Raw genomic sequence first — 57671 nt, forward strand, 5'->3', positions numbered from 1 at the left:
TACGTCTGATGATGTGCTGATTGATGTTCCGCTGATCAGGCTGGCTTATGCGCGTAGTGGTGACAAAGGCGATAAAGCGAACATTGGCGTGATTGCGCGGAAAGCAGAGTGGTTGCCGTGGATTGCAGCTGCCCTGAGTGAAGAGGCTGTTGCGCGGACCTTTGCGCATTTCAATCCGGGCAAGGTGGCTCGTTTCTATCTGCCGGGCTGTCATGCGCTGAATTTCCTGATTGATGATGTGCTTGGCGGCGGCGGCATTGCCAGCCTGAGGCTGGATCCGCAAGCAAAGGCGTACAGCCAGATCTTGCTGACGCAGAATGTTCCGGTTCCGCAGTCCATTGCGCAGGAGGTGATGTGATGAGTGATGCTTCAACAACTTCTGCCGTTCTTGTGGTTCAAAAAGATGGTTGGATGACCATCACTTTGAACCAGCCCGAGAAGCGCAATCCGCTGACAGGCGAGGTGATTGCTGAAATCTCCAGGGTTTTGCGGGATGTACAGGATGATCGCAGCGTCCGTGGCATCACGTTCACTGGTGCTGGCGGTGTGTTCTGTGCTGGCGGAGACCTGAAGTCCTTCCAGCAGATCATGGCTGGTGGTGATGAGGCCGAGGCGATTGCACAAAAGATCAGTCTGGAAGCTGCAGCGTTTTTTGGAATGATCGCCAATCAGCCGCAAGTGACCATTGCTTTGGTGGAGGGGGCCGCTATGGCAGGTGGTCTGGGTATGGCCAGTGCCTGCGACTTTGTGGTCGCAACGCAAGATGCCAAATTTGCATTTACTGAGACGCGGATTGGCTTGCCGCCTGCTCAGATTGCTCAGTACGTGACCAAACGACTGGGCTACCAGAAAGCCAAGAAAATGCTCGTGTTGGGGAGCAAACTGACCGGTGTTGAGGCCTTTGATATCGGTCTGGTCGACGAAGCTGTTGCAGATCAGGCAGCGCTTGAGACAGCAGAAGCGGACCTGAAACAGCAAGTTCTGGCTTGTGCGCCAGACGCTGTTGCGGCCACCAAACGGGTGGTTGAGGAGACGCTTTTCCTTGAACAGGAAGAGTTGCGCCAGAGCGCGGCTGCTCATTTTGCAAGAGCTATCGTTGGGGAAGAGGGACAGGAAGGTGTGAAGTCGTTTTTACAAAAACGCAAACCTTCCTGGGCTCCTTAGGTGACCCCTTAAATTCTGGGGTATGCGTTTACCCGATAACAGATGTTCGAATGCGGTGAAGGAAGAAGAAATGCAGGGTATGCTCATATTCGTATGAGCTGACTATAATGCCGAAGTCTATCGCGCAATAACGATAGTGTTGGAACCAGCGGGGAGGCTGAACCAACACATCAGAGGAGGGAACATGGGTACACAGTACGCACTGCCAATTGAAATGCTGCAAAAATGGGCCACAGATAAACCAAACTCGGTTTATCTGCGACAACCCGTGAACCGGCAGTTCATAGAATTCACCTGGAAGGAGTGTTACGACACCGTCCGGCGTGTGGCTGCTGCGCTCCAGTCAATGGGTTTCCAACCGGGAGACCGGATTGGTATTCTCTCTAAAAACTGCGCTGAATGGTTTCTGGCTGACTTTGCAATTCAGGCCGCTGGTTATATCTCAACACCAATTTATTACACTGCCTCAGCGGATACGATCAGCTACATCATCAATCATGCAGATATCAAAGCGCTGTTTATGGGCAAGCTGGATGACTTTGCGCCGAGCCAGCAAGGTATTCCTGAGGGCGTGGTCAAGATCGCGCTTCCCTATAACACGATAGATTGTGAGCACAGCTGGACGGAGCTGGTCAAAACGAATGATCCGTTGCCAGAAGATAAGCTGGCCAAGCCAGAGCTGGATGAGCTGTTTTCTATTGTTTACACCTCTGGCTCCACCGGGAACCCGAAGGGGGTGGAAGTCACCTGGCGCAATATTGCCTATGGCGCATGGTCTCCAACCCAGTCTTTGGAACTGGGCCGTGAAGAACGCCTGATCTCCTATCTTCCGCTGGCGCATATCACCGAGCGTGCTCTTATTGAGCATGTGAGCCTTTATGCAGGTGTGGTCGTGAGCTTTGTGGAGTCTTTGGACACTTTTGCAGAGGACTTGCGGGCAGCTGAAGTGACCATGTTCATTTCTGTTCCGCGTCTCTGGATGAAGTTTCAGTCCAGTATCCTTGCCAAGGTCCCGCAGAAGAAGCTGGACAGGCTTTTGAGCATTCCGATCCTGAGCTGGTATGTGAAGCGGAAAATCCGCGGACAGCTTGGCCTGACCAATGCAAAGCTTATCGGGAGTGGTTCAGCACCAATCTCCAAGGCTGTTCTGGAATGGTACCAGAAGCTGGGCATCAACATTACTGAGGGATGGGGCATGACCGAGACTGCAGGTCTTGCGTCCTCTCACTTCCCATTCCGTGCGGATAAGGTTGGCACAATCGGTACGCCGCTTGCAGGGCTTGAGATCAAGATCACCGATGAAGGTGAGCTTCTCATTCGCGGGGACGCTGTTACCAAGGGATACTACAAGGATCCTGAGCTGACTGCTGAAACCATTGAAGATGGCTGGTTCCATACTGGTGACAAGGTTGAGCAGGATGCAGATGGGTTCTTGCGTATTACGGGCCGTGTGAAGGAAATCTTCAAATCCTCCAAGGGCAAGTACATTGCACCCGTGCCGATTGAGGCCATGCTGTTTGACAACACGTATGTTGAGCAAGCCTGTGTGATGGGGTCCGATTTGGCGCAGCCTGCAGCGGTGGTGTTCCTCTCCAGCGAGATGACCCATGGTCTGTCGCGCGAAGAGGTGCGTACCAGCCTTGAAGAGACCTATCACAGCATTAACAGTGCCGTTGAAAGCCATTTGAAGCTGAGTTCGATCATTGTCGCAAACGACATGTGGACCATTGAGAATGGTTATCTCACCCCGACCATGAAGATCAAAAGAACACGCCTTGAAGATCGCTATCAAGAGGTGGTGCAAGGTATGCCTGATCGTCCGGTGGTTTGGGAAGATGAATGCGGTGCTGCGGCTGGTGCGCCGGCCTGAAAGACTGACAATGGTTTGGGGTGACGCGGTCACCCCAAACCGGGAATTTTGAGGCGAAGGCCTCTGTTTGAATAAGCCGCGTGAGTGGCAGGGAGAATTTGGAATGAGCAATGAACCGTCCCGTTACGCATCAGTCCTGCGAGATGGGTTGTTTGATGGACAAACAATGATTGTGACTGGGGGAGGCAGTGGCATTGGCCGCTGTATCGCCCACGAACTTGCAGCGTTGGGCGCCCATACCGTTCTCCTTGGCCGCAAGCAGGCAAAGCTTGATGCGGTGGCTGATGAAATTCGTGAGGATGGCGGCGAGGTTTCTACGCACTCGCTGGACATTCGCAATGAAGACGCTGTTGGTGAAACCGTAGCCAAGATTGTTGCAGAGCGTGGTGTGATCCATGGCCTCGTGAACAATGCGGGCGGGCAGTACCCAAGCCCTGCGGCGTCAATCAAGAAGAAGGGCTTTGACGCGGTTGTCGAGACCAACGTCACAGGCGGCTTTTTGATGGCGCGTGAGGTTTACAACCAGGGTATGCGCAAGAGCAAAGGTGGTGCCATTGTCAACATCGTTGCAGACATGTGGCGCGGTATGCCGGGTATGGCACACTCTGGTGTGGCACGGGCTGGTATGCAGAACCTGACCATGACGCTGGCCGTTGAGTGGGCCGAAGCAGGTGTGCGGGTGAATGCGGTTGCGCCGGGTTGGATCGCGTCTTCCGGCTTTGACACCTACGACGAAAACTTCATCAAAACCATGTTTGCGCGGATGGCGGACAATAATCTTGCGCGTCGTCTGGGCACGGAAGCTGAGGTTGCCTCACTGGTGAACTTCCTGCTTTCTCCGGGAGCTGCGTTCATGACTGGACAGTGTATTGGCGTGGATGGTGGAGCGCCGCTCTGGACCAACCTGATGCCAGTTGGCGACAATGCAAATATGAAGGAATACCAAGGGTTTCATCGCTATGAGAAGCCTAGGGCCCTTAAAGCTTGGGAGAAAGACAAATGCCCAAGTTAACCTCCTCAGTCGATAGCGGCAGCGCTGCGTTTGCTCAGAACAAGGCCTTCATGGAAGCTCTCATTGAGGAGTTTCGTGGGTATGAGGCAAAGGTTCGGGAGAACTCCGAGAGCAAGCGCGGGAAGTTTGAAAAGCGTGGCCAGTTGTTGCCACGTGACCGTGTGAGCCTGCTGCTGGATCGTGGATCTCCGTTTATGGAAATCTCCACACTGGCTGGCCTGAAGATGCATGACGATGACGGCAAGAAGAATGTTGCTGGCGGCGGCTCGATTGCCGGTATCGGTTATGTTGCTGGAAAGCGCTGTCTTGTGGTGGCGACGGATTCTGCGATCAAAGGTGGCTCTATCTCTCCGATGGGCCTGAAGAAGACGCTTCGCCTGCAGGAAATCGCCCAAAAGCAGAAACTGCCGATTGTTGCGCTGACGGAAAGTGCTGGTGCAAACCTCATGTATCAGTCCGAGCTGTTTGTTGAGGGCGGTCGGGCGTTTGCCAATCAGGCGCGTATGTCTGCGGCAGGCATTCCGCAGGTGACGGTGGTGCATGGGTCCTCGACCGCTGGCGGTGCGTATATGCCGGGGCTGTCGGACTACACTGTTGTGGTGCGCGGCAAGTCGAAGATCTTTCTGGCCGGTCCTCCACTGCTGAAAGCGGCAACGGGTGAGATTGCGACAGATGAAGAGCTGGGTGGTGCGGAGCTGCATTACAACACAGCTGGCACAGCGGAATACATGGCAGAGGATGATGCGCACGGCGTCGAGACCGCGCGTGAGATTGTTGACCATCTGCCTTGGGATGCGCCGGTCGAGGCGGAAGGCGGCAAACAGCCGTTTTATGATGCCACGGATCTGCTGGGCATCGTGCCTGAGGATGCCAAGAAACCGTATGATGTGCGCGAGATTATTGCTCGCATCACGGACGGCTCTGACTTCCTTGATTTCAAGAAGGAATTTGGTGGAGCCACGGTTTGTGGTCATGCTCGCATTGATGGGCAGACGGTTGGTATCTTAGGCAATAATGGCCCGATTGATCCGCAAGGTGCGGTGAAGGCTGCGCAATTTATTCAGCTGTGTTGCCAGAGCAATACGCCGCTTCTCTTCCTGATGAACACCACTGGCTATCTGGTGGGCCGGGATGCGGAGACAGGCGGGATCGTCAAGCATGGGTCCAAGATGATCCAGGCGGTTGCCAATGCCACGGTTCCGAAGGTGACCATTGTGGTTGGTGGTGCCTGGGGTGCTGGCAACTACGGCATGTGTGGCCGTGGGTTTGATCCTGATTTCATCTTCTCATGGCCGTCCGCCAAAGTTGGCGTGATGGGGCCGGAGCAGGCAGCGACGGTGATGAAGATCATCACTGAAGAGAAGTTTGCGAAGATGGGACAACAGATCCCCGATGGCATGACAGACCAGATGGCACAGAAGATCGTTGACCAGATGTCGCCAGAGACCACAGCGCTGTTTGCGACGGCGCGGATTTGGGATGATGGGATCATTGATCCAAGAGACACGCGCCGCGTTGTCTCATTGGCCCTATCTGTTTGTGCAGATGCCAGGAAACGTCAGCTTAATCCAACAACATTCGGGGTCGCGCGCGGCTAGGCAGAGCAGCGCCATTCGACTCTTTGAGTACAGTTCAACATGAGGGTTTCACGATGGAATATACTGAAGAACATCGGAAAATGAAAAGTGCGGTGGTCAAGTTCGTCGAGGCCGAAATCAACCCGCATGTGCCGGAATGGGAAGAGGCAGGGATCTTTCCAGCTCATGAACTCTTCAAAAAAATGGGTGATCTCGGTTTTCTTGGTGTCAACAAGCCAGAAGAGTATGGCGGGATGGGCCTTGATTACTCCTATCAGGCCATGACCATTGAAGCGCTGGGCGCGTGTGCTTGTGGCGGTGTGCCCATGGCAATTGGCGTGCAAACCGACATGGCGACCCCGGCGCTCTCCCGCTTTGGATCTGATGAACTGCGCCGGGATTATCTCGCTCCTGCGATTGCCGGTGACATGGTGGCCTGCGTTGGCGTTTCTGAAGCCCATGCCGGGTCTGATGTGGCGAACATCAAGAGTAACGCCGTGAAAGATGGTGATGACTACATCATCAACGGCTCCAAGATGTGGATCACCAACTCCACTCAAGCGGATTACATGTGCATGCTGGTGAACACCAGTGACGGACATAAGCACCAGAACAAATCGCTGATCGTCGTGCCTATGGACAGTGCTGGTATCACCAAGTCGGATCGTCTGAACAAGCTTGGCCAGCGTTCTTCTGATACGGCGCAGATCTTCTTTGATGACGTGCGTGTTCCTCAGCGCAATCTGATTGGGACCGAGGGCGCTGGCTTTATGTACCAGATGCTGCAGTTCCAGGAGGAGCGCCTGTGGTGTGCCTTATCGCTTGTTGATGGCATGGACCGCATTATTCAGCTGACCGAAGATTATTGCCGTGAGCGTGCTGCGTTCAATCAGAGTGTTCTGGACTTCCAGGTGGTTCACTTCCGCTTGTCAGAGCTGCGCACTGAAGTAGAGCTGCTGCGCGCGCTTTCTGAAAAGTGTGTTGAAGCCATGGTGCGCGGTGAGAATGTGACACGTCTTGCTTCCATGGCGAAGCTGAAGGCTGGCCGCCTGTCTCGTGAGCTTGCGGACTCCTGTCTGCAGTTCTGGGGTGGCATGGGTTACATGTGGGACAGCCCTGTGAGCCAGTTTCTGCGGGATAGCCGGCTGACCTCCATTGGTGGCGGTGCTGATGAAGTGATGCTCTCCATCATTTGTAAGCTGGATAATACGTTGCCAAACCCAAAGAAGAACCGTGCAATGCAGAAGGAAGCAGCTGAATAAGCTGCTTTCTGATGCGAGAAGTTTTGGCACTGTGAAGGGAATTTTCGATGTTTGATAGTGTCCTGGTCGCCAATCGGGGGGAGATTGCTCGCCGAGTGTTCCGCACTGCGCGGCAAAAGGGCTATCGGAGTATTGCTGTTTATTCCGAGGCTGATGCAACGGCTCCTCATGTTGCAGATGCTGATATTGCAGCGTGTATTGGCGGGGCGACACCAGCAGACTCCTACCTGAATATTGAAGCTATTTTGATTGCGGCCCGCAAAACCGGGGCGCAGGCGGTGCATCCGGGTTACGGTTTTTTGGCAGAAAATGCGGAGTTTGCACAGGCGTGTGCAGATGCGGGACTGGTGTTCATTGGCCCGCCTGCGGAAGCGATTGAGCTGATGGGCTCCAAGCGGCTGTCCAAACTGCGGATGATTGAGGCGGGCGTGCCGTGTGTTCCGGGATATTCCGGTGCGGATCAGTCAACGGAGACATTGGCTGCAGAAGCGGCGCGTCTTGGGGTGCCGTTGATGATCAAGGCGTCTGCTGGTGGCGGCGGGCGCGGTTTGCGTTTGGTTGAAGACCTGAGCGGGCTTGAAGACAAGCTAGCGGCTGCGGCTTCAGAAGCTGAAAATGCTTTTGGCAATGGCGAGCTCATTCTTGAAAAAGCGGTGATCAATCCGCGCCACGTCGAGATTCAGGTGTTTGCTGATAATCATGGCAATGTGGTGCATCTGGGTGAGCGGGACTGTTCTGTGCAGCGTCGCCACCAAAAGGTGATTGAGGAAGCACCGGGGCCGTCGGTTACGCCGGAAATCCGCGAGGCAATGGGGCAAGCTGCTGTTGATGCGGCGCGGGCCATTGGCTATCGCGGGGCAGGGACCGTTGAGTTTTTGTTGGCTGTTGATGGCAGTTTCTACTTTATGGAGATGAACACCCGCCTGCAGGTGGAGCATCCGGTGACGGAAGAAATCACTGGTCAGGATTTGGTTGCGTGGCAGCTGGATGTTGCCGCTGGAAAGCCTTTGCCGCTGAGCCAAGAGGATATTTCCTTTACTGGCCACGCCATGGAGTTGCGTCTCTATGCAGAGGATGCGGATGCCGGCTTTTTGCCACAAACGGGAACGGTGTTGGCGTGGAATGGCAATGACCTTTCCGTGCGCGTGGATAGTGCCATTGAGCAGGGCTGCAAGATTTCATCCTACTACGATCCAATGATTGCCAAGCTGATTGCGCATGGCAGTGATCGGGATGAAGCACGACGCAAGCTGCTGCGCGGGCTGGATGAGCTGGTTCTGCAAGGTCTGGTTCACAATGGCTCCTTCCTGAAGAGTGTGTTGCAGGATGATGTGTTTGCAGCTGGCAAGGCTACGACGGCGTTCCTTAATGATCGTGAACTTGGCTCTGTTGCAGCAGATGCAACGCGAGAGCTTATGCGGGATCTTGCCGTGTGTTTGTTTGCTCGTAGCAAAGGCCAAAGCCGCTGGACGACAGCGACACCTTTGCCCGTGAGGATCAAACTAGATGGTGAGGAGGTCTCTGCGCGGGAGGACCTGCGGGTTCTTACAGGTGAAGATCGCGGCAGCATTGTTTTTGAGGCGGACGGCGTTCGTCGTTCTGCCTTTGTGAGTGAAGCGCCTGAAGGGGGGCTTTGGATCTCGTTGGAAGGGCAGACACAGTTCTTCGAAGAGCAGAGTTTCAGCTCTAAAAAAGAAGACAATTCGGCTGCATCTAGTTCGATTATTGCACCGATGCCGGGTGCTGTTGTTGCTTTGAAGACAGAACAGGGTGCGCAAGTCTCCAAAGGAGATGTGCTGCTGGTTCTGGAAGCGATGAAGATGCAGCACGAGCTGACGGCACCGCGTGATGGTGTTGTTGCTGAACTTGGGACGCAGGAAGGTGCACAAGTGAACAGCCGCGATGTGCTGGTTCGTCTGGAAGAAGAGACCGCCTGAGATCTTCTGCCAGTGATTTTGTGCCAATGATTTTGTGCCAATGATTTTGTGAATGACCCGCAGGTTTTGCGGAGGAGAATATGATGAGTTTGAGTCTTCCTGACTTCGGATTGAAGCGCAAGTCCACCATGTTCAACGAGGAGCATGAGGCTTTTCGTGATGTGCTTTCCCGTTTCATTGCCAAGGAGATCACTCCTTACGTCGCCCAGTGGGATGAAGCCAACGAGTTTCCTCGTGAGCTTTACAAAAAGGCGGCGGATGTTGGGCTGCTCGGCATCATGTTTCCCGAGGAGTATGGCGGGACGGGTATCGATTATCCGTTGTCTTATCTCTCCGCTGTTGAGCTTGGACGTGCGGGGAGTGGAGGCATCAATGCGGGCTTGATGAGCCACACCATTGGCACGCCTCCGATTGCGCACCTTGGGTCTGATGAGTTGAAGGCACGGGTGATTCCGTCAGTTTTGGCAGGCGAGAAGATTTCGGCGCTTGCGATCACCGAGCCGGGTGGTGGATCAGATGTGCAGAACCTGAAGACGGTTGCCCGCCGTGAGAATGGTCATTACGTCCTGAATGGTGAGAAGACCTTCATCACCTCCGGTATGCGTGCAGACTACTACACAGTTGCTGTGCGGACAGGTGATACGGGCATGGGCGGCATTTCGCTGATGCTGGTTGAAAAGGGTATGGAGGGCTTTACTCAGACGCCGTTGCACAAGATGGGATGGTGGGCCTCTGACACTGCTACGCTGCATTTTGACAATGTGAAAGTGCCTGTCGAAAACCTGATTGGCGGAGAGAATGCCGGGTTCATGGGCATCATGATGAACTTCAACAATGAGCGCCTGTTCCTTGCTTCTGCCTGTTACGGGCACATGCTGGGTGTTTTTGAAGAGGCGCTTGACTGGGCGAAGCAGCGTGAGACGTTTGGCAAGCCGCTCATTTATCGTCAGGTCATCCGGCACAAGTTTGTTGATATGGCGATGAAGATGCAGGCAGTTCGAGCAGTGCTGGAAGAGCTGGCGCAGCGGTTGCAGCTGGGAGAAAGCCCGATCACGGAGATCTGCATGGCGAAGAACCTTGCAACAAGCACACTGGAATATGTGGCTAATGAATGCCTTCAGGTGCTTGGTGGTGCAGGTTACATGCGCGGAACCAAGGTTGAGCGCATTTACCGTGAGACCAAGGTGATGACAATTGGTGGTGGTTCTTCAGAGATCATGAAGGATCTGGCCAGTCGGCAGATGGGTATTTAAGCGTTTTGTTTTGAATGAAAAAGCCCCGCTTATGAGCGGGGCTTTTGTGGTTTATACGGTCTCTTTGGAGACTGACTGTGCCATCTCATTTGGCGTTGCGCCGGAGATGCCCAACTCTCCGAGGAGACTGTCGACCAGTGGGGCCTGAGAGCGGTATCTCAGGGCTGAGTTGACCAACTGATCGGAGAGACCGGCAGACCCTTCTGCTGGTGTTCCGTTTGCTGCTGGTGCTGCACCACCCAGACCATCGACCTGAAGGATTTTGATCTCGTCGATGTTTTCCATTGGCTTCACGCTCTCGCTGATGACCTGTGGCAGAGCTTCGATCAAAGCCAGTTTGACCTGCATATTGATCTGCTCAGGTGACAGGAGGTTGGATGCCTCGTTTAGGATACGCTGACCTTCTGCTTCTACCGCGAGGCGCAGCTTGTCTGCTTCTGCACGGGTCGTGACGGCATCTGCTTCCGCGTTTGCTGCAATACGGATCTGATCCGCATCACCGCCGGCTTTCAGTCGAACAGCTTCTGCATGGTCTTCCGCAGCTTGCTTTTCTGCTTCCGCACCAACTGTAACGGCGATTGCGGAGCGTTCTGCATCCTGAGCTGCCTGAACCAGATCGACCTGCTTGTGACGTTCGGCTACTTCGATCTCACGCGCTGTGATGACCTGTTCTTCTGCCTTGATCGCAATAGCGCGGGCTTCGTTTGCTGCAGCATCGGCAGTTGAAAGCGCTTTGGATTTTTCAGAGACTGCAATTGAGCGGTCCTGTTGGGTCAGCTCAAGAACCTTCTCTTTCTCAATGCGCGTTTCCTCAAGAGAACGGTCTTTGAGGATTTCCTGCTCTTTAACTTGATGTTCGGAAGCAAGGGAGGCTTGCTTGATCTGCAGCTTTGAGGTGATATCTGCCTGCTCTGCATCACGGCGACGTTCTGCCTGTTCCGTGGCAATCAATGCTTGTTGCTTGGCTTTGCGAATTTCCAGATCACGCTGCTGTTCCAGTGAGGCGTATTCTTCCTCACGGGCGATTTCGAGCTTTTGTTGCTCAGCTTCGAGGTTTTTGCGGCGGATCAGAACTTCTGTATCCTGCTCAATGTCGTTGCGCTTTCTGCGACGCTCTTCAATTTCTTGCGTGAGCTTGGTCAGACCTTCTGCATCAAACGCGTTGTTCGGATTGAAGTATTCCATGCGAGTCTGGTCAAGGCCGGTCAGGGAGACTGATTCCAGCTCAAGGCCGTTTTTCAGCAGATCTTCGGAGACGGCTGCTTGTACCTTCTGCACGAAGGAGACGCGTTGCTCGTGCAGTTCTTCCATTGCCATTTCAGCAGCCACGGCGCGCAATGCATCAACAAACTTACCTTCAATGAGGTGCTTCAGATCTTCCGGATGCATGGTGCGAACGCCGAGGGTTTGTGCGGCATTGGCAATGGATTCAATGGTTGGCTGAGCGCGTAGGTAAAACTCAGCAACCACATCAACACGCATTCTATCGCGGGTGATCAGTGCTGCTTCATCGGCTCTGCGCACTTCAAGGCGCAAGGTGTTCATATTCACCTGAATGATGTCATGAAGGACCGGCAAGACAATTGCGCCGCCGTTCATGATGACTTTTTGTCCGCCAAAACCAGTCCGTACAAACGCAACTTCTTTTGAAGAGCGGGTGTAGAGGCGGGAGAAGACAATGCCGATTGCGAGAAGGGCAATAAGGACAACGGCTGCCAGGACGAGCATCTCAGTCAGTCCAGTGGCTGACTCCAAGGCGGAGTTTTGATTTTCTGTAAACATATTGGGCCTCAAATTGAGAGATTAATCTGCAAGCGTGTCTGGGCGAGGTGATAAATTTTTGTGTGGGTTCGCAATTGCTGTGAAAAGGGAGCCTTTTAAGCCGACAAGCAAGACTTCGTCTCCCTGCATTAATGTGATGTTTGGCTGATCTGGAATGACCTGCACGTAATGTCGTGTGCCAAAATTATCCGTAACGCGGGCTTCTGCCTGCAAAGCCATGGTCGCATTGCCAAGTGTCAGGACTGCAACTTCGCCCACCAAATTGTTTCGTGAGCGTGCGTCTGTCTCTTCCTTGGGCATGATGCGGCCAATGGCATGACCAGTTGTGGCGGTGAACCAGAAGCTGACAATCACTGTCGGGATGAGCGCCATCCAAAAGGGGATTGATGAGCCTATGACAGATGCAGCGGTGTACTGTATCAGTACGCCTATGATGCCGAAGCTGGTAAGCAGGATGATCAGCAAGACGATGAACGGGACCTTGCCCACGGCCAGCCATGCCAGAAACCCGTCGACGGGGCCAAGGCCGACCGCGTCTACCGAGACGTCTGCATCCATATCGACATCTGCATCGATATCCAGATCCGGCAATACATCATCGACCAGACCGGAAAGAGATAGCCCGAATACCATGCCGACAACTTCGAGCAGCGCCAGAGCGAGCATGACGAAAATGGCGAGCGTGAAGAGATAGGTCTCGCTTGAAAAAAGTAGTTGTGCCAATTCATCCCCCAATGAACACTATGATTGCCGGTTGCTGTTATTCCAGTTCAGCTTCCAGCGCAGCAAGGCGCTCTTCTACGCGGTGGTCGCGGGTCATCTGATCCAGCTTTGCGAGCTTTGCATCGTCACCCATACTTCCTGAGTTCGCGACACCCGGTACTCCTGTAGCCGCTTTCATTGCGCGATCAAATGCAGAGTTGGCATTGTCAACGGCTGTATTGAGCTTGTGATCGCTGCCTCCATCTGCGGTTGCGCTTTGTGATGTTGCAGCATTTTTCTGCGTTATGTAAGCGTCCAGTTGGTCTGACATTTCGCGCTTGCGGCCCTGAAGAGCGAGGATGGAGTTGTTGAGCTCCTGTTCTTCATCACCAGCGTCGGCAATTGTCTTTTCCAGGACTGGAATTTGCGCTTCCAGATCCATCTGACGGGCAACAGCCGCGCGGGCCAGATCCTTCTCGCCAGCGCGCAGGGCAATGGCGGTTTTCTCGGAGAGTTCTTCGTGAGACTTGTTGGTCTCTGCGAGCCGCTGGCTTGCTACGTGCTTTTTGACGGCTGCTTTGCCAAGAGCGTCGCGGACGTCTTCAACAGCGTTGTCGAGTTCACGAATGGCCTGTTTCATCACCATGTCAGGTGCAGTGCTTTCGACGGCATCTACAATGGAGTTGGCAGTTCCGGAGACCAGACGACCGACGCGAGATAAAAGAGATTCAGACATTGAGTCCTCCAGTATTACTTCGAGTTTAAACGGTTGCGCAAAAGTTCGGTGGAGCTGCGCATATCATCGACAAGCTCTTTGAAGAGTTCCGGGTTTTGCAGGCGTGGGTTACGTCTCAATCCGGCCTGAAGCACCAGCTCAATGAGCTCAAAAAAATCTTCTGTAACTGCTGCTTCTGCGTCTTTCAGGTCTGTTTCGCCAGCTTTGCCAGCCAGTTCCCCTAAAAGAAGCGGAAGGCGATCAGTCAGTAACCGCAGAACGTCTGACTGGCGATCACTCTGGTCGAGCATGTCGCTTGCTGGTTTTACCAGTTTCCGCGCCGCAAATGTGTGCGTACCATCGCCCAGTGATGCGAAGCTGCTTTCCGGTGCGGCTATGAGTGCCCGGATTTTGTCACTTGGCGTTTTGGCCTCCGGAAAGTTCAACCGGGCCAAGCGCTCCGATTCCTCTTGCGTTAATCGCACGCTTAACGAAATGGATCTTGATGGCATGTAGCACCTTTGCATTACAAATGTAGTTCTAATGTAATTGCAATTTATGATTGTTCAAGAGGGTAAACTAAAGTTTTTTGGATTTGCAGAAAATGACACTGACCAAAATGCGAGTATTTAGTTGGTTTTTTGGTGAATGAACTCTGAGGTCTCACAGCAGCTGTCTGGATTGGTCTTCTTCAGGAAGGATGATGTTGGATAAGGTGAGATTTCAAAATGGCGAACTCGCGTGAGGATAGATGTGACTGCGGCCCGGCAAGTGAACATGGGACAGGCGAGTTTGGTGATGTTGTTTGGGATGAGCCGGAACGCCTGCATGTGCGCAAAAGTTTGATCCCGGAGGGGGATAACACTGCCTTTGAGCGGATCATGGGTGTTTCTGATATCTTCCCAATCAACTACCTTAGCCGTGGGGTCGCGGCTGCGCGGTCTATCTGCAAGGTTCAGCTTTATCGGGGTGGACGTATTCCGGCGGGGGCCGGGTCTGGCTTTCTGGTTGGGCCGAACCTGCTTCTGACCAATAATCATGTGATCCGGTCGCGGCAATCAGCAGCGCAGGCCTCGGCTATCTTTCAATACGAGATGGATGAGGATTTTTCGCTTGGGCGGTCTGCCGAGTTCTCGATTACGGATGAGATCTTCTTTACCAGCGCGAGTAACAATCTGGATTTCAGTTTTGTCTCTGTTGAAGAGGGGAATAAAGAGGCCAGATCACTCTCTGACTTCGGTTCTTTGAAGTTGTTGCCTCAATCTGGCAAGGCGGTGAAAGGTGAGTCTGTTTCAATCATTCATCATCCCAATGGCGGGTTGAAGAGTCTTTCTCTTCGCAACAGCCAAATCCTGAGCGTTCATGATCACTTCATAACTTACTCAAGTGATACCCTGCCGGGGTCTTCGGGTGCGCCGGTGCTGAATGACCAATGGTTACCAGTGGCTTTGCACCACCGCAGTATTTCTCATCCATCCAACAGAAACCGCTGGATTGCGAACCGCGGTATCCGGATCAGCGCTATTTTAGCCTACCTGAAGCTGCATGCGTCAAAGCGCAACACCGACGCATTGAGGATTACTGAACGTCTTGGTTTGTAATTAAGCAGCAAGATCAGTGCACTAACCAAAGTGTTATGTTGATATACGTAGTTCAAAGTGACTAATGGGCATAACGTATATATCAATCCTCTTTTTTCAGAATGCTGCTAGATAAGCGTCCATAAATAGAAGAATAAATCTACATGATAGATCGATGCAAAGCTCCGGCGTTATAAGCAAAACAATTTTAGGACTTCTGGGAAGCGTACTCTTTGGTGGCGCGGCTGTTGCACAAGTGTGCCCAACCGCAGACACGATGAAAACCGGAATGGTCCTCATAAACAGCAGTATTCCCGCACGTTTGTTTGTTCGACTTGAAGAGGACGGACAGGTTACAGAGCTGCATCTGAATGAGCGATATGTGGTGGTGCGTGACCAGATACATGTTCATGAGAAGGGCTTGTTCCTTTCCTATGAACGAGGGGCTCACATCAATCGGACTTACGTGCCAGATATACCGTTTGCTGAGTTCTTTCCGCTGGAAGTTGGTAAGGTCTGGGCAGCATCCATTGATGTGTTCGAGAACGAAGACCTTGTACGTAGAGACGTGCCCTACAAGTTTTCCGTTGGTGAGCCTGACCGCTTGCAGGTTGGCAGTTGCGCCTACGATGTACTTGATGTGACGCTTGAAACCGTCAGCGCAGAGGGTGAGGATATTGTTACCAAATATGCCTACAGCCCTGAGCTTGGGACCATCCTTAGAGGGGAAGGCAAGCATCTTTGGACATCAGAAAACGATGTGATGCAGTTTGATGAGCTGCGCGTTGTCCGCAACAAGCTGGTGCAATAAGCAAAAGGGGAGACCAAAACCTCCCCCTGAAGAAGTTTAAGCCAGCACTTCGCGGCTGATCAGTTCCTTCATGATTTCTGAGGTGCCGCCGTAGATGCGTTGAACGCGGGCGTCTACGAAGGCGCGGGAAACGCCGTATTCTCTCATGTAACCGTAGCCGCCGTGGAGCTGGAGGCAGCCGTCTACAACGCGGCCCTGCATTTCCGTTGTGCCGAGTTTAGCCATGCTGACAGTTGTGTTGTCGAGCTTGCCTTCCAGGAACAGGCGGCAGCATTCGTCAACGAACGCGCGGTGGGTGCGGACGTCGGTTGCCATTTCTGCCATTTTGAAGCGGGTGTTCTGAAGGGTAGCAACAGGGCGACCGAAGGCCTGACGTTCTTTGACGTAGTCAGCCGTCATTGCCAGTACGCCTTCCGCACCTGCAACAGCGCCAACAGCGAGGGTAAGTCGTTCGCGTGGGAGCTCGTTCATCATGATATGGAAGCCAGCATCCATTCTGCCGAGGCAAGCGCTGGCCGGGACGCGGAGGTCTTCGAAGAAGAGCTCGGATGTGTCTGAGGAATGCAGACCGATCTTGTCGAGGTTCTGACCGCGTTTGAAGCCCGGATTGTCTGCGTCAACGAGGAAAAGGCTGGTTCCCTTGGAGCCGGAGACATCCAGATTGGTGCGGGCAACAACGATCACAACATCTGCATGCTGACCGTTGGTGATGAAGATCTTGCTGCCGTTGATGATGTAATCATCGCCGTCTTTGCGTGCGATTGTGCGGATGCCCTGAAGGTCAGAACCTGCTGCAGGTTCAGTCATCGCGATGGCGCCGACGCACTCGCCTGTCACCATTTTTGGCAGGTACTTTTGCTTCTGCTCTTCACTGCCGTGATTGAGGATATAAGGGGCAACAATGTCGGAATGCACGCTGAGAGAAACGCCCAGACCAGAACAGTTGGCGCGGGTGAACTCTTCAATGATGACCATGGAGAACAGGAAGTTGGTGCCGAACCCGCCATATGCTTCCGGGGTGTCTACAGAGAGCAGGCCTTGCTCGCCCATCTTGTTCCAGATGTCACGCGGGAAGATATCTGCCTTCTCCCATTCGTCGTAGTGCGGGAGAATCTCTGCTTCGATGAACCGCTTTACATTATCGCGAAAAAGCTCAAGTTCACCTTTCAGGTCTTCGTCAATCATATCCATCCCTTTGTATTTCAAGCAGAAACGACGCTTTCCCAAATTCATCTCCCAACAGCGATTTAGGGTCGTTTCTTTACGTATACGGCAAGCCTAAGGGAGGTGATCAATCTGCGCAACTGGCGATGAGTATTAGGCGATTGGCATAATTGCTGCCGGTTGTGACTTGACTCTCCAAAATCGACTTATATATTAGAGAAAACTAAATTAGAAAACGTACATTTTGATCATGGTATCGCGCATGCCCTGGTTAGTTTCTCCATCAACCGAACTTTCCTCTGCAGGGGAAAGAACGAGTATAAAATATGACTGAGTTTACCCCATATGCCTCGTTAGCCGGAGGCGTTTTAATCGGCTTGTCTACTGTCATCCTGTTGCTCGCCAATGGGCGGATTGCGGGGATTAGCGGTATTTATAGCCGTTTGTTTGAAACAGGTACGCTTGCCAATGGCAAGTCGGCCTGGGTGCATGGTGAGAAGGGCTGGCAACTGTCGTTTGTTGTTGGGATCGTTCTTGCGCCTCTGCTGCTGATGGCAGGGGGATTTGAGATTGAGCAGGTGTTTACAGGAGACCTGACGCTGATCGCTATTGCGGGGGCTCTTGTTGGCTTTGGTTCGGTGTTTGGAAGCGGATGCACGAGTGGGCATGGTGTTTGTGGTTTGTCGCGCCTGTCTGTTCGTTCGCTGGCCGCGACGATCACCTTTATGTCGGTCGGCATTGCTGTTGTGTTCGTCCTTCGCCACGTGGTGGGGGGATAACATGCAACGGATCATCGCTGGTTTTTTAGCTGGCCTGACCTTTGGGGCGGGGCTGGTTGTTGCGGGAATGAGCAATCCTTTGAAGGTGCAAAACTTCCTTGATGTGTTTGGAAATTGGGATCCAAGTCTCGCCTTTGTGATGGGCGGCGCCATTCTGGTGGCCTTTCCGTTTTTCCGTCTGGCGCGCTTTCTACCGCGTCCGTTTGTGGCGGATGACTTTCGGATTCCGACGTTTCAGCAGATCGATAAATGGTTGATTTTTGGGTCAGCTACATTTGGTGCGGGATGGGGATTAATCGGTCTGTGTCCGGGGCCTGCACTGGTTTCAGTTTCATTGCTGTCGCCTCAGGCGATTGTGTTTGTTTTGTGCATGACGGCGGGGATGCTGGTCGCGAGACTGGTTGCCAGCCTCTCAATGCGAAGAGCATTGAAAGAGGCCTGATCTGTCATGTGTTTCATTGATAAATCACGGATTTAGGTGGGAGAAGGTTATGAGCAGCTATCCTGTGCAGATGGATCAGAAAGTGGAGATCAAGGATTTCTTTGATCCGGTGTCGAACACCATTACTTATGTGGTGACAGACTCGGAAACAAAGGCATGTGCGGTCATCGACAGTGTGATGGATATCGACTATCCGGCAGGGCGCATCAGCTTTGAGCATGCCGATGAAACCATTGCGTACATCCGCGAAAATGATCTGAAGCTGGAATGGCTGCTCGAAACCCATGTGCATGCTGACCACCTGTCTGCTGCGCCGTATATTCAGCAGAAGCTGGGCGGCAAGATTGGTATTGGTGAGCAGGTGACAGTTGTTCAGGGCGTGTTTGGTAAAGTGTTCAATGCAGGTACCGAGTTTGCGCGCGATGGCAGCCAGTTCGACAAGCTGTTTCAGGACGGGGATACCTATCAGATCGGGAATCTGAAGTGCTTTGCGATGCATACGCCGGGGCATACGCCAGCGTGTATGGTGCATGTGATTGGTGATGCGGCGTTTGTGGGGGATACGTTGTTTATGCCGGACAGCGGCACTGCGCGCGCTGACTTCCCGGGTGGGGATGCGTCCGTGCTGTATGCGTCTATCCATAAGGTGTTGAGTTTGCCTGACGAAATGCGTTTGTTCATGTGCCATGACTATGGTGCGAATGGGCGTGAGATTTTGTTTGAAACAACCGTTGCTGCTGAGAAAGCAGAGAACATTCACGTAGGTAATAGTACTAGCCGTGAAAAGTTCGTCGAAATGCGCGAAGCTCGGGATGCAACGCTTGATGTGCCTAACCTGATTGTGCCGAGCATTCAGGTGAATATGAGAGCCGGTCGTTTGCCTGAGGCAGAAAACGAAACCGGTCAAACCTATTTGAAAGTGCCAGTCAATGTTCTCTAATCTACTTCAGAAAATTTCAGGTGGCGGTGGTGGCCAGCTGCGTGCGCGTCAACTTGCCGAGGATTACTGGGTTGCCGGGCAGCTCTATCCTGAGGATATGGAGAAGGCACGTGAGCAGGGTTTCCGGTCTATCGTCTGTAACCGACCGGATGATGAAGCACCGAACCAGCCGACTTATCTGGAGGTTTCTGGAGCAGCTGAAGAGCAGGGTCTGGAGCACATTTACATTCCGATTGGACCGGGGACAGATTTCGCTGAGGCTGGTCAGGAATTGATTGATTTTCTTGCGGAAGCACCTAGGCCTGTTTTGGCGTATTGCCGGAGTGGGAACCGGTCAACCATGCTGTGGCGCTCTATCAATATGTAAGCGTTGCCAGACAGTTAGATTTTATGATGCCAGTGAGGGAGACCTTGCTGGCATTTTTCGTTTGTGGGTGGGTTTTAGGTTGCCGAGAAGGGATAAGCTTTAAACGTTGAGGGCGATGACGCCCAGTGCGATGAGCGTGATGATGGTGGCTGTGATGCGCACGCCAAGGTAGTTTCGCGATGTGATTTCCAGGTTCTGCAAATAGAAATCAACAAACAGCATGCCCGAGAAGAGGATGATAAGTCCGAGAATGAAGATGATCGGAGCGGTAAACAGGAACAGGCACCAGCCGGATAGTGCGACAAAGTTGCTCCATAACAGCAGCCATGCACGCCTTGGGTGAGGAGCGATGAAGAACATGCCCCATTGGCTTCCCGCCATGAAGGAGAGGATGACAAGGGCGTACAAACTTACTGCGATGACAGTTGCGCCAACCAATGGGAGAAACGAGTAACCCACTGATAAACCTATGGCTCCGGCGATAAACGGAATGGTTCCGGCAAGAGCAAGGCACGCGTAGAGCAGGGGCAGTTCTCGGTTCATCAGGTTTCAGTCCAGCTCATTTCTACTCCTGATAAAGGCTAGCGGCTAAGGCTGAAGGTAGTCCTGATACGAAGTTGCTCTTTTGAATGAACTGCTCAATACCTTAAGGGCATAACGAGATGGTCATAACCAGCGAAGGTGCCCGCCATGCAGCAAGAGATACTCACCACAGCCCGGATGATTGCAGAGGAGGCTGGTGCTTATGCTCTTGAGGTCTTTCATGACCGCAACAAGCTGCAGATTGGCAGCAAAGGCTTGTTGGATTACGTGAGTGAAGCGGACTGTGAAGTTGAGCGGCGCATCAGGCAGGCGTTAAGCGAAGCCTTCCCGGAACATGGTTTCAAGGGGGAAGAAACGGGCGGCGAGCTGACACCGCCGTGCTGGGTTATTGACCCGATTGATGGGACGACCAACTACCTTTACGGGCGGCCAGACTTTTGTATTTCCATGGCTTTTGTTGATGAGCAGGGACCAGCGATTGCCGTTGTCCATGCGCCTTTTCACCGCCGGACGATTTATGCGGCGCGGGGGATAGGGGCGTTTGAGGATGGCAAGAGATTGCGACCCAGACAAGCCTGTGACCATGAGCTGGTGGTGAACCTGTGCTTTAACTACAAGCAGGAGAATAACCTCGATTTCCTCAACAAGGTCAATCGGCTGGTGTCAGAGCAGCATCAAATCCGTATTTGCGGGTCTGCGGCGTGGGCGTTGTGTCAGGCGGCGACGGGGCAGGTGGATGGCGCCTACAATGGCTGCGTGAACAGCTGGGATGTGCTGGGCGGCCAACTCATATGCGCTGAGGCTGGTCTTGAGGTTGGGCCTTACGTTTATGAGCAGGGTAGCGTCTACGCCTATCCGAAGGGCTCTGTGCTTTCAGATATTCTGGTTCCCTACCTTTAGGCGAGGGCCTCTGGAGCGGGGATATCTGCTTTGCGTTATTTTGTGCGTTCGTTTGCGTTGAATGCATTTTTTCTGCGTTGCTCGGGGTTTCTGGTCCCACGGTAGGCGGGCAGCCTGTTTTGCTGGCCGTCCGAAAAGTTATTCCCCTCACTCTGCGCTGCGCTAGGTTGGCTTGATCGCTGCTTTCCGGCGATGTTCTTTTTGCATCATGTACTGTCTGGCCTTTATCGCGAATGTGCGTGAGGCCTATGGGCTGGATCTGACAGCTGAAGACAACCAGCTGATTAAGGCGGAGGAGTAGAGAGCTTTGCTTTGGGGAGGTAGTGGTCTTCGGGAGCTGTCTCGATGCGACTTGCGCCGAATGGAATGCAGCATGCTCCCAGATCGACCGGGAGCATGCAGATCGTGGTGGTTACTTGTTCAGGAACGGGCGTAGTTTGCCGGCTAGCTCTTCTGGGTTGTTGAAGTGTGGGAAGTGGGCGGCTTCTTCTATGCGTTCCAGCTTTGCGTTCGGGATCGCGTCCCCATAGATTTCGGAGACTGCGAGAGGCTGGAAGTCTTTGTCGCCATGGATGATCAGCGTGTCAGCGGTGATGTTGCCCATATGCTTGCTCCAGTCATGGCGTCTGCCAAGGCCGAAGAACTGAGCGCGGGTGTACCAGCTGCCGAAGAGATCCTGTGAGATTGGCGGGGCACCTTTGATGGTGTCACCTGTGGCCTTGATGAAGTATGGCAGGAAGTCTGCATCCAGCTGTTGCAGGCTGGCTTCATCCTCCTTGAAGACCTGACCGAGATCCAGATAACGGCGCTGCCATTTGTCGTAGGCTTTGTGGTCCCGCTCTGGCAGGAGCTCACGAACGTTCTCAAACAAGCCTTTGTTGCCAGAGGGGAAGACGAGCAGGTCTGCCGGGTTGAGCAAGACGAGCTTATCGACATTCTCAGGGAACTCGGCGGCATAGAGGGAGGCGAGCAGGGCGCCGTAGGAGTGGCCCATGAGGATGAGCTTGTCATCGCCCAGCAGTTTGCGGATGCGTTCAATATCTGCCAGTTGCTGAGAGATGCCGAGGGTGCTTTCCAGCAGCTGGATCTTTGTCCATGTGCTGTCTTCTGCCGGGAAGCGGTCGAAGGGGCGTGTGGAGTGGCCTACACCGCGCTGGTCGTAGTAGTTGACGCGGTACTCGTCAGAGAGCAGGTCAAAACCCGGAGCGCTTGCCATGGTTGGAATGCCGGGTCCACCATGGATGAAGAGGATGTTGCGGCCTTCGCCGGTTGAGAAGTGTTTCAGCTTCACATCTGGTGCGACTTCCCAGAAGTCGTCGAAGATGCCGACGGGCGTCAGGTCTGTGCGCTGGGCAACGGTGCCCGGCTTGAACATGGGTTGTTGCATCATCCACCAGACAACAGCGCCACCGATAGCAAACAGCAAGCCAACCAGAACAACGAGTAACAGAAGCATCTTTTTGCCACTTACCCTCATAAAATCACTCCTTCATTGCAGCGGAGCCCAATGAATCATATGTGCACCCATCCGGTCTATAGCGAAGAGAACGTGCACGCTCAAATTTGTAGTATCAGGACTGTACTCAATTGAATTTGCACGTGCTTCGCAATTCTTGCGGAATTTGGCTCATGAATGAGTTTTGTAGCTTTTGTTCCGAAATCAGACTTTGTCTGACATATTCATGCGCCAGTCGTGTTTGGAATGACCTGAAATTACATTTTCTTGCGCTTGCCTACGAAAAATTTCGTATTTCGCTTGCGATCTCTGGTTGAAGCGTGTTTTCTAATTCGCGTGAATATTTCTTGTTCACTTCATTACACCAGTCGAGCGTCCTTTTTGATTTTCCGGTGACTGCTCAGACTTCTCATAGTGTTTGGGGCAGACGATTTTATGGCGCTTCTACGCCGTAGAATATCCTGTCTCTCGTATATTTCCCGGGGGGGGCTATGACGCTTCTATCTTCCATTACTAAATTGGCGACAGCTGCAGCTATTGTTGGCGGCGCGGCGCTGTTTTCTGGTCAGGCTTTGGCGCAGGACCTTAAGTTCTTTACCATTGGCACAGGCGGTACAGCTTACACTTACTACCCGGTTGGCGGCATGATCGCCAATGCGATCTCCAATCCTCCGGGCTCTCGTGCGTGTGATGCTGGTGGGTCTTGCGGTGTACCGGGTCTGATTGCTTCTGCTGTTTCTTCCCGTGGTTCCGTTGATAACGTGAATGCGATCAACTCTGGCCTGCGTAACTCTGGTTTCGCGCAGTCTGATGTTGCTTACTGGGCGTTTTCCGGTACCGGCACCATGGAAGGCAAAGAGCCGATGAAGGATCTGCGTTCCATCGCAGCGTTGTTCCCTGAGCATATCCATCTGATTGCAAAAGCTGACAGCGGCATCAACTCTGTTGCTGACCTGAAAGGCAAGCGCGTGTCTCTGGATGAGCCGGGTTCTGGCACATACACGGATGCGAACCTGATCCTTGCAGCTTATGGCCTTTCCACCTCTGACATCACTGCTGAAGCGCTGAAGGGTTCTGCTGCGGCGGAAGCTCTGCGTAACGGCAAGGTTGATGCGTTCTTCGTGGTTGCTGGTTTCCCAACAGGTGCTGTGGTTGAGCTGGCGTCTGCTGAAGACATCAAGATCGTTCCGATCACTGGTCCGGAAGCTGAAAGTCTGGTTGAGAAATACGGCTTCTTTGCAAGCTCCGACATTCCATCTGGTGCCTACCAGGGTGTTGATGCAACAACCACTTTGACTGTTGGTGCGCAGTGGATCACCAGTGCGAAAGAAGATGACGAGCTGATCTACAACATCACCAAAGCGATGTGGAACGACAAGACCCGCAAGCTGCTGGATGTTGGCCATTCCAAAGGCAAAACCATCACCATGGAAACTGCAACGGACGGTCTTGGTGTGCCGCTGCATCCGGGTGCTGAGCGTTTCTACAAAGAAGCTGGCCTGATCAAGTAAGACCTCGCCATCTTTGATGATTTTGCGGTGCCCGGTAGATATCTGCCGGGCGCTGCTGTTTTCAATCTAAATGAAACGCAGGGCTGATGTCTCAGGATACGACAGATCAATCCCTTGAGGATCTGGAACGGAAATACGATCCAGACCTTACCTTCCGAGCGGCTGGTCCGGTGCTTGCTGTTGTTATAACAGCGGCACTTGTTGCCATGTCGCTCTATCATTATTACGCGTCCGGCTTCGGGCTTATTCGAGAGCTTGTCCATCGCGGCATTCACCTTTCGTTTGTGCTGGGGCTGGTGTTTGTTCTTTTCAGCTTCATCAAGAGCACGAGCAGTCAGCCTGCGCCTAATGCATGGTGGCGCCCGAGTGGTGTGCATCTGTGGGACATTGTGCTGGCGGTGATGGCTGTGGCTGCGGCAATGTATTTGCCGTTGTTACCAGCTGAGGCGGTTGCCTCCCGTGTTGGGGCTCCTGCGCCGATTGATGTGTTTATGGGCACCGTGTTGCTGATGCTGGTGCTGGAAGCAGCGCGCCGGTCCGTCGGACCAACGCTGCCGCTGATTGCGTTGATCTTCGTTGGCTATGCCGTGTTTGGCATGTACGCACCGGGCGCTCTGCGGCACCCGGGCGCGAGCTGGACGGGGCTGATCAATCACCTTTACATGACGAACCAGGGCATTTACGGCATCGCCATTGGGGTGGTTGCCAAGTATGTGTTCCTGTTTGTTTTGTTTGGTGTTTTAGCTACGCGCATTGGCCTTGGGCAGTTGTTTATCGATCTGGCCTCTGTGATTGCCGGACGCTATGCAGGCGGGCCTGCGAAGGTTGCGATCTTCTCCTCTGCCATGCTGGGCACGATTTCCGGCAGTTCCATTGCCAATACGGTGACGACAGGGTCACTCACCATTCCCGCGATGAAGAAGGTTGGGTATCCGCCGCATTTCGCTGGGGCCGTTGAGGCGACGGCATCAACGGGTGGGCAGATTACGCCGCCGATTATGGGGGCGGCTGCCTTCATCATGGTGGAGTTTTTAGAGATCCCGTACCGCGAGGTGCTGCTTGCGGCGATGTTCCCGGCAATGCTGCACTACTTCGGCATCTTCGTGATGGTGCATCTGGAAGCCAAGCGCCTTGGCTTGCGCGGCCTTACCAAGGATGAGCTGCCGAAAGCGTTGGTGGTGATGAAGCAGCACTGGCTCTCCGTCATTCCGCTGGGCATTCTGGTTTACCTGATCATCTCCGGTAAAACGCCTGACTTTGCAGCGGTTTGGGGGATTACTGCTTGTGTGGTTGTTGGGATTTTAAACCCGCATAACCGGATGGGACTCAAAGACCTGATTGAATCCTTGGCAACTGGGGCCAAGTACTCGCTGGCTGTTGGGGCTGCTGCTGCGGCTGTTGGCATTATTGTTGGCGTGGTGACGCTGACGGGAACGGGGTTCCGGCTTTCGTTTGTGGTGACACAGGCGGCGTCTGATCTGGGCGGATTTATTGCGTCTGGTATGCTTGCTGAGTATGTGACGCAGAATGGGCTGACACTGTTCTTCACGCTGCTGTTTACGGCAGTTGCCTGTATCATCATGGGCGCGGGTATTCCGACAACGGCGACCTACATCATTCTGGTTTCCATTGCTGCACCTGCGCTTGCCTTGCTGGGCGTTCAGCCGCTGGTGGCGCACTTCTTCGTGTTCTACTACGGTGTGCTGGCGGATATCACGCCGCCTGTGGCGCTGGCTGCTTATGCGGGTGCTGGGATTGCTGGGGCGAACCCGTTCAAGACAGGTAACACGGCGTTCCGTCTTGGTATCGCAAAGGCGCTTGTGCCGTTTGTGTTCGTTTACTCTCCAGCACTGCTGTTGGTGACGCCGGAGTTCACCTGGTACGACCTGACCGTAACTCTGGTGGGTGCCATGTGTGGCATTGGTCTGCTGGGTGTGGCGTTCTCTGGCTACATGCTGGCTGGTCTGAATAAGCTAGAGCGGTATTGGACAGCCTTTGCGGCGATGTTCTTCGTCGCGCCGGGCTTGCAAACCATGGCAATCGGCGGTGCGCTTATGTTGCCTGTTGTGCTGCGGCAAGTGATGGCACGCAAGAACCAGCAGCTGATGACGCAAGACGCTTAGCGGCGATGTTTTAGGAGTGAGATAGCCCCGCCGGATGAGGATGTTCGGCGGGGTTTTTAGACAAGGATATATTTTGGAGAGTGCTTATATATTCAAAGAGAAGTCGTGGGAACCTGTCGTCGAATGCGCAGGAGACACTCTGATCTATTCCATGCCAGTCTCTAGTGGTTTTCATGATAAGAACTTCAAGTTCTTGATTTCTAGAGAGGAATTTGAGGTACTCAAAAGAGATGAAGAACGCCGGTACTTTCTGTATGCAGTTCTTCACAGCAGATACCAGATGCATCCGCCGTGCAGCGATCTTCTAGTTGATCACTATATCCAACTAATTTTGCTTGGTGTGGTGCCTGAGGTTGAAAGGTTATTGAGCTTACGAGATGCAGAGAGTAACGGTGCAGTTTCAAGTCTTGCCCAAAATTACTTGGGGCGTGACCTAAAGTTCCTTAAGAAAGGCTTTTGGTTCAAAAAACGATATGCTTTCTGGCCTTTCTCGAGATAGTATTGGCTGCGTCGCAATGACTAATCAATGCCCCGCCGGATGCACCAATCCGGCGGGGGTGTTGATTAAGCTGGTTCGGTTACTTCCTCCGGGTAGGCTTCTTTGATGCGGCTGGCGTAGGCGACGAGGTTGGGGAACTGCTCGGTGGTCTTTCTCCAGCCGGAGAAGGGCAGGTTGGAGAGGGTGCAGAGGATTTGGGCGCCGATGGCGGCATCAGCAAAGCAGGGACGGTCGCCGAGCAGGTATGGTTTGTCACCAAGCTGGGTGGAGATGGCTTGCAAGTCTGCACGGCCCAAAGCGAGGCGTTCTTTCCAGGTGTGCTGACCGTAGCCGTGGTTGTTGACTTTGGCGATGACGCTTTTGCGAGACTCGTTTGCAAGAGAACTGCGCATTTCTGGTGGCAAGATACCGAAGAACTGGTCTTCAATAATGGCGAAGTTCTCATCTGGCAGCCAGCGGGTGCAGACGGTTACGAAGTACAAAGAATGCTCTGCCATGCGCATGAAGGCGTGCCCAACAGCCAGCTCGGCTTCAGAATAACCTCCTGAAAAATCAGCGTTATAATTGACCACCAAATGCCGTCTGATGAACTCAGAATCGGCAATGAGCTCTTCGTTGTCCTTCATGACAGGCAGCTTGCCCTTTGGGGCGGTTTGCAGGGCTGCCGGGCCTTCCAGAACATCGTGGGAGAGGCCTGCCATGGCGAGCAGGATGTCTACTTTCAGGCAAAACGGGCTTGCGCTGACGCCATCGAGTTTGGCGCTGAATTTGTGATGTGTGAGCATTTGCTTTCTCCGCTTGTGTTTCGTGGGGGATTGGTAGCAAGGTGCTCCTGACAGCATTGTGTCAGGAGTGTTTGGCGTTCCCAAAATTTCTGGCCGAAACTTTCCGGAGGATTACATGCGCAGGGCAGATCGGTTGCTGCAGGTCGTTCAATTGTTGCGACGTCACCGTGGGCCGGTGACCGGCGATGCGATGGCGGAGGAGCTGGAAATCTCTGTTCGCACGCTTTACCGCGACATTGTCAGCCTGCAATCGACTGGGGTGCCGATCCGCGGGGAGGCGGGTGTCGGTTATGTGCTGGATGAGGGGTATGATCTGCCACCGTTGATGTTCAACAGTGATGAGCTGGAAGCGGTGATGATGGGCCTGCGCCATGTGCAGGTGCGTGGGGATGAGCAGCTTATTCGTACCGCCAGCGATGTGATTGCCAAGATTGCGGCGGTGCTGTCTCCCGAAGCGCGGGACGAGTTTATTGAAGCCCCGCTTTATGCGCCGGATTTCGGGGTGGAACCTATTCCCACAGCACGGATTGAGCTGAAGGATGTGCGACAGGCTATTCGCGGGCAGAACAAGTTGCGGCTGACTTATGAGGACGCGCAGGGTGAGATGAGCGAGCGCCTGATATGGCCGCTGAGCCTGACTTTCTTTGCACATTCTCGAATGATCGTGGCGTGGTGTGAACTGCGCAAGGACTTCCGCGCCTTCCGAACAGACCGTGTGGCCCACATGGATGTGCTGGAAGACCGCTACCGCGAAAACCGCGTCACCCTGCGAGATCGCTGGTGGAAGTTGGAATTGGCCCGGCGGGAGAAAGAGGCGGCGGAGAAGGTGGCTCTTAAGGTGGTTTAAATTTGGGGTGGAAATGGCAATCAGGAGCGAATGTAGAACATTCCAAGCATACTTACCGCGATTATTGTAATCGTGAATGTAAACTTACAAATACTCCAAAATTTTCGCTTCAAATAGATGTTAGATAAGAGCTTTTGCAAGAAGCTTAACCGCCTTTTAGGCTCCTTGAGCTTTTCTAAATTAAGCCTCCTAGCTTGTGTGCCTTGTGAAGATACACCCAAGCAACCGCTCCAGAGCAATGCGCTCCAAAGAAGTCCAGCAATTGTGATCACAACAGCGGTATCGTTTAATTTAGTATTTTGCTCATAGGCCTCTTCAAATTTTACACTGACGGATGGGCTCTTAACTGAAATGGAAACGGGTGGTTTGGCTATGTTTAACTCGGGCTTATGAGGTGAAATGTTTGCAAGAGCGACTTCTGTGTACAAGCCTGCTCTTTTAGAAAGTGTTGCTTGCTCCCAAACTGAGGGTCCAAATGCCAGAATTAAAGCAAACCAAAAAAAGATCATTGATCTGCTGATATGGTTGTTAATGCGAGAAACAGAAAAGAGCTGTATGCTTTGTTGCATTAGTACTTTTTCAAAAAGTTCACCAACAACATACCCCTGCAGGAAATCTACATGATTTTCCCAGTTCTCCTGCCATGCTTTGCTGCCTTTGTTGACTTGATGCCATGCGGTCGCTGTAAAAAGGCCTACGGTAGCAATCAATAATGAAAGTGCGTCTGTTACCTTAAGCTCTGTTATTGCTTGAATTGCTACAAAGCCTGTGAGAGCAGCTGCTGTGAATGCCCAAAAGTATGCTGCTCTTTGCCAATAGAGTTGTATTTCAAACTTTCTTGTGTCGAGAGCTGTCGTAAAAGCGGTTTCGATCTTAGTTTTATTTTCTTGGTGGCTAGATGGTGAAAGTCCGAGTATTTCCAAGTACTTCTCTGAGTTTGATGTCATGATACTCACTCCGCCGTTACTGCCGTGCCATGTGAGACCGTATCTCCTGGGAACTGGATCACGGTGTCGTTCTGGGTGAGGCCGGAGCGGACTTCGGCGATGTCCTGGTTGAAGGCGCCGATGGTCAGGAGTTGGAGTTGGGCTTTGCCGTTGATGACTTTGAAGGTGGCCCAGTCATTGCCCTCTCTGAAGAGGGCGGTCATGGGGATGCGCAGGACGTTTTTGCCGTGCCATGTTTCGATGGCAGCACGCAGGTGGAAGCCGTGGCCGAGTTCCAGAGCTGGGGTTTCCAGATCCAGAATGGCGTTGACGCGCTGTTCTTCGATGCCGAGGGCTGAGACCTTGGTGAAGCCTGCGGGATCAATGCGGCGGACGGTTGCCTTCAGGGTGTTGCCGCCCCAGTCGACCAGAGTTGCTTTTGCGCCCTCTGCGATTTTGACGGCCTCAGTGGAGAGCAGGTCAACAACCACCTCGATATCGGCAGGGTCGCCCAGTTCCATCAGGAGCGCGCCAGACTGGATGGTCTGCTCGCTTTCAACTGCCAGATTGAGGACGACGCCGTTGATGGGTGTGATCATGCGTACGGCAAGTTCCTCTGAACGCTCTGGGTCCTGTGCGATGTGAGGCTCGATCAGGCGGGCTTTGGCGCTTTGCAGGTCGCTGCTCCGCTGGGCGATCTGGGCCTCTGCACTTTGGACCTTGGCAGCTTTGAGGGTGACATCTATTTCCACGCGTTCCAGCTGAGCATCGGAGATGGTTTTGGAGCGGTTGAGGCGCTGGGCGCGGATGAGTTCTGACTTGGCCAGTTTGTGTTCTGCCTTGGCGGAGGCAAGCTCAGCTTCTGCCAAGGAGATGGCAGCTTTGGCGGTTTCAACTCCGGCGAGGGCTTCTGCCTTGGTGCGGGCGTTCATGAACGGGGTGGTGAGCGGGTTGATGGTGGCGACTGTGGTTTCGCCACGGGATACTTTGTCGCCGACCTCGAGAAGGGAACGGTCGACCCGTCCGGCGATTGGGGCGGAGATTTTGTAGATCTCTTTGACGCGGGTTTTGCCGTCTTCCTCCACGGTGACAATCAGGTCGCCGCGGGTGATCCTGGCTGTTTCAACGGAGATTGGCTTTTCCTGCAAGGCCCAACCAATGAGGAGAAGAACGAGCAGGGCGACAGCAATAGATGCGCCTCGTTTGACGTATTTACCGTTCATTCCTATTCCCTCGTTTTTAAGGTTTTGATGAGATCAAGTTTGCCCACACGGCGGCGCACGATGAGTGCGCAGGCCAGTGCAGCTGTGAGAATGACAAAGCTGGCGATGGCATAGGTGCTTGGCAGCACCACAAGCGGCACGCGGAAGAGATCACTGGCGAAGCCCTGTATCATGCCCGCTGCCATGCCATAGCCGATGAGCCAGCCCATGGGCTGTGCCAGCAGAACAATCATGGCCATTTCCACCAGAATGACGTGGAACACTTCCTGCTTAGAGAAGCCGATGACGCGCAGGCTGGCGAGCTCGCGGCCCCGCTCTGACAGCTGAATGCGGGCGGCGTTGTAGACCACGCCAAAGGCAACGATGACTGCGATGGTGATGTAGGCCACCAGCATGGAGTTGACGCTCTGGTCCATGAGCTCGCGGAACTTTTCGCGAGAAAGCATCTGCATGGCGATGCCGCCGAGGCCCGGTGTTTGTTTGACAGCATCGTAGAGATCATCAAGCCGTGTGCGGTCGATGTTGATCGCCAAGTCAGAGATGCGCGGGCCTGTGGGCACAAGGGCGTTCAGCGCGTCTATGTGCATGGAGGCGGAGATGCCCATGTAGCTGGTGACGGTGCCTGAGACCCGAACCTGCCGCAGGATCGAGTTGTGCTTGGTGAACTCTACGGTGAGCATCTCGCCCGGCTTTACACCCAGCTGGTTGGCGAGGTGAGTTGGCAGCATGAGACCGGTGCGGGGCATTTCAATAGCGCGCTCATCAAGGTCCAGAATGCGGGAGAGATTGGCGTTGATTGGGCGGCCTGTGATGGCGACGCGCTTTTCTTTGGGACCAAAGCGCAGGATGACAGGTTCTTGTCTGTAGGCTTCTGCGGTGAGAACGCCGGGCAGGCGCAGGATGTCATCGAGCACGCTGGGGGCTTTGTCATCTGCCAGTGTCAGGCGGGCATCTGCGGTTTCTGCTTTGTTGAAGGCCACATTGATCATGTGGTCCATGGAGTTGGTCAGGAACAGCGCGGAGACGAGCAGGGCCAGTGCGAAAGAGACGCCAAGGCTGGTGAGCAGGCTGCGCACCGGATTGTGCATGAGATGGCGCAGGCCCATGGTGCTGAGCTGGGACAGGATGCGCACACGCCTGGACTTGAGCGAGAGGAAACTGCGGAAACGTGGTGGCGCAGGTGGACGCATGGCGACTGCGGGCGGCAGGCGGGCGGCTTTCATGATGGAAGAGAGCGCACCGCCCAAAGCAGCGAGTAGCGAGATGGCGGCGGCGATAAGGTAGAGGTCCGGGCTTTCATCGAACACGAGGAATGGGAACGAGAAGTACTGCGCATACATTTGGGTCATCAGCTTGCCCATGTAATTGCCAGCAATGGAGCCGATTCCAACGCCCAGAAGCGCAATGAAAGAGACGAGTTTGGCGTAGTGACCCGCGACGGACCATGAAGAGTAACCGCAGGCTTTCAGCAGGCCGATCTGCTCCCGCTCCAGAGCGATCAGGCGGGACAGGATCATGTTGACGAGGAAAGCGGAGACCAGCAGGAATATGGGAGGCAGCACTTTCGCCATGGCGGAGAGCTGGGTGAGCTCCGCATCCAGAAAGGCATGGGATTGCTGGTCTTTGCGTTTATACGCGCCGGTGCCGCCGTATGGCTTGAGCAAGCGGTCGAGTTGTTCCAGTACGCAAGGTGTGCAGGCGCCCCTGAGCAGCCTCAGGGAGATGTCGTTGGCCGCGTTCTTCATGTCGAACAGGCCTTCCATGGCGGATTGGGCCATGAAGAAGACGGCGAAGCGGCGGTCGTCGGGGACCTGATCTCCGGGGCCGAGGGCGTAGATGAACTCGGGGGAGAGGATGATACCCGTGATTTCGAGGTTGAGCTTCTTGCCGTTCAAGATTGCGCTGAAAGTGTCACCGGGGTTGAGGCCGTGCGCTTTGGCAAAACGGGAATCCAAAGCGACCTGGTTGGTGCGAGAGCCTTCCGGCAAGCGGCCTGCGCGTAAGTAGAGGCGGTTGACGGCGGGCTTTCTGCCTGAGGGCAAGGAAAGCGCAATGCCAGCGGCGGGTTCTGCCATCTGCGGAATGTCGAGGATGGCGGAGCGGACAATGCGCATTTCGACGGCTGCTATGCCATCAATGGCTGCGATGCGCTCTTTCAGGTGATCAGGTGCACGGACGGCTTGCGCGAAGATGTGGCCGAAGCGGTATTGATCGTAATAGGTTTCCTGGGTCTGGCTGAGGGAGCGGTAGGCGCCTTGTGCGAGAATCAGCGTCATCACTCCGCAGGCCATGACCAAAGCAATCGCGAGCACTTGCGCCCAAAGGCGTTTCAAGTCACGGATTACTTTTCGGTCAAGGACGGGCAGAACTACCATGCAACCTCCGAAGGCTGCTTGGGTGTTTCGTTTTCGTGCGTGCTCTCGATTGCGCCGTCTTTGAAGACATAAACACGGTTCGCCATTTGCTGAATGGCCGTGTTGTGCGTGATGATTGCGGTGGTCGTGCCAAGTTCCAGATTGATGCGCTGTAAGGCTTCCAGAACCAGCGTGCCGGTTTTGGTGTCGAGCGCGCCAGTGGGCTCATCGCAGAGCAGGACTTCTGGCCGTTTGGCGATGGCGCGGGCGATGGCGACACGCTGCTGTTCACCGCCGGACATTTCCGCCGGGAAGTGGGAGGAGCGTTTGCCGAGGCCGACCAGTTCCAGGGCTTCCTGTGGGTCCATCGGGTCCTTGGCGATCTCTGTTGTCAGAGCCACGTTTTCCCATGCGTTGAGGCTGGGAATGAGGTTGTAGAACTGGAAGACGAAGCCGACGTAATCGCGCCGATAGCGGGTCAGTTCGCTTTCGCTGAAGTCCGTCAGGTTTTTGCCCATGAACGAGACCGTGCCGGAGGTGGCGTTGTCTAACCCGCCGAGAATGTTCAGGAATGTGGATTTGCCAGAGCCGGATGGCCCTAGTAGCACAACCATTTCGCCTTCAAAGAGTGTCATGGAGACACCGCGAAGTGCGCGCACCTCAACCTCGTTGGTGACATAGGTTTTTGTCGTGTTTTCAGCAATAAATACTGGCGTCGGCATAGGGGCCCCAACCTGAATGTGCAGCTACGTTACACTATAGCCTCAGACTCAAGTTGTATGGCAATGATCCCATTCAAGGAACTGAGTAAATTCCTTAGGCTAGATGTCTGTGCGTGGCGGTGCGCCTACAGATTTGCGGAAAATAAGTTCCGGGTGCCACAGGCATTGCAGCTCTTTGATGTCTGTGCCCTTGAGGTAGTTCATTGCCATGATCGCGATCTCCCGACCTGCATCGCGCAGTGGTGAGCGGGTGACGGTCAGTGGCGGGTTCATGTCAGATGCTTGTGCGAGGGGCACGTTGTCATCGTGGGCGACGATGGAGACTTCCGAACCGATCCTGATGCCGAGCTCGTTACAGGCTCTGTACGCGCCTTTTGCCATGACCACACTTGAGCAGAGCAGGGCAGTCGGGCGGTTCTCGAGCTGCAAGATCTCCATGGCGAAGGTGTAGCCGTTTTCCTCTGACATAGCGCCTGCACGCATATAATCCGGGTTCGGCGTGACGCCTCGTTCCTTCAACGCATCCTGCCAGCCGTTAAGCCGGTCAATGGCGTAGACACGGTTTGGATGGCCGTTGAGGATCGCGATCTTGTCGTGGCCCATTTCCAGCAGCATCTTTGTGGGCTCGTGGAAGACACCGTAGTTGTCGATGTCGATGTACGAGTAGCTATCACAGGTGGCAGTGCGGCCATGGACGATGAACGGCATGTTGAGGTCTTGCAGAAGACGGATGCGCTCTTCGCTGAGGTCCACGTTGGACAGGATCACCAGATCAACGGTGCCTTTTTCCGCAAAGCGGCGGTAGACGTCCACTTCTTCACTCTGCGAGGAGGAGATCATGATGTCGTAGTCAAGCTCGGATGCCTTCTCAGAAAGACCTGTCAGAAACTCGATGAAATGCGGGTCGAGAAACATGTTCATGTCAGTGGGGAAGGCGATGCCGATCACGCAGGAGCGTCCGGTTGCCAGACGGCGTGCGTTGACATTGGGACGATAGCCATAGGTCTTTGCTGCCTCCGAAACACGGTTTCGGGTGGCGAGGGACACGTCAGAATACCCGTTCAGAGCTCTGCTGACTGTGGTTTGTGAAAGACCGAGATGATTGGCTAAACTCTTAAGATTCATAATAATTCAATGGCTCAAACTTGCTGTGCGCCTTGTTTATAGCCCCTTTTTCTCCCGCATGCTTGGATGAAATCTAGCCCAGAAGTCTCCCTAAAATCCAGTAGAACCTTTGTCTTTTCCAAAGCGCTTTGGGAGCGGTAACGGAGACAGTGGAAAACTGATATTTTTCAGAGATGCAGTAAAATACCACATATGATGGGCTCTAAACTTAGGAGAATTCAGCTATTTTGTGGGTGCTGCGTTGCAAAATATGACGCCAGATAGACAGCCTCACAAAAGTTCCTACGGATTTTTACTATTGACTTAGACCGGTGACTAAACTTTGCTTGTCTCAAAGCGCTTTGGGAATCTTTTGAAAGATGACCAGTGTTTGGGGAGCCCTTCGCTCTGGAGGGGTAATTAATGGCCGGACAACGATTGGGAATTCGTTGAACCAAGGGCCATGGACGAAACAGGGAGGCGTCCCATTATGGGTATCCGTCGTACATTATTAGGTTCTGCTGTTGCTGTTGCTGGTATGGCTGGCGTTGCGGGTTATGCAATGGCTGCTGAAGTTACCGTTGTTTGTGGTAGCGTTGGTCAGGGTGCTAAGCTCTGTAAAGGTGCTGCAACCGAGTGGGCCAAAGAAACTGGCAACACCGTTAAGTTTTTCGCTGCACCTGCATCATCTACCGAGCAGCTGGCGCTGTACCAGCAGATCCTGAGCTCTGGTTCTTCTGATATTGATGTTTTCCAGATTGACGTTATCTGGCCGGGTATTCTGGGAAGCCACCTTGCTGATCTGAAGCCATATTCCAATGGCGCAGAGGACATGCACTTCCAACCAATCGTTGCGAACAACACCTACAAAGGCAAGCTGGTTGCTATGCCTTGGTACACTGATGCTGGCCTGCTGTTCTACCGCAAAGACCTGCTCGAAAAGCATGGTGAAAAGGCTCCTGAAACCTGGGGTGATCTGACCGCAAGCGCGAAAAAAATTCAGGATGCTGAACGCGCAGCTGGCAATAATAAAATGTGGGGCTTTGTTTATCAGGCTAAGGCTTATGAAGGTCTGACCTGTGACGCTCTTGAGTGGGTCGACAGCTTTGGCGGCGGCGATGTTGTGAACGCTGATGGTGATATTACCATCAACAACGAAAAAGCTGTAAAAGCTCTGTCTCTTGCAGCAAGCTGGACCGGCACAATTGCACCTTCTGGTGTTCTTTCCTATCAGGAAGAAGATGCACGCGGTGTGTTCCAGTCCGGTAATGCAGTGTTCATGCGTAACTGGCCTTATGCATGGTCTCTCGGTCAGGCTGACGATTCTCCGATCAAAGGCAAAATCGGTGTGATGGCTCTGCCTAAGGGTGGTGAAGACGGAAAGCAGACCGGTACTCTTGGTGGTTGGCAGCTTGCTGTTTCCAAATACTCCAAAGACCCTGAAGCCGCTGCAAGTCTTGTTATGCACCTGACCAGCAAGAAGAGCCAGAAACAGCGCGCTATTGAAGGGTCTTACAACCCAACCATTGCTGAGCTGTACTCTGATGCGGATGTTCTTGCAGCAAGCCCGTTCATGGGTCAGTTGAAAGACACCTTCACCAATGCTGTGGCACGCCCATCCCGTGCAACTGGCTCTAACTACAACAAAGTTTCCAATGCATTTTACAATGCAGTGCATGACGTGCTTTCCGGTAAAACCGAAGCAGAGGCATCCCTTGCGAAGCTTGAAAAGAACCTGAAACGCATCAAGCGTAAAGGCTGGTAAGTCTCCTCCCTAGACTTGCGATCTGTGTTGCGGCCTCCCGATGGCCGCAACACTGAACCGAGCTCCTGGGTGGTTCCTTGGAGTTTCCCTGAAATAAAGAAACCAAGGATCAGAGGATGACCCTTGCTCTTCAGCAGGATGGTACAGCCACTCGTAAGGCAAAACGCTCCAATCTGAGCTCTGCCAGATTGCGCGCCGCGTGGCTTTTTCTCGCCCCCATGATGATTGCATTGGCCGCTGTTGCAGGCTGGCCGTTGCTTCGCACCATCTGGTTGGGTTTTACCGACGCAAACCTCACAGATCTCAGCCAATCTCAATTCATCGGCTTTGAGAACTATCTCTCGTATTATGACGGAGAGGCTTATGGCGTTCTCGTTGATGCCGAGTGGTGGAATGCGGTTTGGAATACTCTCTGGTTTTCTGTCATCTCTGTTGGTTTTGAAACTCTGTTCGGGCTTCTCATTGCGTTGATCCTGAATGCAGAGTTCAAAGGCCGTGGCCTTGTGCGTGCTGCGGTTCTGATCCCCTGGGCGATCCCGACCATTGTTTCCGCCAAGATGTGGGGCTGGATGCTTCACGACCAGTTTGGTGTGATCAACGAAATTTTGCTGGGTGTCGGCATTCTGTCTGAGCCGATTGCCTGGACGGCTGATCCTTCCACCGCGATGTGGGCTGTGATCATGGTGGATGTCTGGAAGACAACACCGTTCATGGCACTGCTGACCCTTGCTGCCCTTCAGATGCTTCCGGGTGATATCTATGAGGCTGCCCGCGTGGACGGCATCAACCCGATCCGCGTGTTCTTCAAGGTGACGTTGCCGCTGATCCGTCCGGCAATCATTGTTGCGGTGATTTTCCGCAGTCTTGATGCGCTGCGTGTGTTCGATCTGATTTACGTGCTGACGTCCAGCTCTACGTCGACCATGTCCATGTCAGTCTATGCAAGGCAGCAGCTGGTGGATTTCCAGGAAGTTGGCTATGGCTCTGCGGCTGCAACGCTGCTGTTCATTGTGATTGCTTTGCTGACGACCATTACCGTGGTGGCAGGCGGGCTGAAGTCCGGTGAAGGAGAACAATCATGAACAGACAGATGAAGTCTATTCTGTTTTACACTCTGGTTGTTGTGGTCGTGATTTTCTCGGTCTTCCCGTTCTATTACGCGATTGTCACGAGTTTCCGGAGCGGGCAGGAGTTGTTCAATCCGTCCGTATTCCCAACATCCTTCACGATGGGGAACTATTTCTCCATCTTCAAAGAGCAGCCGTTTGGCCTCAATATTCTGAACTCGGTGATTGTTGCGACATCTGTTGTGGTCTTGTCGCTGATTATTGCGGTGACGGCGTCTTATGCGCTGGCTCGTATCCACTTCCGGGGCCGTGGCTTGTTGTTGATGACGATCCTGTCTGTCTCCATGTTCCCGCAGGTGGCGATCCTCTCCGGCATGTATGAGTTGATCCGCTCAATGGGACTTTACAACTCTCTGCCGGGTTTGATTATCCCGAACACAGTGCTGACCCTGCCGTTCACTGTGTGGGTGCTGACGACCTTCATGAAGGAACTGCCGAAGGAGCTTGAAGAGGCTGCGGTTGTTGACGGGGCTTCTCCGCTGACCATTGTGCGCCGGATCTTCTTGCCGTTGATGTGGCCAGCCATGGTGACCACCGGTTTGCTTGCCTTCATCGGTGCGTGGAACGAGTTCCTGTTCGCGCTCACCTTTACTCTATCCAACGAAGTTCGCACCGTGCCAGTGGCGATTGCCCTGATGTCCGGCGCAACTGAATACGAGCTGCCATGGGGCAATATCATGGCTGCTTCTGTACTAGTGACCGTCCCGATCGTGGTCCTAGTCCTGGTGTTTCAACGAAAAATCGTCGCTGGTCTTACAGCTGGTGCGGTTAAAGGATAACTGGAATGAACCTCTCTACCCCAATAAACGAAAATACAAGCCATCGCGTTCTGGCGAACGATCCGGATTGGTGGCGGGGCGCAGTCATTTATCAAATCTATCCGCGGTCTTTCGCAGATAGCAATGGCGATGGCATTGGTGACCTTCCAGGTATTACAGAGAAGCTGGACTACATCTCCGATCTTGGTGCTGATGCGATCTGGATTTCGCCTTTCATGAAGTCGCCAATGGATGACTTTGGATACGACGTTTCTGATTATGAAGACGTTGATCCAATGTTCGGCTCTCTGGATGATTTCAAAGAGCTGGTGGCTAAAGCGCATGGTAAGGGCATTCGTGTTCTGATCGATCTGGTGATTTCACACACCTCTGAGCAACATGAGTGGTTTGTTGAGAGCCGCAGCAATAAAACCAACAGCAAGTCTGACTGGTATGTGTGGGCTGATCCGAAGGCTGATGGGTCTCCGCCAAACAACTGGCTCTCCATCTTTGGTGGTTCTGCGTGGCAGTGGGACAGTCGTCGTTGTCAGTACTACCTGCATAACTTCCTGCGTTCTCAGCCGGATTTGAATTTCCATTGCGAGGAAGTGCAGCAGGCCGTGCTTGATGCAGGTCGGTTCTGGCTGGAGCTGGGCGTTGACGGTTTCCGTCTGGATACCGTGAACTTTTACGTTCACGACAAGCAGCTGCGTGACAACCCGCCTTATCCGGATCCAGATAGCCTTGCAGATGTGACTGGTGTGAACCCTTATGCGTTCCAGGACCACAAGTTTGACAAATCGCAGCCAGAGAACCTGCCGTTCCTTGAGCGCTTACGGGCTGTGATGAACGAGTATCAGAACACCACCACAGTTGGTGAAATCGGTGCAGGGCATGAAGCCAGTGAGATCATGAAGCAGTACACCTCTGGTGAGGGGCGCCTGCACATGGCGTACAGCTTTGATCTGCTTTCCAATACGCCAACTGCAAAATATGTGCGTGAACGGGTGACCAACCTTCAGAACATTGTGACTGAGGGCTGGCCGAGCTGGGCGATGTCCAACCACGATGTGAAGCGTATGGGATCACGGCTTCCTGCTGATGTTGATCCTCAGGTGGCGACACCAGCTTTGATGGCGCTGAGCGCTTCCTTGCGTGGTAGCCCATGCATTTATCAGGGTGAGGAACTGGGCTTTAAAGAAGCTGATGTGGCTCTGGAAGACCTGCAGGATCCTTATGGTATTGAGTTCTGGCCTGAGTACAAAGGTCGTGACGGGTGCCGTACGCCGATTGCATGGACCAAGGACGGTGGCTTTACCACTGGCAAGCCATGGCTGCCGATGGCGCAAGACCATCTGGATCACAGTGCGGAAGTTCAGGCTGGAGATGAGGCTTCTCCACTTCGCAGGACAGCGAAGTACCTGCAGTGGCGTAAAGACCAGAAGGTTCTGCAAAAGGGGTCTTTGGACTTTGTTGATCTGGGAGAAGATGTTCTGGCGTTTGTGCGTGAGCATGAAGGTGAACAAGTACTTTGCGTCTTCAACCTGACAAATGATGATATGCGTGTTGCTCTGGGAGCGTACTGCTCTGCTGCGTTGCTGGAGGGGCATGGATTTAGTGCGGAAATGGACGACGAGGCACTCAACCTGCCTGCATGGCAAGTGGCTTACTTGCAAATCTCAAAGAACTAAGCTGAGGGCAACACCATGGCAGATGTAACACTCAAGGGTATCGTCAAGGACTTCGGGTCAACCCGCATCATCCACGGCGTTGACTTGCAGATCAAAGATCGCGAGTTGATCGTGTTTGTCGGGCCATCCGGCTGCGGTAAATCGACTTTATTGCGCCTGATTGCAGGGCTTGAAGACATCACTGATGGTGACATGTTCATTGATGGAGATCTGGTGAACCAGCGCTCTCCTAAGGAACGCAAGATAGCCATGGTGTTCCAGAGCTATGCTCTTTATCCGCATATGAATGTTTATGAGAATATGGCTTTTGGCCTTGAGCTCTCCAAGCATTCAAAAGAGGATATCAAAGAGAAGGTGATGGAGGCGGCTCGTATCCTTGAGCTGACTCCGTTGCTGGAACGCAAGCCGAAGCAGCTTTCTGGTGGTCAGCGTCAGCGCGTGGCGATTGGCCGTGCGATTGTTCGTAATCCTAAGGTCTTCCTATTCGATGAGCCGCTTTCCAACCTTGATGCGGCGCTGCGTGTGCAGATGCGTATTGAGATTGCCAAGCTGCATCAGGACATGGACGCCACCATGGTGTACGTGACCCACGATCAGGTGGAGGCAATGACACTTGCAGACCGGATTGTGGTGCTGAATGCTGGCCGGATTGAGCAGGTTGGTAGCCCGCTTGAGCTGTACCATCGTCCACGCAACAAGTTCGTGGCTGGCTTCATCGGGTCGCCGAAGATGAACTTCATTGAAGCGCAGGTGACAAGTGTTGCTGAAGACGGTGTTGAGCTGTCGGTTATCGGCTCTGATCCTGTGAAGGTTGTCGTTGATCCGACCGGCCTTGCTGTTGGCGATAAGGTTGAGTTTGGTATTCGTCCCGAGCACATGGGCAGCGGAACGGAAGGCGAGCTTTCTGGGAAGGTCGAGGTTATTGAGGAACTTGGCGAGAGCCACTTCCTGCATGTGCGCTTGACTGACGGCTCTTTGATCACTGTTCAGGGCAGGGGTGATGCTACTGCGAGGGCTGGTGAGAGCTGCAAAGTGAAGCTGGATTGCAGCCATGCGCATGTGTTTGGCGGTGACGGATTCGCGTTTTCTAAATTGGGGACGTTAGGTCAACATGAAAATACTGCAACTCTTGAGGGTGCGTGATAAATAAAATTGCTCACAGGCTCACTCCAATTTGGCATAGAGTTCCAACGCTGCACCTTGTGTGCAGCGTTTACTTTTTCTGAGACGCCTCTTCATTTCTTAAAACGATTAAATAGCTGATTTTTTTAGACTGAATCAGGCTTGATCATACCAATTGACTAGTCCGTTAGGGGAGGTTTGATTACTGGCAGAAACCGCAAGGTTAGCCGTCCAGAATCAAGCAAGGATTGAGCTGGTACCTGGCATTCTTTGGCTGAGCTCAACCAAGGGTACTTGTTCCCATTCTTAAAAAGTGAAAGAATTTAATCAGTGATTGCACTTAGATGCGGTTACAATTCTTTCGCCTTCGCGCGACTAACGATGTGAAGGCATTTTATAAATAGGGGAGCATTTTATAATGCAATTTAAGCGTAGTCTTCTCTCGCTGGCGCTTGCTGCAAGCGTGGCGATGCCAATTTCTGGCGCTATCATCTCTGAGGCTGGTGCTGCAACACCACCTAACATGCTCATTGTTGCTGGCCGTATTGACGATATCATTTCGCTCGACCCGCAGGAAATGTTTGAGTTTTCCGGTACGGACATGGCGAACAACATGTATGACCGTCTGGTACAGCTGAACCCAGCTGACCTGTCCAAAGGTTATGAGCCAGGTCTGGCAACGAGCTGGGAAATCTCAGAGGACGGCAAGACCTTTACCTTTAAAATGCGTGAGGGCATCAAGTTCCACACCGGCAACCCTGTTACTGCAAAGGATGCTGAATACAGCCTTCGCCGTGCCGTTGCGATGAAGAAAACACCGTCTTTCATTCTTACGCAGTTTGGCTTCACTCCTGAAAACATGAGTGAGACAATCAAAGCCGTTGATGAAAACACTTTCCAGATTACGACAGATAAGAAGTACGCTCCTTCTTTCGTGCTGAACTGCTTCACTTCTGCAATTGCTTCTATCGTTGATAGTGAGCTGGTTAAGTCCAATGAAGTTGATGGCGACTGGGGTAACGGCTGGCTGAAAACAAATTCTGCTGGTTCTGGCGCGTTTAAGCTGCAGAGCTGGAAGCCAAATGAGTCTTATTCTCTGACTGCTGTTCCAGGCTACTGGCGTGGTGAAGTTGCGATGAAGCGCGTTATCGTGCGCCACGTGATGGAATCTGCTTCTCAGCGTCTGATGCTGGAAAAAGGCGATGTTGATGTTGCCCGTCACCTGTCTCCAGAAGATATTGCTGCGATCTCCACCAACGAGGATCTGAAGGTTGAAGACACGCTCCGTGGTCGTCTGATGTACATCTCCTTCAACCAGAAGGATAAGGCGCTGTCCCATCCAAAGGTTGCGGAAGCTCTGAAGTATCTCGTTGACTACAAAGGCATGACCGGTTCTTTCCTGAAGGGTCAGTACACTATCCAGCAGGCGTTCCTTCCGCAGACCTATATGGGCGAACTGAAGGACACTCCATTCTCACTGAACGTTGAAAAAGCTAAAGAACTGCTCGACCAGGCAGGTTATGCCGATGGTTTCGATGTTGAGTTCATCGTTCGTAATGCGACTGAGCGCGTTGAAATTGCTCAGAGCTTGCAGAACACCTTTGGTCAGGCTGGCATTCGCGCGTCTATCACACAGGGAACTGGCAAGCAGATCCTTGGTCGTTACCGCGCTCGTGACTTCCAGATCTACGTAGGTGCATGGGGTCCGGATTACCCAGATCCACACACAAATGCTGATACCTTCGCAAACAACCCGGATAACTCCGATGAAGGTAAGCACGTTGGTAAACTGGCATGGCGTAACGCTTACCCTGCAACAGAGCTGACCAAGCTGACCGATCTGGCTGTACAGGAAAGTGACCGCGAAAAGCGTGCCCGCATGTACGTGCAAGCTCAGAAGACCTTCCAGAAAGAAGCTCCATTCTCAGTTATGTTCCAGCAGATTGAACAGAACTCCATGGCTGCAAACGTAACCGGCTTCAATCCGGGTGGCGCCATTACTGGCGTATTCTTCTGGCCTGTAAAAAAATAAGATTGGCTAATTACAAATGAGCATCGCTGACTCTACAGCGACTGTGGCGCGGCGAGGGTTTACCTCGCCGCTCTACAAGATTTTAAAAGGTTTAATCGCTGGCCTTTTCTCCATTGCCATCACTATGGTGGGGCTTCTTTTCGTCACCTTCATTATTGCGCGTGTTATGCCAGTTGACCCGGTTCTCGCGGTTGTTGGTGAGCGTGCCTCTCAGGAAATTTATGAAGCTGCGTACAAGGCCATGGGTCTTGATCAGCCGCTTTACGTGCAGTTTATGCTGTTCTTGAAACAAGTGGCGATGGGTGACTTCGGGATGTCGACGCTGACAGCGCGGCCCGTTGTTGAGGACATTGCCCGCGTTTTCCCAGCTACATTGGAACTTGCAACTCTTGCGACGATCGCTGGCGTTGGCATTGGTGTGCCGATGGGGGTTTTGGCCGCAGTGAATGAAGGCCGTTGGCCGGACCAGCTGATCCGCCTTGTTGGCCTGTTTGGCTACTCCATGCCGATCTTCTGGTTTGGCTTGATGGGCCTCTTGATTTTCTACGGTATTCTTGGCTGGGTTAGTGGCCCAGGTCGTATCGATATCTATTACGAAGATATTGTTCCTGTTGTTTCAGGCATGATCCTCATCGATAGCCTGATTGCAGGAGAGATCGAGATCTTCTGGAATGCGGTGAGCCACATCATTCTGCCTGCAAGTATTCTTGGCTATTATTCTATTGCTTACATTTCCCGTATGACCCGCTCGTTCATGCTGGAACAGTTCTCTCAGGAGTACATCACCACCGCGCGCGTGAAGGGTGTTTCCGAGACTGCTGTGATCTGGCGTCATGCGCTGCCCAATGTGATGATCCCGCTTATTACGGTGATCGCGCTTTCCTATGCGAACCTGCTGGAAGGGTCGGTGCTGACTGAGATCATCTTCTCATGGCCGGGTTTGGGCAACTACATCACCAATGCTCTGCTTTCTGCCGATATGAATGCGGTGCTGGGTGGAACAGTTGTGGTTGGTGCTATCTTTGTGGGCCTCAATCTCTTCTCCGACTTCATGTACAAAGTGGTTGATCCGAGGGCACGATGACAACAGCACCTGTAAAATCTAACGTGCCTGACAGAGCTGGCTTGAAAGCATGGCTCTCCTCTGATGCACCTACATCCCGCGGACATGCGCGCGCTGTGCAGTTTTATATGGGGTGGATGAAACTCTATGAAAACAAACTCGCGTTTCTCGGGTTCCTGATTATTCTGAGCCTGGTTCTGATGGCGATTTTTGCGCCACTGCTGGCAACAACAGAGCCAAATGCACAAGACCTTGCCAAACGTTTGACCGCACCAGGGGTGGATGGTCACCTGCTTGGAACTGATGAGCTTGGCCGCGACATCTGGAGCCGCCTCGTTTACGGTTCTCGTATTACGCTTCTGATTGTAGGCATTGTAGCGTTCACAGCACCAGTGTTCGGCTTGCTGATTGGAACTGTTGCCGGGTATCTGGGCGGTTGGGTCGATCAGGCACTTATGCGTCTGGTTGATATCTTCCTGGCGTTTCCAAAGCTTATTTTGGCGCTTGCCTTCGTTGCTGCGCTTGGGGCGGGTATCGAGAGTGCGATTATCGCGATCAGTCTGACGGCATGGCCTCCGTATGCGCGTATTGCTCGCGCCGAAACTCTGACCATTCGCAATGCGGATTACATCAGCGCTGTGCGTTTGCAGGGGGCTGGTGTCATGCATATCATCATCGGGCATGTATGGCCGTTGTGTCTGTCTTCCATCATTGTGCGTGTGACGCTTGATATGGCGGGGATTATTCTGACAGCTGCCGGCCTTGGTTTCCTTGGTCTTGGTGCTCAGCCTCCAGAGCCTGAGTGGGGCGCAATGATCTCTGCTGGTCGCAAGTTCATTCTGGACCACTGGTGGGTTGCTGCCATGCCGGGTATGGCGATCTTTATCGTGTCTTTGGGCTTCAACCTGTTGGGTGATGGTTTGCGCGATATTCTTGATCCGAAAAAGAGCCAGAGCTAGGGGAGAGAACCATGAGTGATACGCTTTTAAGCGTTGAGGACCTTTGGGTTCGTTTCCCAACACGCAGCGGTACCGTTGATGCAGTTCGTGGCATTTCGTTCTCTGTTGGGCGTGAGCGCGTTGGCATTGTGGGCGAAAGTGGCTCCGGCAAATCTATGACCGGGCGGAGTATTTTGCGTCTGATCCGGTCTCCTGGCCAGATGGAAGCCAAGTCGATTAAGTTCAATGGTGAGAATCTGCTGGACTATTCGGAACGGCAGATGCGGAAAATCCGCGGGCACCAGATCTCCATGGTGATGCAGGATCCGAAGTTTTCGCTGAACCCTGTTCACACGGTTGGCAAACAGATCTGTGAGGCTCTGCGCCTGCACACCAAATCTTCTCGCCGTGAGGCTCGTCAGGGCGCTCTGGAGATGTTGGAGGCTGTTCAGATCCGCAACCCTGAGCGTGTGTTCAATTCTTATCCGCATGAGCTTTCAGGCGGTATGGGGCAGCGTGTGATGATCGCGATGATGCTGATCACTGATCCAAAGCTGCTGATTGCTGATGAACCGACCTCTGCTCTGGATGTGACTGTGCAGATGAAGGTGCTGGCGATCATGGACAAGTTGGTGCAGGAGCGCGGAATGGGGCTGATCTTCATCAGTCACGATCTGAATCTTGTCTCGTCCTTCTGTGACCGAATTATCATTATGTACGCAGGACGTATTGTAGAGACCTGTAAGGCCAGTGAGCTGCACAATGCGACACATCCTTATACACGTGGGTTGCTGAATGCGCTGCCTCGCATTGAGGAGCCCAAGGGACGCCTTGAAGCACTGCAACGTCAGGACAGCTGGAAACAGGAGGTCAGTGTCGATGCCCGAGTCTGATAGTGCTGTGATGGAACGTAAGCCATGGGTTGCGGAAGCAACAAAAGACGCCCGCCTCGAGATCAAAGACCTCAACGTCTATTTCGGTGAGGGACCGGACCGCTTTCAGGCTGTCAAAAACGTGAGCGTCAAGGTTCAGCAAGGCGGTAGTTTTGGTATTGTCGGTGAATCTGGCTCAGGTAAGTCAACTGTACTGCGTGCTGTGTGTGGACTGGTTGAGAGCTGGGATGGTGAGATCGATATTGACGGCGCCCCTGTTTCGCATAAGCGTGACAAGGTTTTTGCCCGCAAGATTCAGATGGTTTTTCAGGACCCTTATGCGTCCTTGCATCCCCGCCATACCGTTGACCGAGTTTTGTCAGAACCTCTTAAATTACATGGGTTTGATGATATTGATGGTCGTGTGCTTCGGGCTCTGGATGACGTAGGGCTTGGGGCAGATTTCCGCTTTCGGTATCCGCATCAGCTTTCCGGTGGTCAACGTCAGCGTGTGGCTGTTGCACGCGCGTTGATGTTGGAGCCGGAGATTCTTTTGTTGGATGAGCCAACTTCAGCGTTGGATGTATCTGTGCAGGCTGAAATTCTGAACCTGTTTGCTGATCTGCGGAAGGAGCATAACCTTACCTATGTGATGGTGACGCACGATCTGGCTGTGGTTGCGCATATGTGTGATGAGATTGCCGTGATGCAGCATGGTGAGGTTGTTGAGGTGATGGATGTGGAAGCGATGCGAAGCTCTACACCGGAGACAGCTTACACGCAGGAACTGCTCAAAGCCTCTATGGGGTATGATGCGGAGTTCTTCGGCGACAGCTGATCTGTGAAGCATTTGATGACTACTGAAAGCCCCGCCCTTGTGGTGGGGCTTTTGTTGTTCTGGAGGGAGAACTTCAATAGGATCGCTTTGTTGATTTGATGATTGTTGGTTGCGGAGCCAGAGATGAAGTATTTTTATGGCCTTCTTTGTATTTTGGGATTTCTGCTGCCGTACGGGGCGTTTATGCCATGGTTGCTTGAGAACGGGTTGAACCTGCCGCAACTTCTTGCAGAAGCATTTGCTGGCGAGATATCGGCTTTTGCCTGGCTTGATGTGGTGGTTGCAGCGGTGGTTTTGATAGGCTTTATCTTTGCCGAAGGGCAACGACTTGGAATGAAGCGTCTTTGGCTTCCGATTCTTGCTGTGTTCACCGTTGGTGTGTCGTTAGGCTTGCCATTGTTCTTGTTCTTGAGAGAATTACACGTTGAAAAACCTTCAAAACCAGGGGCTCACAGCGGAAAAAACGTAGCGCACATATGATAGTTGGAACTCATGTGCAGAAAATGGCCTACACCAATGAGTTCACTGTGAATTTCTTAATGTTTTCTGCTATAAACAACCGGCTTAATCCTACGAGTACATACGCTAAAACACTCGCAGATTGGCTTGGGTGTTTTCTAATTGATCTACGGTGTCTTCTTTGAGAAGTCTTGACGAAAATCTTATTTCCCATATTCCTCCGTTCCGAAAGCTGGAACGCGTTGATATCAGAGAGATTTTGGACGCAGCAACGCCAAAGCGTTTCAGCGCGGGTCAGGCTATTTTCGAAGAGCATGAGCCAGCTGAGCGGTTCTTCCTGCTGTTGGACGGTCATGTGCGCGTTATTCGCACCACGGCTTCCGGAGATCAGGTGATTGCGCGTCACATCGTCAGTGGCGAGCTTATGGGCATTGCCTCCGCAATTGGCAGGACGACTTATCCAGCCAGTGCTGTGGCGATTGATGACTGCCTTGTGCTGTTCTGGCCGACAAGTCTCTGGAAGACGTTTGTCGAAAAGTACGATGGATTTGCGACGGAAACCTACAAAACCGTCGGAGAGCGTATCTCTGAAGCGAACAACCACATTCTGGAACTGGCAACTCAGCAGGTCGAGCAGCGTGTTGCACGTGCTTTGCTGAGGCTTGCAATCCAAAGCAGCCGCATCACCGATGAGGGAATGGAAATTGATTTTCCTCTCACACGCCAGAATATCTCTGAGATGACAGGTACAACTTTGTACACTGTGAGCCGTTTGCTAAGCGCTTGGGAAAAACAAGGAATTGTGAATAGCGGGCGTAAAAAGGTCATCGTGACGGAGATGAATAAGCTGAAGACTCTGGCTGATTTGGACCCAATGGCTGACTCTTGAGTACCGTTGAGCGATTGCCTGAGTGTTACTAGGCATAAATACCAGTATTCTCGATTTTATATCCTATTGTTTTTAAATGTGTTTTTCTCCTATATCCGGTAATTACCGAATAGGTTGTTCTAGCACAAACTTCCCCAGTGGCGTCAATTTTATCATCTTCGGGACCGTAACCACGATAGGATTCCGTAGATGTCAGAATTCCTTACAAAATCGCGGGCACGAAATATTTTTTATGGGGGATCCTTATTCTTCATAGGCATATTTGCCGTGCTCTCAATCGACAGCCACCTTTACGTCGTCAATGAATCGACTTCAAAAGCTGATCTCACTGACGAGGTTGTCCTCGGAAAGCACGTTTGGGAAAAGCATGCTTGCATCAACTGCCATACGTTGCACGGGGAAGGCGCTTACTTTGCTCCTGAAGTCGGCAATGTGATGACACGTTGGGGCGTGCTGGATGATCCGGATGATGCAGCTGAGACCCTTGGCTCCTGGATGGAAGCTCAGCCGAGCCGCATCGAAGGTCGTCGCCAGATGCCTTTCTTCGATCTGACCAAAGAAGAAGTCCGCGGCCTCTCTGAATTCTTGCGTTGGGCTGACAAGACCAACACGCAAGACTGGCCACCGAACGACGCTGGTTAAGGGGTGGTATTATGAAATACAGTTCTCAAAAAGTCGCGTATGCCTACTTCGTAGCTGCGCTTGGCCTATTCGCAATCCAGGTTCTGGGCGGTTTGCTCGCTGGCTGGATTTATGTTGCACCTAACTTCCTTTCGGAGTTGCTGCCGTTCAACATCGTTCGCATGTTGCACACCAACGCACTGATCGTCTGGCTTCTGCTCGGCTTCTTTGGTGCGGCTTACTTCATCATCCCGGAAGAGAGCGAACGTGAGATCCACTCCGTTAAGCTCGCTTACATTCAGCTGATCATTCTTGTGGTTGGTACACTGGGTGCTGTTGTCAGTTACATCATGGGTATCCATGAAGGCCGTGAATTCCTTGAGCAGCCGCTCTGGGTTAAAGTCGGCATTCTTGTTGCTGCGTTGATCTTCCTCTTCAACATCTCAATGACCGTGTTGAAAGGTCGTAAGACTGCGATCACAAACATTCTGGTGATTGGCCTTTGGGCTCTTTCCCTGCTGTGGCTGTTTGCATTCTACAACCCAGACAACCTGAGCCTTGATAAAATGTACTGGTGGTACGTTGTTCACCTTTGGGTAGAAGGTACCTGGGAACTTGTGATGGCTTCCATCCTTGGCTTCCTGATGCTGAAACTCACCGGTGTTGACCGCGAAGTGATCGAGAAGTGGCTCTACATCATTGTAGCAACTGCTCTGTTCTCCGGTATTCTTGGTACAGGACACCACTATTACTGGATCGGCTTGCCTGGCTACTGGCAGTGGATTGGTTCCGTCTTCTCTACTCTGGAAGTCATACCATTCTTCCTGATGATGACCTTCTCCTTCGTCATGGTCTGGAAAGGTCGTAAGAACCATCCAAACAAAGCAGCTCTGCTGTGGTCTCTCGGTTCTGCAACTGTCGCGTTCTTCGGCGCTGGCGTATGGGGCTTCCTGCATACTCTGCACGGTGTGAACTTCTACTCACATGGTACACAGATCACTGCAGCGCACGGTCACCTTGCCTTCTTCGGCGCATACGTTGCTCTGAACCTTGCGATCTTCACTTACGCAATGCCATTGCTTAAAGGTCGTAACCCATACAACCAGGTTCTCAACATGGGCAGCTTCTGGCTCATGACTGGTGGTATGTCCTTCATGACCTTCGTGCTGACATTTGCTGGAACCATCCAGACACACATGCAGCGTGTTGTTGGTGAAGACTTCATGTCTGTACAGGACCAGCTGACAGTGTTCTACATCATGCGCTTCGGTGCTGGTGCGGCTGTTGTGATTGGTGCTCTGCTGTTCATCTACTCCCTGCTCGTACCGCGCAAGGAATTGTTCACAGCGAACTCTGGTTCCAAACCAACGACCGGTAGTACTCCTGAAGCCCAAGCTGTTCTGGAAGGTGGTCGTTAATGACTGTACAGAACCACGTTTTTGATGTGCCCTATTATCAGCCTATCGCCGATGAATGTGCATTATTTGAAACGGCTTTTAACAAAGGTCTGCCCCTTCTTTTGAAGGGGCCGACGGGCTGCGGCAAAACCCGTTTTGTGGAACACATGGCCGCAAAGCTGGGTCGCCCGATCTACACCGTGGCTTGCCACGATGATCTTTCCGCAGCAGACCTTATTGGTCGTTACCTGCTTAAAGGCGGCGTGACTGAGTGGGTTGATGGCCCGCTGACCCGCGCTGTTCGCGAAGGTGCGATCTGCTATCTTGATGAAGTCATCGAAGCACGGAAAGACGTTGCGGTTGTTTTGCACCCGTTGACCGATAACCGTCGTCGTCTCATCATTGAGAGAACTGGCGAAGAGCTGCAAGCTCCACCGAACTTTATGCTCGTTGCCAGCTACAACCCCGGCTATCAGAACGTTTTGAAGCAGATGAAGCCTTCCACACGGCAGCGCTTCCTCTCCACGACCTTCGATTTTCCTGATGCGGAAACCGAGATACAGGTCGTTGCTAAAGAAAGCGGACTGGATGTTGAGCGTTCCAAATCCTTGGTTCGTCTTGCCGGCCATATCCGTGGTCTTTCCAGCCTGGATCTGGAAGAGGGTGTTTCCACTCGCTTGCTGATTTATGCTGCATCCCTGATTGCTGATGGTATGCCAGTCGAGAAAGCACTGCAATACTCTGTTGTTGAGCCACTGAGTGATGAGCCTGATGTTCAGGTTGCGCTTCGTGATTTGATCGCAGTTGTTTACGGGTGAGCCTGATGAAAGAGCAAATACTGGAGTTTTTAGAGCCTGAAGAAGCCGTAGGTAATCTGTGGCATGATTATGCTTCAAGCCTGGGTGCTCCAGTGCACCATGAGGATATGGAGGTCGAGCTGGCTAAGCTTCGCACCTCCGTGCAAGTGGTGTTTCGCGGGTTAGGTGGTGAAGCTAAAGTCGAGATCAGTCAAGCTCCGGCGACGGCTTCAACCTACCGCATGCCCGTAAAGCGTAAGCTCGGCAATGCTGCAGAAACAATCTTTCTGCCAGAGTTCGACGGCGAGCGTTTGAGACTTCCTCCGGTTCTTGGCGTTTTTCCAGAGGCCGAAATGAACCGGGCCCATTACATCTGGCTTGCTGCATTTGCAGCGAACTGCGATGTGCAGGCAAAACCAGAGGATCCGTTGCAGGCGGATGTTCAGGCATTGGCTTTGGCCAAACAGGCGATTGAACGTGTTTGGGGCAAGTGCGTTGGTCTCCATGATTTCTTCCGTCAGTCCTGCGAGTTTCTTCTGCAAACCCGTAAGCGTCCAAGCCTTCCTGAGTGGGAAGCTGCAGTTGAAGCAATTGTTCTGGAGTTGCTTGGCGGGCCGCGGGCTGTCACCAGCACAAGTGCAACAATTCGCAAGGCGATGGAATGTGTTGATGAGCGCTGGAAGCTTACAGCTCCGCACGCATATTGCACCTTTGCGCCTGTGCCGATCTGGGTTTCCAGCGAGCTGGTCAACGGTGAGCGCGGTGAAGAGCGCTCGGATGAGCAGGCTCCGCCAACTCCGCAAGGATCAAGTGCAACAACGAAACGCAAAGCTAAACGCGAAAAGCGGGAGCAGGCGGATCGTAAAGACAGTTTTATTCTACACCGGTTTGAGGCGATCCTCTCCTGGGTAGAAAGCATGAACCTCAATCGCAGTACCGATGACGACGAAGAGGAAAATGCGCAGAAAGCTGCTGATGATCAGGATTATATCAGCCTTTCGAAAAATCAGCGGAAAGCAGCGACACGGTTGCGGCTGCATCTGGATTTGTCTCCAGAAGATGCAGACCACGAACGCCTTTCCGACAAATTCACATATCCTGAGTGGGATCACCGCCAACGTAAGTTTTTAGAAGATCATTGCCGTGTTCTGGAGAAGGATGCCGAGCCTGATTATGAGAGCGTGCTGCTGACGGATCCTTACCATAAGCGCCGTATTCGACAGGTGAAGCGCCAGTTTGAAGCATTGCGTCCAAAGCGGATCATGCAGATGCGCCAGGCTGAAGGCAGCGAGCTGGATCTGGATGCTTTGGTGACGGCTCAGGTTGATCTGAAGGCTTCAGGTTACGCATCCGATCGGATTTTCCAGGATTCACGTGCGGTTGAGCGGGACCTATCCGTTGCTATGTTACTTGATACATCCCGTTCTACTGAGAGTGCTGTTGGTGATTCCAGTGTTATCGAGATTGCGGGGGCCGCGCTTGCTGCTTTGTCTGGCGGAGTTGATGCAAGTGGCGATCATCTGGGGGTCTGGGGCTTTTCTTCATTGAAACGCGATCGGGTTTTCATGAACAAAGCCAAAGACTTCAATGAGCCGATGACGGATGAGGTGATCGCAAAGATTGGCGGGCTCAAGCCTTGTTACTACACCCGTTTGGGAGCGGCGATCCGGCATACCACCGCACAGCTTGCATTGCAGCAAACACAGCGGAAGCTTTTGATTGTACTAACAGATGGAAAGCCGAACGATCTTGATCACTATGAAGGCATTCACGGAATTGAAGACAGCCATATGGCTGTTCGTGAAGCGCGCAAACTGGGTATGGCCGTTCATGGTGTGATTGTTGATGAGGATGGGCAGGATTGGTTTGCCCGTATCTTTGGCAAAGGTGGCTATACGCTCTTTCCAAATCCGGAACGTCTGACACGTGCGCTACCGGATATTTATAGAAGCCTGACAAGGGAGTATTAGATTATGAAGCTTTTCTATATGGTTATGGGCTTTATGGCAGGTCTGCTGCCTTTGTCCGCGATGGCTGCAGTTTCCGGATACCAACGTCCTGTGCCTCAGCCGCAAAGTGCGACTGCTGAGCTGTGGTTTGGTCTTGCTACTGTTATGCTTGTTGTCTCACTTTATATCGTGCACCGGGTTGTAAAAGGCAGATGAGTGAAGAAGACCTCAGCAATCGCATCAGTGTAAGAAGGTTGGCACTCTATCTTTACCCACTGGGTATTGGAGCGGTCGGTATCAACCTCTTCTTTTTGTCGCTGATTTTCTCATGGGTTGGATGGCCAGTGATGTCACCTTATCTTGCGATGGCTGGCGGTGTTGTTTTGGGCTATCCGTTTGCGTATCCCTTTGCAAAACATATCCGTTACCTCATGGATAAATCGGATGGTTTGCTGGACTAACTATCTGTTTTGCAAGCATCGGAAGTCGAGCGCGATCTACAAAGATCGCGCTTTTTTTGTGCGCTGTGGCCATCTGATTGTTCTGATTGATAGTTTTATCAATTCAGAAGCAAAAATTAATGTGCCAGCATAGCGTTGTCCCGCTGGAGTTGTGCTGCGTTCCATCTGATTTGGTGTTTCCTGACAGGAGAAACAACAGTTGCGAGCGTCTGTTGCCCTAACATCACTGGCACGTTTGATGAAGCGGCGTTGCCTGCTGCTCGCATCTCTTTGTTTTTACGTGCTTTTCAACGGCGTGGCGCAGGCGCAAGACTCTCGTTGGCCGTTGAATTGGGGTGATTGGGAGACGGCGACCGGAGACTGGGGCGGGTATCGGACGAAGCTCAACAATATGGGTATCGATCCGGAGTTGAACTACACCCACGATATCATGGCAAATCCGGTTGGAGGAGAACGGCAAAGTGCTGCTTATGCCGGAGCGCTCGGGGCCAATATCAACTTTGACTTTGAAAAACTGATGGGCTTGAGCGGAACCAGTTTCAGTCTTGGTTTATATCAGGGGCTTGGGCGAGATTTGTCTGGTGAAGACATCAATAACGTTTTTGATGTGGCGCAGATCTTTATAGGCGATGTTTTCGGTATCTCACAGATGAACATTTTGCAGATGCTGGCGAATGATCGGGTGGAGATTGCGATAGGCCGACTTTCTGCGGGGGCGGACTTTGCGTTCAGTGAGGCTTTCCCGCTTTATGTCAACAGCGCTGTCAATGGAAACCCGGCCCAACTCCTTGAAAACTTGCCTTCATTTACGACTCCGCCTTTCAGCCAGTGGGGTGTTCGGGGAACAGTGAAACCGGAGGACTTTCTCTACCTTTCTGTCGGTGCATACAACGCGGACTTGAATGCGCAGGACAACGAAGATCAAGGATTTAACTTCAAGTTCAATCCCGAAGACGGCGTGTTGGTAATTGCAGAAGGAGGGGTTCTGGTTGGGCAGGAGAAGACCAGTGCTTACTTGCCAGGCCGGTATATGCTTGGCGGTTATTATGACACCAGTGATTACACGCCTTTCACCGATGCAAACGCGACGGAAGAGGGCAACTGGGGGCTCTATTTCATAGCGAACCAGATGGTCTATGAAGAGCAACCGGATCAAGGCCTTAATCTCTGGGGGCTTTTTACGCTTGCACCACAACAAAGCATCAACAGTTTGCCTTATGGAGTGAGTGGTGGTGCCTACTACAAAGGACTGCTTGATAGCCGGGATAACGACATCACAGCGGGTGCATTTTATCTTGGTTTCTTCAGTGATGACCTGCCAGGCCAGACCTATGAACTTGTGTTTGAGGTGAACCATCGTTTTCAGTTTACGGAATGGTTCTATACGACGGTCGATGGGCAGTATGTGGTGAACCCAAATGGCCAGACAAATATCTCTGATGCATGGGTTGTTGGCTTCGAAATGTCCGTTGATTTTTAAGCCTAAAGACGTTGTTTTTTCAGAAAAATAGCTCGTTTTCGAGAGTGCAAATCACTTGCAAAAAACATCAGCACACGACCAAGAAAAAGTACGCGGAAATCCACTGTAATCTTTGTGTTTTTGAGTGCGCGTAATAGTTTTACAAAGTGCATCAGCCTCCACAAAAGCAGTACAAAATTTCAGCTTTAAAATAGTCGGTTTCAGGTCCGGATTTTGGGGAGCTTTGATGAACGCACTGATGTTACTTCAGAAATCACTAAATTAGTTTAGTTTGAAGTAATTTGAAATGTGGACGAAAGCTAAATTATCACGGAAACGTGAGATGTAAACTCAAGTTAAATTTAAATCTTGAGTTATTCGTACTAGTATTTCTGAAGCATTCAATTTGATTGCAATCAAAATACAAAAGTAATCTCGTTGATATATTTTTCTCAGTTCAGTTGAGAAGTTGATTCTATCATGCAAACGCAGATGGGAAGGCGGCATTTTCTTGGTATGTCCAAGTATGCGGAGGATAAGCCGTGTCCGCCTTACAGTATTGGTAAAGTTGAATTTTCCGATGTATGCACCGGTTGCGGTGATTGTGTTTCGGCGTGTCCTGAAAAGATCCTTCGAATTTCTGAGCGGAGTCGATTGGCTGTTGTCGATTTTGGGGTGGGACCCTGCACCTTCTGCGAAGCGTGCGTTGACGTTTGCAAAGAAGGAGCGCTCGTTAAGACCGAAGACGCTCCCTGGGCGATGAAAGCAACGATCGGCTCTAACTGCCTTTCTTATCAAAAGATCGCGTGCCGGGCCTGCGCGGACTTTTGTGAGATGAGGGCAATCCGATTTCATCTTGGCCTAGGCGGCCAGCAAATTCCTGATTTGGACGGTGAAGCCTGTACCGGGTGCGGTGCCTGCCTTGTTGCCTGTCCCAATGGATCCATCGAAATGCGCGAAATTAAACTCCAAGAGGAGGTTCTATGAACATTTGCGGCGTTCTCGTTAGTTGCTTAGCGGGAAAAACCCAAGAGGTTTCTGAAGCATTGTCCGCCCTGCCGGGCGTGGAAGTTCATATCACCAAAGAGGATACGAGCCAGCTTGTTGTGACTGCAGAGGATACGGAAGAGTCCTTCGCTGATCAGCAGGTGCTGGAAATTCACCGGACGCCGGGCGTTGTATCCGCTGGTCTTACCTATCATCAATTCGAACCAAACACCGACCCTGACTTGAAGGCGGCCTAACGGGAGGCAAAACATGTCAATCACGGCATCTCGCAGAGATATTATAAAGTCAGCAGCGGTTGCAGCAACTGCTTCTGCGGCTGGCATCGCTTTACCAAAGTCTGCCGAGGCTCAGGGAAAAGCCTCCGATATACGCTGGGACAAGGCTGTTTGCCGCTTTTGCGGAACAGGCTGCTCTCTCCTTGTGGGTGTTAAAGACGACCGTGTTGTCGCCACTCAAGGTGATCCAGATGCACCAGTGAACCGCGGCTTGAACTGTATCAAAGGCTATTTCCTTTCCAAGATCATGTACGGCAAGGATCGCCTGACAACACCGCTGCTCCGCAAGACCGCTGGTGTTTACGACAAGCATGGCGAGTTTGAGCCTGTCTCCTGGGATGAAGCTTTCACTGTCATGTCCGAAAAGTTCAAGGACGCATTGAAGGAAAAAGGCCCAACTGCCGTTGGTATGTTTGGTTCTGGTCAGTGGACCATTTGGGAAGGTTACGCTGCTTCCAAGTTTATGAAGGCAGGTCTGCGCTCCAACAACATTGACCCGAATGCCCGTCATTGCATGGCGTCAGCTGTGGCTGCTTTCATTCGTACTTTTGGTATTGATGAGCCAATGGGTTGTTATGATGACATGGAGCTTGCCGATGCATTCGTGCTTTGGGGCTCGAACATGGCTGAGATGCACCCAATCCTTTGGTCCCGTATTACAGATACCCGTCTGACCAAACCGGGCTGTGAAGTTCATGTGCTCTCCACTTTTGAGCACCGTTGCTTTGAACTTGCTGACAACGGCATGGTGTTCACGCCACAGAGCGATCTGGTGATCCTCAACTTCATTGCTAACTACATCATCGAAAATGATGCGGTGAACTGGGACTTCGTCAATAAGCACGTCAACATCACCAAAACCGCGACAGATATTGGTTATGGTTTGCGCCCTAATGATCCGCGCGAGCAGGCTGCCGAAAATGCTGGTTCTGGTAAGATCTCCAAAATTGACTTTGAAGAGTATAAGCAGCTCGTTTCCAAGTATACGCTTGAGTATACAGAAGAAATGTCTGGCGTTCCGGCTGAAAAGCTTCTGAAGCTGGCGAAGATCTATGCTGATCCTAACCGGAAGGTTATGTCTCTCTGGACAATGGGCTTTAATCAGCACTCACGCGGCAGCTGGGTGAACAGCCTTTGCTACAACATTCATCTCCTGACTGGTAAGATCTCTGAGCCTGGCAATGGTCCATTTTCTCTGACGGGTCAGCCATCTGCATGTGGTACTGCCCGTGAGGTCGGAACATTTGCGCACCGTCTGCCTGCAGACATGGTGGTCAAAAATCCTAAGCACCGTGAAATCTGTGAGACTGCCTGGAAAATTCCTGAAGGAACAATTCCTGCCAAGCCTGGGTACCATGCAGTTCTGCATCATCGCATGCTTAAAGATGGCAAGCTGAATGCCTATTGGGTTCAGTGCACGAATAACCTGCAAGCAGCTCCTAATATGAACGAGGAAGGCTGGCCGGGATATCGTAATCCTGAGAACTTCATTGTTGTCTCTGATCCATATCCAACCGTTACAGCAATGGCTGCTGATCTTATTCTGCCAACAGCTATGTGGGTGGAAAAAGAAGGGGCCTATGGTAACGCAGAGCGCCGTACCCAGTTCTGGCGTCAGCAGGTGAAAGCTCCGGGTGAAGCCATGTCAGATGTCTGGCAGGTTATGGAGTTCTCTAAGTACTTCAAGACAGAAGAAGTCTGGCCTGAAGAACTGCTTGCCAAAATGCCTGAGTTGCGCGGCAAGACACTCTTTGAAGTGCTTTATGCCAATGGTGTTGTCGATAAGTTCCCGGTCTCTGA

At 52.6% G+C, this 57671-nt stretch carries 51 protein-coding genes and 1 pseudogene (1 of these 52 running past the window's edge); 39 read left to right on the forward strand and 13 right to left on the reverse strand.

The features are described from left to right. From PsW74_RS29075 to PsW74_RS04110, 8 genes and pseudogenes are all read left to right on the forward strand, one after another. A pseudogene (locus PsW74_RS29075) lies at window positions 1-358 on the forward strand (terpene utilization protein AtuA); the annotation flags it as partial. Continuing rightward, a complete protein-coding gene (locus tag PsW74_RS04080; RefSeq protein ID WP_063290134.1) occupies window positions 358-1164 on the forward strand; it encodes an enoyl-CoA hydratase/isomerase family protein in 807 nt (268 codons plus the stop codon). The pseudogene PsW74_RS29075 and the gene PsW74_RS04080, both read left to right, overlap by 1 nt. Before the next feature lie 184 nt (window positions 1165-1348). Continuing rightward, window positions 1349-3034 (forward strand): AMP-binding protein, encoded by a 1686-nt coding sequence (locus PsW74_RS04085; RefSeq protein WP_063290133.1) that lies wholly within the window; start codon window positions 1349-1351, stop codon window positions 3032-3034. Between the two features lie 103 nt (window positions 3035-3137). Then, complete coding sequence (locus tag PsW74_RS04090) at window positions 3138-4046, forward strand: SDR family oxidoreductase (RefSeq protein WP_057461226.1); 909 nt, start codon at window positions 3138-3140, stop codon at window positions 4044-4046. Continuing rightward, window positions 4034-5644 carry a carboxyl transferase domain-containing protein gene (locus PsW74_RS04095; RefSeq protein ID WP_063290132.1) on the forward strand — a complete coding sequence of 537 codons (1611 nt, stop codon included), beginning with the start codon at window positions 4034-4036 and terminating at the stop codon, window positions 5642-5644. The genes PsW74_RS04090 and PsW74_RS04095 overlap by 13 nt, the downstream gene beginning before the upstream one ends. A 53-nt stretch (window positions 5645-5697) precedes the next feature. Further along, window positions 5698-6885 carry an acyl-CoA dehydrogenase family protein gene (locus PsW74_RS04100; protein WP_063290131.1) on the forward strand — a complete coding sequence of 396 codons (1188 nt, stop codon included), beginning with the start codon at window positions 5698-5700 and terminating at the stop codon, window positions 6883-6885. Window positions 6886-6932: 47 nt separating this feature from the next. After that, the gene (locus PsW74_RS04105) at window positions 6933-8822 is read left to right on the forward strand and encodes a biotin carboxylase N-terminal domain-containing protein (RefSeq protein ID WP_063290130.1); all 1890 of its coding nucleotides are present in this window, start codon (window positions 6933-6935) and stop codon (window positions 8820-8822) included. An 80-nt stretch (window positions 8823-8902) separates the two neighbouring features. Further along, the gene (locus tag PsW74_RS04110) at window positions 8903-10075 is read left to right on the forward strand and encodes an acyl-CoA dehydrogenase family protein (RefSeq protein WP_082830474.1); all 1173 of its coding nucleotides are present in this window, start codon (window positions 8903-8905) and stop codon (window positions 10073-10075) included. A gap of 51 nt (window positions 10076-10126) precedes the next feature. Here PsW74_RS04110 and PsW74_RS04115 read toward each other — a convergent pair whose 3' ends face one another. The 4 genes from PsW74_RS04115 to PsW74_RS04130 are packed head-to-tail and all read right to left on the reverse strand — an operon-like array spanning window position 10127 to window position 13729. Then, window positions 10127-11857: a flotillin family protein gene (locus tag PsW74_RS04115; protein ID WP_082830475.1), complete on the reverse strand. Its 1731-nt coding sequence runs from the start codon at window positions 11855-11857 to the stop codon at window positions 10127-10129. Window positions 11858-11878: 21 nt separating this feature from the next. Next, window positions 11879-12580, reverse strand: a complete 702-nt coding sequence (locus PsW74_RS04120; RefSeq protein ID WP_063290129.1) for an OB-fold-containig protein — start codon at window positions 12578-12580, stop codon at window positions 11879-11881. A 37-nt stretch (window positions 12581-12617) separates the two neighbouring features. Further along, the gene (locus tag PsW74_RS04125) at window positions 12618-13295 is read right to left on the reverse strand and encodes a PspA/IM30 family protein (protein WP_063290128.1); all 678 of its coding nucleotides are present in this window, start codon (window positions 13293-13295) and stop codon (window positions 12618-12620) included. A 14-nt stretch (window positions 13296-13309) separates the two neighbouring features. Continuing rightward, window positions 13310-13729, reverse strand: coding sequence for a hypothetical protein (locus PsW74_RS04130; RefSeq protein WP_208980616.1), 420 nt, complete (start codon window positions 13727-13729; stop codon window positions 13310-13312). Window positions 13730-14002: 273 nt separating this feature from the next. On the opposite strand from PsW74_RS04130, the gene PsW74_RS04135 reads away from it, so the two are divergent. Continuing rightward, window positions 14003-14875, forward strand: coding sequence for a serine protease (locus PsW74_RS04135; protein ID WP_063290127.1), 873 nt, complete (start codon window positions 14003-14005; stop codon window positions 14873-14875). A 154-nt stretch (window positions 14876-15029) separates the two neighbouring features. Beyond that, the gene (locus PsW74_RS04140; protein ID WP_063290126.1) at window positions 15030-15665 is read left to right on the forward strand and encodes a hypothetical protein; all 636 of its coding nucleotides are present in this window, start codon (window positions 15030-15032) and stop codon (window positions 15663-15665) included. A gap of 36 nt (window positions 15666-15701) precedes the next feature. Here the strand turns inward: PsW74_RS04140 and PsW74_RS04145 are convergent, their stop codons facing one another. Further along, window positions 15702-16850 (reverse strand): acyl-CoA dehydrogenase family protein, encoded by a 1149-nt coding sequence (locus tag PsW74_RS04145; RefSeq protein WP_063290173.1) that lies wholly within the window; start codon window positions 16848-16850, stop codon window positions 15702-15704. Window positions 16851-17155: 305 nt separating this feature from the next. Between PsW74_RS04145 and PsW74_RS04150 the strand changes: the two genes are divergently transcribed. The 4 genes from PsW74_RS04150 to PsW74_RS04165 are packed head-to-tail and all read left to right on the forward strand — an operon-like array spanning window position 17156 to window position 19357. Continuing rightward, window positions 17156-17608 carry a YeeE/YedE thiosulfate transporter family protein gene (locus tag PsW74_RS04150; protein ID WP_057461234.1) on the forward strand — a complete coding sequence of 151 codons (453 nt, stop codon included), beginning with the start codon at window positions 17156-17158 and terminating at the stop codon, window positions 17606-17608. A 1-nt stretch (window position 17609) separates the two neighbouring features. Further along, window positions 17610-18050 carry a DUF6691 family protein gene (locus tag PsW74_RS04155; protein WP_063290125.1) on the forward strand — a complete coding sequence of 147 codons (441 nt, stop codon included), beginning with the start codon at window positions 17610-17612 and terminating at the stop codon, window positions 18048-18050. A gap of 49 nt (window positions 18051-18099) precedes the next feature. Next, window positions 18100-18990, forward strand: coding sequence for an MBL fold metallo-hydrolase (locus PsW74_RS04160; RefSeq protein ID WP_082830476.1), 891 nt, complete (start codon window positions 18100-18102; stop codon window positions 18988-18990). Further along, window positions 18980-19357 (forward strand): TIGR01244 family sulfur transferase, encoded by a 378-nt coding sequence (locus tag PsW74_RS04165; protein ID WP_057461236.1) that lies wholly within the window; start codon window positions 18980-18982, stop codon window positions 19355-19357. Before PsW74_RS04160 ends, PsW74_RS04165 begins: the two co-directional genes overlap by 11 nt. 99 nt (window positions 19358-19456) lie before the next feature. Here the strand turns inward: PsW74_RS04165 and PsW74_RS04170 are convergent, their stop codons facing one another. Next, complete coding sequence (locus PsW74_RS04170) at window positions 19457-19900, reverse strand: DUF3429 domain-containing protein (RefSeq protein WP_082826966.1); 444 nt, start codon at window positions 19898-19900, stop codon at window positions 19457-19459. A 147-nt stretch (window positions 19901-20047) separates the two neighbouring features. Here PsW74_RS04170 and PsW74_RS04175 point away from each other — a divergent pair, with 147 nt between their 5' ends. Beyond that, complete coding sequence (locus PsW74_RS04175; RefSeq protein ID WP_063290124.1) at window positions 20048-20800, forward strand: inositol monophosphatase; 753 nt, start codon at window positions 20048-20050, stop codon at window positions 20798-20800. 412 nt (window positions 20801-21212) lie between these two features. Here the strand turns inward: PsW74_RS04175 and PsW74_RS04180 are convergent, their stop codons facing one another. Further along, entirely contained in the window at window positions 21213-22277 is a 1065-nt protein-coding gene (locus PsW74_RS04180) for an alpha/beta hydrolase (protein ID WP_063290123.1), read from the reverse strand. Between the two features lie 470 nt (window positions 22278-22747). On the opposite strand from PsW74_RS04180, the gene PsW74_RS04185 reads away from it, so the two are divergent. Then, entirely contained in the window at window positions 22748-23767 is a 1020-nt protein-coding gene (locus PsW74_RS04185; protein WP_057461241.1) for a TAXI family TRAP transporter solute-binding subunit, read from the forward strand. An 86-nt stretch (window positions 23768-23853) separates the two neighbouring features. Beyond that, window positions 23854-25890 (forward strand): TRAP transporter permease, encoded by a 2037-nt coding sequence (locus PsW74_RS04190; RefSeq protein WP_063290122.1) that lies wholly within the window; start codon window positions 23854-23856, stop codon window positions 25888-25890. Between the two features lie 564 nt (window positions 25891-26454). Here the strand turns inward: PsW74_RS04190 and PsW74_RS04200 are convergent. Then, window positions 26455-27174, reverse strand: coding sequence for a glutathione S-transferase family protein (locus PsW74_RS04200; protein WP_063290120.1), 720 nt, complete (start codon window positions 27172-27174; stop codon window positions 26455-26457). Window positions 27175-27289: 115 nt separating this feature from the next. Between PsW74_RS04200 and PsW74_RS04205 the strand changes: the two genes are divergently transcribed. Next, entirely contained in the window at window positions 27290-28021 is a 732-nt protein-coding gene (locus tag PsW74_RS04205; protein WP_063290119.1) for a YafY family protein, read from the forward strand. 20 nt (window positions 28022-28041) lie between these two features. Here PsW74_RS04205 and PsW74_RS04210 read toward each other — a convergent pair whose 3' ends face one another. From PsW74_RS04210 to PsW74_RS04230, 5 genes are all read right to left on the reverse strand, one after another. Further along, window positions 28042-28968: a hypothetical protein gene (locus PsW74_RS04210; protein ID WP_063290118.1), complete on the reverse strand. Its 927-nt coding sequence runs from the start codon at window positions 28966-28968 to the stop codon at window positions 28042-28044. Window positions 28969-28973: 5 nt separating this feature from the next. Then, a complete protein-coding gene (locus PsW74_RS04215) occupies window positions 28974-30170 on the reverse strand; it encodes an HlyD family efflux transporter periplasmic adaptor subunit (protein ID WP_063290117.1) in 1197 nt (398 codons plus the stop codon). Window positions 30171-30172: 2 nt separating this feature from the next. Beyond that, on the reverse strand, window positions 30173-32545 hold the full coding sequence (locus PsW74_RS04220; protein WP_063290116.1) for an FtsX-like permease family protein: 2373 nt from the start codon (window positions 32543-32545) through the stop codon (window positions 30173-30175). Next, window positions 32539-33246 carry an ABC transporter ATP-binding protein gene (locus PsW74_RS04225; RefSeq protein ID WP_063290115.1) on the reverse strand — a complete coding sequence of 236 codons (708 nt, stop codon included), beginning with the start codon at window positions 33244-33246 and terminating at the stop codon, window positions 32539-32541. The genes PsW74_RS04220 and PsW74_RS04225 overlap by 7 nt, the downstream gene beginning before the upstream one ends. A gap of 99 nt (window positions 33247-33345) precedes the next feature. Beyond that, window positions 33346-34371, reverse strand: a complete 1026-nt coding sequence (locus PsW74_RS04230; protein WP_063290114.1) for a substrate-binding domain-containing protein — start codon at window positions 34369-34371, stop codon at window positions 33346-33348. Between the two features lie 469 nt (window positions 34372-34840). Here PsW74_RS04230 and PsW74_RS04235 point away from each other — a divergent pair, with 469 nt between their 5' ends. From PsW74_RS04235 to napA, 21 genes are all read left to right on the forward strand, one after another. Then, on the forward strand, window positions 34841-36115 hold the full coding sequence (locus PsW74_RS04235; protein WP_063290113.1) for an ABC transporter substrate-binding protein: 1275 nt from the start codon (window positions 34841-34843) through the stop codon (window positions 36113-36115). A gap of 116 nt (window positions 36116-36231) precedes the next feature. Next, on the forward strand, window positions 36232-37197 hold the full coding sequence (locus PsW74_RS04240) for a sugar ABC transporter permease (protein ID WP_063290112.1): 966 nt from the start codon (window positions 36232-36234) through the stop codon (window positions 37195-37197). Next, entirely contained in the window at window positions 37194-38021 is an 828-nt protein-coding gene (locus tag PsW74_RS04245) for a carbohydrate ABC transporter permease (protein WP_057461253.1), read from the forward strand. Before PsW74_RS04240 ends, PsW74_RS04245 begins: the two co-directional genes overlap by 4 nt. A 5-nt stretch (window positions 38022-38026) precedes the next feature. After that, window positions 38027-39691 carry an alpha-glucosidase family protein gene (locus tag PsW74_RS04250; RefSeq protein ID WP_063290111.1) on the forward strand — a complete coding sequence of 555 codons (1665 nt, stop codon included), beginning with the start codon at window positions 38027-38029 and terminating at the stop codon, window positions 39689-39691. 15 nt (window positions 39692-39706) lie between these two features. Next, window positions 39707-40834 carry a sn-glycerol-3-phosphate ABC transporter ATP-binding protein UgpC gene (gene ugpC, locus PsW74_RS04255; protein WP_063290110.1) on the forward strand — a complete coding sequence of 376 codons (1128 nt, stop codon included), beginning with the start codon at window positions 39707-39709 and terminating at the stop codon, window positions 40832-40834. 397 nt (window positions 40835-41231) lie between these two features. Continuing rightward, window positions 41232-42845 (forward strand): ABC transporter substrate-binding protein, encoded by a 1614-nt coding sequence (locus tag PsW74_RS04260; RefSeq protein ID WP_063290109.1) that lies wholly within the window; start codon window positions 41232-41234, stop codon window positions 42843-42845. Window positions 42846-42861: 16 nt separating this feature from the next. Continuing rightward, the gene (locus PsW74_RS04265; protein ID WP_063290108.1) at window positions 42862-43929 is read left to right on the forward strand and encodes an ABC transporter permease; all 1068 of its coding nucleotides are present in this window, start codon (window positions 42862-42864) and stop codon (window positions 43927-43929) included. Beyond that, window positions 43926-44867 carry an ABC transporter permease gene (locus PsW74_RS04270; protein ID WP_057461258.1) on the forward strand — a complete coding sequence of 314 codons (942 nt, stop codon included), beginning with the start codon at window positions 43926-43928 and terminating at the stop codon, window positions 44865-44867. Before PsW74_RS04265 ends, PsW74_RS04270 begins: the two co-directional genes overlap by 4 nt. Before the next feature lie 11 nt (window positions 44868-44878). Beyond that, a complete protein-coding gene (locus PsW74_RS04275) occupies window positions 44879-45739 on the forward strand; it encodes an ABC transporter ATP-binding protein (protein WP_063290107.1) in 861 nt (286 codons plus the stop codon). Beyond that, window positions 45726-46556, forward strand: coding sequence for an ABC transporter ATP-binding protein (locus PsW74_RS04280; protein ID WP_063290106.1), 831 nt, complete (start codon window positions 45726-45728; stop codon window positions 46554-46556). The genes PsW74_RS04275 and PsW74_RS04280 overlap by 14 nt, the downstream gene beginning before the upstream one ends. A 123-nt stretch (window positions 46557-46679) precedes the next feature. Continuing rightward, entirely contained in the window at window positions 46680-47036 is a 357-nt protein-coding gene (locus PsW74_RS04285; RefSeq protein ID WP_063290171.1) for a DUF2834 domain-containing protein, read from the forward strand. 151 nt (window positions 47037-47187) lie between these two features. Further along, window positions 47188-47904 carry a Crp/Fnr family transcriptional regulator gene (locus tag PsW74_RS04290; protein ID WP_057461262.1) on the forward strand — a complete coding sequence of 239 codons (717 nt, stop codon included), beginning with the start codon at window positions 47188-47190 and terminating at the stop codon, window positions 47902-47904. 189 nt (window positions 47905-48093) lie between these two features. Beyond that, the gene (locus PsW74_RS04295) at window positions 48094-48546 is read left to right on the forward strand and encodes a cytochrome c (protein WP_057461263.1); all 453 of its coding nucleotides are present in this window, start codon (window positions 48094-48096) and stop codon (window positions 48544-48546) included. Window positions 48547-48557: 11 nt separating this feature from the next. Further along, window positions 48558-49943: a cbb3-type cytochrome c oxidase subunit I gene (locus tag PsW74_RS04300; RefSeq protein WP_057461264.1), complete on the forward strand. Its 1386-nt coding sequence runs from the start codon at window positions 48558-48560 to the stop codon at window positions 49941-49943. Beyond that, a complete protein-coding gene (locus tag PsW74_RS04305) occupies window positions 49943-50740 on the forward strand; it encodes a CbbQ/NirQ/NorQ/GpvN family protein (protein WP_063290105.1) in 798 nt (265 codons plus the stop codon). Before PsW74_RS04300 ends, PsW74_RS04305 begins: the two co-directional genes overlap by 1 nt. Before the next feature lie 5 nt (window positions 50741-50745). After that, the gene (locus PsW74_RS04310; RefSeq protein ID WP_193775992.1) at window positions 50746-52689 is read left to right on the forward strand and encodes a VWA domain-containing protein; all 1944 of its coding nucleotides are present in this window, start codon (window positions 50746-50748) and stop codon (window positions 52687-52689) included. 3 nt (window positions 52690-52692) lie between these two features. Beyond that, window positions 52693-52884, forward strand: a complete 192-nt coding sequence (locus PsW74_RS04315) for a hypothetical protein (RefSeq protein ID WP_063290104.1) — start codon at window positions 52693-52695, stop codon at window positions 52882-52884. After that, a complete protein-coding gene (locus PsW74_RS04320) occupies window positions 52881-53129 on the forward strand; it encodes a hypothetical protein (RefSeq protein WP_057461267.1) in 249 nt (82 codons plus the stop codon). The genes PsW74_RS04315 and PsW74_RS04320 overlap by 4 nt, the downstream gene beginning before the upstream one ends. Window positions 53130-53328: 199 nt before the next feature. Beyond that, window positions 53329-54609 (forward strand): carbohydrate porin, encoded by a 1281-nt coding sequence (locus PsW74_RS04325; RefSeq protein WP_208987831.1) that lies wholly within the window; start codon window positions 53329-53331, stop codon window positions 54607-54609. A gap of 962 nt (window positions 54610-55571) precedes the next feature. Continuing rightward, window positions 55572-55832, forward strand: coding sequence for a chaperone NapD (locus PsW74_RS04335; protein WP_063290102.1), 261 nt, complete (start codon window positions 55572-55574; stop codon window positions 55830-55832). A 13-nt stretch (window positions 55833-55845) separates the two neighbouring features. Then, window positions 55846-57671, forward strand: the 5' portion of a protein-coding gene (gene napA, locus PsW74_RS04340; RefSeq protein WP_063290101.1) for a nitrate reductase catalytic subunit NapA. Its footprint extends 664 nt past the window's final position; only the first 1826 of its 2490 coding nucleotides appear in the window; it begins with the start codon at window positions 55846-55848; its stop codon lies beyond the right edge, outside the window.

The sequence above is a fragment of the Pseudovibrio sp. W74 genome (assembly GCF_001623085.1).
Taxonomy (GTDB): Bacteria; Pseudomonadota; Alphaproteobacteria; order Rhizobiales; family Stappiaceae; genus Pseudovibrio.

Excerpts from the sequence above, each read along its gene's own strand:
- PsW74_RS04080 (WP_063290134.1), top strand. The coding sequence starts at position 358 with ATGAGTGATGCTTCAACAACTTCTGCCGTTCTTGTGGTTCAAAAAGAT.
- PsW74_RS04085 (WP_063290133.1), top strand. The coding sequence starts at position 1,349 with ATGGGTACACAGTACGCACTGCCAATTGAAATGCTGCAAAAATGGGCC.
- PsW74_RS04090 (WP_057461226.1), top strand. The coding sequence starts at position 3,138 with ATGAGCAATGAACCGTCCCGTTACGCATCAGTCCTGCGAGATGGGTTG.
- PsW74_RS04095 (WP_063290132.1), top strand. The coding sequence starts at position 4,034 with ATGCCCAAGTTAACCTCCTCAGTCGATAGCGGCAGCGCTGCGTTTGCT.
- PsW74_RS04100 (WP_063290131.1), top strand. The coding sequence starts at position 5,698 with ATGGAATATACTGAAGAACATCGGAAAATGAAAAGTGCGGTGGTCAAG.
- PsW74_RS04105 (WP_063290130.1), top strand. The coding sequence starts at position 6,933 with ATGTTTGATAGTGTCCTGGTCGCCAATCGGGGGGAGATTGCTCGCCGA.
- PsW74_RS04110 (WP_082830474.1), top strand. The coding sequence starts at position 8,903 with ATGATGAGTTTGAGTCTTCCTGACTTCGGATTGAAGCGCAAGTCCACC.
- PsW74_RS04115 (WP_082830475.1), bottom strand. The coding sequence starts at position 11,857 with ATGTTTACAGAAAATCAAAACTCCGCCTTGGAGTCAGCCACTGGACTG.
- PsW74_RS04125 (WP_063290128.1), bottom strand. The coding sequence starts at position 13,295 with ATGTCTGAATCTCTTTTATCTCGCGTCGGTCGTCTGGTCTCCGGAACT.
- PsW74_RS04135 (WP_063290127.1), top strand. The coding sequence starts at position 14,003 with ATGGCGAACTCGCGTGAGGATAGATGTGACTGCGGCCCGGCAAGTGAA.
- PsW74_RS04140 (WP_063290126.1), top strand. The coding sequence starts at position 15,030 with ATGCAAAGCTCCGGCGTTATAAGCAAAACAATTTTAGGACTTCTGGGA.
- PsW74_RS04145 (WP_063290173.1), bottom strand. The coding sequence starts at position 16,850 with ATGATTGACGAAGACCTGAAAGGTGAACTTGAGCTTTTTCGCGATAAT.
- PsW74_RS04150 (WP_057461234.1), top strand. The coding sequence starts at position 17,156 with ATGACTGAGTTTACCCCATATGCCTCGTTAGCCGGAGGCGTTTTAATC.
- PsW74_RS04155 (WP_063290125.1), top strand. The coding sequence starts at position 17,610 with ATGCAACGGATCATCGCTGGTTTTTTAGCTGGCCTGACCTTTGGGGCG.
- PsW74_RS04160 (WP_082830476.1), top strand. The coding sequence starts at position 18,100 with ATGAGCAGCTATCCTGTGCAGATGGATCAGAAAGTGGAGATCAAGGAT.
- PsW74_RS04165 (WP_057461236.1), top strand. The coding sequence starts at position 18,980 with ATGTTCTCTAATCTACTTCAGAAAATTTCAGGTGGCGGTGGTGGCCAG.
- PsW74_RS04170 (WP_082826966.1), bottom strand. The coding sequence starts at position 19,900 with ATGAACCGAGAACTGCCCCTGCTCTACGCGTGCCTTGCTCTTGCCGGA.
- PsW74_RS04175 (WP_063290124.1), top strand. The coding sequence starts at position 20,048 with ATGCAGCAAGAGATACTCACCACAGCCCGGATGATTGCAGAGGAGGCT.
- PsW74_RS04180 (WP_063290123.1), bottom strand. The coding sequence starts at position 22,277 with ATGAGGGTAAGTGGCAAAAAGATGCTTCTGTTACTCGTTGTTCTGGTT.
- PsW74_RS04185 (WP_057461241.1), top strand. The coding sequence starts at position 22,748 with ATGACGCTTCTATCTTCCATTACTAAATTGGCGACAGCTGCAGCTATT.
- PsW74_RS04190 (WP_063290122.1), top strand. The coding sequence starts at position 23,854 with ATGTCTCAGGATACGACAGATCAATCCCTTGAGGATCTGGAACGGAAA.
- PsW74_RS04200 (WP_063290120.1), bottom strand. The coding sequence starts at position 27,174 with ATGCTCACACATCACAAATTCAGCGCCAAACTCGATGGCGTCAGCGCA.
- PsW74_RS04205 (WP_063290119.1), top strand. The coding sequence starts at position 27,290 with ATGCGCAGGGCAGATCGGTTGCTGCAGGTCGTTCAATTGTTGCGACGT.
- PsW74_RS04210 (WP_063290118.1), bottom strand. The coding sequence starts at position 28,968 with ATGACATCAAACTCAGAGAAGTACTTGGAAATACTCGGACTTTCACCA.
- PsW74_RS04215 (WP_063290117.1), bottom strand. The coding sequence starts at position 30,170 with ATGAACGGTAAATACGTCAAACGAGGCGCATCTATTGCTGTCGCCCTG.
- PsW74_RS04220 (WP_063290116.1), bottom strand. The coding sequence starts at position 32,545 with ATGGTAGTTCTGCCCGTCCTTGACCGAAAAGTAATCCGTGACTTGAAA.
- PsW74_RS04225 (WP_063290115.1), bottom strand. The coding sequence starts at position 33,246 with ATGCCGACGCCAGTATTTATTGCTGAAAACACGACAAAAACCTATGTC.
- PsW74_RS04230 (WP_063290114.1), bottom strand. The coding sequence starts at position 34,371 with ATGAATCTTAAGAGTTTAGCCAATCATCTCGGTCTTTCACAAACCACA.
- PsW74_RS04235 (WP_063290113.1), top strand. The coding sequence starts at position 34,841 with ATGGGTATCCGTCGTACATTATTAGGTTCTGCTGTTGCTGTTGCTGGT.
- PsW74_RS04240 (WP_063290112.1), top strand. The coding sequence starts at position 36,232 with ATGACCCTTGCTCTTCAGCAGGATGGTACAGCCACTCGTAAGGCAAAA.
- PsW74_RS04245 (WP_057461253.1), top strand. The coding sequence starts at position 37,194 with ATGAACAGACAGATGAAGTCTATTCTGTTTTACACTCTGGTTGTTGTG.
- PsW74_RS04250 (WP_063290111.1), top strand. The coding sequence starts at position 38,027 with ATGAACCTCTCTACCCCAATAAACGAAAATACAAGCCATCGCGTTCTG.
- ugpC (WP_063290110.1), top strand. The coding sequence starts at position 39,707 with ATGGCAGATGTAACACTCAAGGGTATCGTCAAGGACTTCGGGTCAACC.
- PsW74_RS04260 (WP_063290109.1), top strand. The coding sequence starts at position 41,232 with ATGCAATTTAAGCGTAGTCTTCTCTCGCTGGCGCTTGCTGCAAGCGTG.
- PsW74_RS04265 (WP_063290108.1), top strand. The coding sequence starts at position 42,862 with ATGAGCATCGCTGACTCTACAGCGACTGTGGCGCGGCGAGGGTTTACC.
- PsW74_RS04270 (WP_057461258.1), top strand. The coding sequence starts at position 43,926 with ATGACAACAGCACCTGTAAAATCTAACGTGCCTGACAGAGCTGGCTTG.
- PsW74_RS04275 (WP_063290107.1), top strand. The coding sequence starts at position 44,879 with ATGAGTGATACGCTTTTAAGCGTTGAGGACCTTTGGGTTCGTTTCCCA.
- PsW74_RS04280 (WP_063290106.1), top strand. The coding sequence starts at position 45,726 with ATGCCCGAGTCTGATAGTGCTGTGATGGAACGTAAGCCATGGGTTGCG.
- PsW74_RS04285 (WP_063290171.1), top strand. The coding sequence starts at position 46,680 with ATGAAGTATTTTTATGGCCTTCTTTGTATTTTGGGATTTCTGCTGCCG.
- PsW74_RS04295 (WP_057461263.1), top strand. The coding sequence starts at position 48,094 with ATGTCAGAATTCCTTACAAAATCGCGGGCACGAAATATTTTTTATGGG.
- PsW74_RS04300 (WP_057461264.1), top strand. The coding sequence starts at position 48,558 with ATGAAATACAGTTCTCAAAAAGTCGCGTATGCCTACTTCGTAGCTGCG.
- PsW74_RS04305 (WP_063290105.1), top strand. The coding sequence starts at position 49,943 with ATGACTGTACAGAACCACGTTTTTGATGTGCCCTATTATCAGCCTATC.
- PsW74_RS04310 (WP_193775992.1), top strand. The coding sequence starts at position 50,746 with ATGAAAGAGCAAATACTGGAGTTTTTAGAGCCTGAAGAAGCCGTAGGT.
- PsW74_RS04315 (WP_063290104.1), top strand. The coding sequence starts at position 52,693 with ATGAAGCTTTTCTATATGGTTATGGGCTTTATGGCAGGTCTGCTGCCT.
- PsW74_RS04320 (WP_057461267.1), top strand. The coding sequence starts at position 52,881 with ATGAGTGAAGAAGACCTCAGCAATCGCATCAGTGTAAGAAGGTTGGCA.
- PsW74_RS04335 (WP_063290102.1), top strand. The coding sequence starts at position 55,572 with ATGAACATTTGCGGCGTTCTCGTTAGTTGCTTAGCGGGAAAAACCCAA.